This window comes from Veillonella sp. CHU110, assembly GCF_003992255.1.
Classification (GTDB): domain Bacteria; phylum Bacillota; class Negativicutes; order Veillonellales; family Veillonellaceae; genus F0422.
This window is the reverse complement of the sequence record NZ_RQVA01000016.1, coordinates 1-43,192: the sequence shown is the minus strand read 5'-3', so window position 1 is coordinate 43,192 and position 43,192 is coordinate 1. Positions and strand designations below refer to the sequence as shown.

Annotated in this window: 41 protein-coding genes; 37 read left to right on the top strand and 4 right to left on the bottom strand. The window is 40.1% G+C overall.

What is annotated here, in order from left to right:
- Nucleotides 1–151 precede the first annotated feature (151 nt).
- From EO122_RS07070 to EO122_RS07000, 15 genes are all read left to right on the top strand, one after another.
- Nucleotides 152–703 (top strand): DMP19 family protein, encoded by a 552-nt coding sequence (locus tag EO122_RS07070; RefSeq protein ID WP_127009968.1) that lies wholly within the window; start codon nucleotides 152–154, stop codon nucleotides 701–703.
- Between the two features lie 117 nt (nucleotides 704–820).
- The gene (locus EO122_RS07065; protein ID WP_127009967.1) at nucleotides 821–1,066 is read left to right on the top strand and encodes an immunity 17 family protein; all 246 of its coding nucleotides are present in this window, start codon (nucleotides 821–823) and stop codon (nucleotides 1,064–1,066) included.
- A 19-nt stretch (nucleotides 1,067–1,085) separates the two neighbouring features.
- Nucleotides 1,086–2,315 carry a DUF695 domain-containing protein gene (locus EO122_RS07060; RefSeq protein ID WP_127009966.1) on the top strand — a complete coding sequence of 410 codons (1,230 nt, stop codon included), beginning with the start codon at nucleotides 1,086–1,088 and terminating at the stop codon, nucleotides 2,313–2,315.
- A gap of 156 nt (nucleotides 2,316–2,471) precedes the next feature.
- The gene (gene typA / locus EO122_RS07055; protein WP_127009965.1) at nucleotides 2,472–4,283 is read left to right on the top strand and encodes a translational GTPase TypA; all 1,812 of its coding nucleotides are present in this window, start codon (nucleotides 2,472–2,474) and stop codon (nucleotides 4,281–4,283) included.
- Between the two features lie 341 nt (nucleotides 4,284–4,624).
- On the top strand, nucleotides 4,625–5,476 hold the full coding sequence (locus tag EO122_RS07050) for a M48 family metallopeptidase (RefSeq protein WP_127009964.1): 852 nt from the start codon (nucleotides 4,625–4,627) through the stop codon (nucleotides 5,474–5,476).
- Nucleotides 5,477–5,686: 210 nt separating this feature from the next.
- On the top strand, nucleotides 5,687–9,094 hold the full coding sequence (locus EO122_RS07045) for a DNA polymerase III subunit alpha (protein ID WP_127009963.1): 3,408 nt from the start codon (nucleotides 5,687–5,689) through the stop codon (nucleotides 9,092–9,094).
- Between the two features lie 10 nt (nucleotides 9,095–9,104).
- Nucleotides 9,105–10,841, top strand: a complete 1,737-nt coding sequence (gene pyk / locus EO122_RS07040; protein WP_127009962.1) for a pyruvate kinase — start codon at nucleotides 9,105–9,107, stop codon at nucleotides 10,839–10,841.
- A 6-nt stretch (nucleotides 10,842–10,847) separates the two neighbouring features.
- On the top strand, nucleotides 10,848–11,549 hold the full coding sequence (locus EO122_RS07035) for a Bax inhibitor-1/YccA family protein (RefSeq protein WP_127009961.1): 702 nt from the start codon (nucleotides 10,848–10,850) through the stop codon (nucleotides 11,547–11,549).
- 99 nt (nucleotides 11,550–11,648) lie between these two features.
- On the top strand, nucleotides 11,649–12,551 hold the full coding sequence (locus EO122_RS07030; RefSeq protein ID WP_127009960.1) for a LysR family transcriptional regulator: 903 nt from the start codon (nucleotides 11,649–11,651) through the stop codon (nucleotides 12,549–12,551).
- A 542-nt stretch (nucleotides 12,552–13,093) separates the two neighbouring features.
- Entirely contained in the window at nucleotides 13,094–14,515 is a 1,422-nt protein-coding gene (locus EO122_RS07025; RefSeq protein WP_127009959.1) for a DASS family sodium-coupled anion symporter, read from the top strand.
- 122 nt (nucleotides 14,516–14,637) lie between these two features.
- Nucleotides 14,638–14,907: a citrate lyase ACP gene (locus EO122_RS07020; protein WP_127009958.1), complete on the top strand. Its 270-nt coding sequence runs from the start codon at nucleotides 14,638–14,640 to the stop codon at nucleotides 14,905–14,907.
- A complete protein-coding gene (locus EO122_RS07015; RefSeq protein ID WP_127009957.1) occupies nucleotides 14,907–15,839 on the top strand; it encodes an aldolase/citrate lyase family protein in 933 nt (310 codons plus the stop codon). Before EO122_RS07020 ends, EO122_RS07015 begins: the two co-directional genes overlap by 1 nt.
- Nucleotides 15,829–17,379 (top strand): citrate lyase subunit alpha, encoded by a 1,551-nt coding sequence (citF, locus tag EO122_RS07010; RefSeq protein ID WP_127009956.1) that lies wholly within the window; start codon nucleotides 15,829–15,831, stop codon nucleotides 17,377–17,379. Before EO122_RS07015 ends, citF begins: the two co-directional genes overlap by 11 nt.
- Nucleotides 17,380–17,586: 207 nt before the next feature.
- On the top strand, nucleotides 17,587–18,309 hold the full coding sequence (locus EO122_RS07005; RefSeq protein WP_127009955.1) for a gamma-glutamyl-gamma-aminobutyrate hydrolase family protein: 723 nt from the start codon (nucleotides 17,587–17,589) through the stop codon (nucleotides 18,307–18,309).
- A 1-nt stretch (nucleotide 18,310) separates the two neighbouring features.
- Nucleotides 18,311–19,636: an APC family permease gene (locus tag EO122_RS07000; RefSeq protein WP_127009954.1), complete on the top strand. Its 1,326-nt coding sequence runs from the start codon at nucleotides 18,311–18,313 to the stop codon at nucleotides 19,634–19,636.
- 74 nt (nucleotides 19,637–19,710) lie between these two features.
- Here EO122_RS07000 and EO122_RS06995 read toward each other — a convergent pair whose 3' ends face one another.
- Nucleotides 19,711–20,607: a LysR family transcriptional regulator gene (locus tag EO122_RS06995; protein ID WP_126938261.1), complete on the bottom strand. Its 897-nt coding sequence runs from the start codon at nucleotides 20,605–20,607 to the stop codon at nucleotides 19,711–19,713.
- A gap of 381 nt (nucleotides 20,608–20,988) precedes the next feature.
- Here EO122_RS06995 and EO122_RS06990 point away from each other — a divergent pair, with 381 nt between their 5' ends.
- Nucleotides 20,989–21,198: a hypothetical protein gene (locus EO122_RS06990; RefSeq protein WP_126938260.1), complete on the top strand. Its 210-nt coding sequence runs from the start codon at nucleotides 20,989–20,991 to the stop codon at nucleotides 21,196–21,198.
- 71 nt (nucleotides 21,199–21,269) lie between these two features.
- Here EO122_RS06990 and EO122_RS06985 read toward each other — a convergent pair whose 3' ends face one another.
- The gene (locus EO122_RS06985; RefSeq protein ID WP_127009953.1) at nucleotides 21,270–21,929 is read right to left on the bottom strand and encodes a YigZ family protein; all 660 of its coding nucleotides are present in this window, start codon (nucleotides 21,927–21,929) and stop codon (nucleotides 21,270–21,272) included.
- Between the two features lie 270 nt (nucleotides 21,930–22,199).
- Between EO122_RS06985 and EO122_RS06980 the strand changes: the two genes are divergently transcribed.
- Nucleotides 22,200–24,353 (top strand): cation-translocating P-type ATPase, encoded by a 2,154-nt coding sequence (locus EO122_RS06980; protein ID WP_127009952.1) that lies wholly within the window; start codon nucleotides 22,200–22,202, stop codon nucleotides 24,351–24,353.
- Between the two features lie 197 nt (nucleotides 24,354–24,550).
- On the opposite strand, the gene EO122_RS06975 is transcribed toward EO122_RS06980, so the two are convergent.
- Nucleotides 24,551–24,739: a hypothetical protein gene (locus EO122_RS06975; protein ID WP_009353434.1), complete on the bottom strand. Its 189-nt coding sequence runs from the start codon at nucleotides 24,737–24,739 to the stop codon at nucleotides 24,551–24,553.
- Between the two features lie 393 nt (nucleotides 24,740–25,132).
- Between EO122_RS06975 and EO122_RS06970 the strand changes: the two genes are divergently transcribed.
- The 7 genes from EO122_RS06970 (at nucleotide 25,133) to rimM (ending at nucleotide 29,379) form a co-directional block, all read left to right on the top strand.
- The gene (locus EO122_RS06970; protein ID WP_127009951.1) at nucleotides 25,133–25,954 is read left to right on the top strand and encodes a MerR family transcriptional regulator; all 822 of its coding nucleotides are present in this window, start codon (nucleotides 25,133–25,135) and stop codon (nucleotides 25,952–25,954) included.
- 293 nt (nucleotides 25,955–26,247) lie between these two features.
- On the top strand, nucleotides 26,248–26,571 hold the full coding sequence (locus EO122_RS06965) for a putative DNA-binding protein (protein ID WP_127009950.1): 324 nt from the start codon (nucleotides 26,248–26,250) through the stop codon (nucleotides 26,569–26,571).
- A gap of 1 nt (nucleotide 26,572) precedes the next feature.
- Nucleotides 26,573–27,922: a signal recognition particle protein gene (gene ffh / locus EO122_RS06960; RefSeq protein ID WP_126938255.1), complete on the top strand. Its 1,350-nt coding sequence runs from the start codon at nucleotides 26,573–26,575 to the stop codon at nucleotides 27,920–27,922.
- A gap of 27 nt (nucleotides 27,923–27,949) precedes the next feature.
- Entirely contained in the window at nucleotides 27,950–28,213 is a 264-nt protein-coding gene (rpsP, locus tag EO122_RS06955) for a 30S ribosomal protein S16 (protein ID WP_126938254.1), read from the top strand.
- A 21-nt stretch (nucleotides 28,214–28,234) separates the two neighbouring features.
- Complete coding sequence (locus EO122_RS06950; RefSeq protein WP_126938253.1) at nucleotides 28,235–28,462, top strand: KH domain-containing protein; 228 nt, start codon at nucleotides 28,235–28,237, stop codon at nucleotides 28,460–28,462.
- 12 nt (nucleotides 28,463–28,474) lie between these two features.
- Nucleotides 28,475–28,882, top strand: a complete 408-nt coding sequence (locus tag EO122_RS06945) for a YlqD family protein (RefSeq protein WP_127009949.1) — start codon at nucleotides 28,475–28,477, stop codon at nucleotides 28,880–28,882.
- Complete coding sequence (gene rimM, locus EO122_RS06940) at nucleotides 28,882–29,379, top strand: ribosome maturation factor RimM (protein ID WP_127009948.1); 498 nt, start codon at nucleotides 28,882–28,884, stop codon at nucleotides 29,377–29,379. The genes EO122_RS06945 and rimM overlap by 1 nt, the downstream gene beginning before the upstream one ends.
- Before the next feature lie 58 nt (nucleotides 29,380–29,437).
- On the opposite strand, the gene EO122_RS06935 is transcribed toward rimM, so the two are convergent.
- Entirely contained in the window at nucleotides 29,438–30,889 is a 1,452-nt protein-coding gene (locus EO122_RS06935) for a nucleotidyltransferase family protein (protein ID WP_127009947.1), read from the bottom strand.
- 114 nt (nucleotides 30,890–31,003) lie between these two features.
- Between EO122_RS06935 and EO122_RS06930 the strand changes: the two genes are divergently transcribed.
- The 13 genes from EO122_RS06930 to secF all read left to right on the top strand — a co-directional run bounded on the left by EO122_RS06930 (nucleotide 31,004) and on the right by secF (nucleotide 42,722).
- Nucleotides 31,004–31,570, top strand: a complete 567-nt coding sequence (locus tag EO122_RS06930; RefSeq protein WP_127009946.1) for a hypothetical protein — start codon at nucleotides 31,004–31,006, stop codon at nucleotides 31,568–31,570.
- Nucleotides 31,571–31,573: 3 nt separating this feature from the next.
- Nucleotides 31,574–32,788, top strand: a complete 1,215-nt coding sequence (locus EO122_RS06925; RefSeq protein ID WP_127009945.1) for an acetate/propionate family kinase — start codon at nucleotides 31,574–31,576, stop codon at nucleotides 32,786–32,788.
- Nucleotides 32,789–33,129: 341 nt separating this feature from the next.
- Nucleotides 33,130–33,804: a DNA repair protein RadC gene (gene radC / locus EO122_RS06920; protein WP_126938247.1), complete on the top strand. Its 675-nt coding sequence runs from the start codon at nucleotides 33,130–33,132 to the stop codon at nucleotides 33,802–33,804.
- 71 nt (nucleotides 33,805–33,875) lie between these two features.
- A complete protein-coding gene (gene ruvC / locus EO122_RS06915) occupies nucleotides 33,876–34,376 on the top strand; it encodes a crossover junction endodeoxyribonuclease RuvC (protein ID WP_126938246.1) in 501 nt (166 codons plus the stop codon).
- Nucleotides 34,377–34,383: 7 nt separating this feature from the next.
- Complete coding sequence (gene ruvA, locus EO122_RS06910; RefSeq protein WP_127009944.1) at nucleotides 34,384–34,995, top strand: Holliday junction branch migration protein RuvA; 612 nt, start codon at nucleotides 34,384–34,386, stop codon at nucleotides 34,993–34,995.
- Between the two features lie 2 nt (nucleotides 34,996–34,997).
- A complete protein-coding gene (gene ruvB, locus EO122_RS06905) occupies nucleotides 34,998–36,005 on the top strand; it encodes a Holliday junction branch migration DNA helicase RuvB (RefSeq protein WP_127009943.1) in 1,008 nt (335 codons plus the stop codon).
- Nucleotides 36,002–37,489: a SpoIID/LytB domain-containing protein gene (locus tag EO122_RS06900; RefSeq protein ID WP_240632675.1), complete on the top strand. Its 1,488-nt coding sequence runs from the start codon at nucleotides 36,002–36,004 to the stop codon at nucleotides 37,487–37,489. The genes ruvB and EO122_RS06900 overlap by 4 nt, the downstream gene beginning before the upstream one ends.
- Nucleotides 37,490–37,503: 14 nt before the next feature.
- Nucleotides 37,504–38,529 (top strand): tRNA preQ1(34) S-adenosylmethionine ribosyltransferase-isomerase QueA, encoded by a 1,026-nt coding sequence (gene queA / locus EO122_RS06895; RefSeq protein ID WP_127009942.1) that lies wholly within the window; start codon nucleotides 37,504–37,506, stop codon nucleotides 38,527–38,529.
- A gap of 45 nt (nucleotides 38,530–38,574) precedes the next feature.
- The gene (tgt, locus tag EO122_RS06890) at nucleotides 38,575–39,684 is read left to right on the top strand and encodes a tRNA guanosine(34) transglycosylase Tgt (RefSeq protein ID WP_126938242.1); all 1,110 of its coding nucleotides are present in this window, start codon (nucleotides 38,575–38,577) and stop codon (nucleotides 39,682–39,684) included.
- Nucleotides 39,685–39,692: 8 nt separating this feature from the next.
- Nucleotides 39,693–39,986, top strand: coding sequence for a preprotein translocase subunit YajC (yajC, locus tag EO122_RS06885; protein ID WP_127009941.1), 294 nt, complete (start codon nucleotides 39,693–39,695; stop codon nucleotides 39,984–39,986).
- On the top strand, nucleotides 39,986–40,555 hold the full coding sequence (locus EO122_RS06880; RefSeq protein WP_127009940.1) for a 5-formyltetrahydrofolate cyclo-ligase: 570 nt from the start codon (nucleotides 39,986–39,988) through the stop codon (nucleotides 40,553–40,555). The genes yajC and EO122_RS06880 overlap by 1 nt, the downstream gene beginning before the upstream one ends.
- Nucleotides 40,556–40,566: 11 nt before the next feature.
- Nucleotides 40,567–41,829, top strand: a complete 1,263-nt coding sequence (gene secD / locus EO122_RS06875) for a protein translocase subunit SecD (protein ID WP_126938239.1) — start codon at nucleotides 40,567–40,569, stop codon at nucleotides 41,827–41,829.
- Nucleotides 41,826–42,722 (top strand): protein translocase subunit SecF, encoded by an 897-nt coding sequence (secF, locus tag EO122_RS06870; RefSeq protein WP_126938238.1) that lies wholly within the window; start codon nucleotides 41,826–41,828, stop codon nucleotides 42,720–42,722. The genes secD and secF overlap by 4 nt, the downstream gene beginning before the upstream one ends.
- The last annotated feature ends 470 nt before the right edge of the window (nucleotides 42,723–43,192 follow it).

Genomic DNA, 43,192 nt, shown 5'->3' with positions numbered 1-43,192 from the left:
GACGAACTGGATACCAAAAGAGTTATCTGTGAGTTAGAACTTGCATAAGTTTATTAATTACGAGAAGTAAAATATGAAACCTCCTATTTTAACAGAAAAATATTTTGAATACATCAATTAAGAAAATGAAAATATAGAGGAGACAATTGAAATGGGTGAAACAGAAAAGAAATTAACATACGCAAAGATTACCATAGAAAATATTAAAAGTTTAGATGAAAGCTCTTATTATGATGTTGTTGATCCAATGTGGGAAACAATTAATATTTATGAAGGATATGATGAGTATATTCAATCAGCGCAGACTTTCACTTTAGAGCAAAGATATTTATTAGCTATTACTTGGTATTTTGTAGAAGTAAATAATGGAGGTCATCATCAGTTTTTATATAATCCTACAGGGATAGTTTGGGAAGATGCAATAAAAGGTTTCAAACATTTTGGAATGGACGAATATGCAGGTAATTTTCAAAAAGTTGTAGACTATTGTGGTGGGACAATATCTTTTGGTAGAGAAGAAAGATACTATATGCTAGAAATGTTGGAAGAAAAATACGGAGAAGAATTTTTTAAGATATTAGATGAAGCCGATGATTTCATTTACGATTATGAAGGTGAAGAAAACGAACTAAACTACATCAAATCTCACCCAGAAAAGTTTGTATTTGAAGGAGAATACGAGAGCTTTTACAATCGGCGGTAAAAAAGAAAAAGTAATCTTCTAAAAAGTTGAGAGAATGGTGCTTGAGTGAAGAATCTTTAGCGTGTGAAAAAGAGAAATAATGAGAGAAATGCTTGATAGAGGAAGTGGATAAACGATATGGATGGAGTATTTGAATGGTTAAAGGCACATTACCAGTATGTCTTGATAGCAGGTGGACTACTATTTTTAATTGGTGCTATACGAGATTGGAAATGGGTATATCAAGCTACAGTCGGAGATAAGGCACGACACGCATTTATTTTTGAAGTGTGGGGTGAGAAAGGTTATAGAGTCTTTATAGGACTGTGTGGACTGTTACTTGCAATTTGTGGGGTTATATTTTTAATGTTTGATAAACGATAAAAAGTGGAGGTAACTTAACATGAAATGGAATTCAAAAAATCGCGAAGAATTTTTGGCGTATATTGAAAAGCTTACGGATGAAGATTCATATACAGAATGTATGACAGCATTGGAAAGCATCCCTATGGAAGAACGGGATTACCAAGTATGGTATCAGCTTGCTCGTGCTTATCAAAACTTTGCGATTATCGGCAATGATGATCAAGGAACACCTAGTTTTATTGGCGATAAATTTTTATTAAAATCGATAGATATTTTGAATTCGGTTAGAGATGAGGGGAAAGATAAAGCTGAATGGAATATGCGTATGGCATATGCCTATCAATATTTAACTCATGAGGAAGAAAAAGCGATTCCTTATGCCTTGCGTTGGGCGGAGTTAGATCCTGAGGATAAGGATGCATTATTAGTAGTAAAAGAGTGTAAAGAAGAAATAGAAAAAAGAGCAAATGTGGCTACGGAGAAAGTAATCAATCAAGAAGTTGGAGACATTGATGAAGAGTGGGGCGTTTATTTATGCAATTCATTTGCGTATGACTTGCCGGCTGTGATTAGAGTCAATTTAGCTCTTAGGGATTTTGAATATACTGCAAACTACCCTAAAAGATTACATTTACAAATATTATATAAGAATGCTGATGACAACGGTTTTCCTACAAGAGAAGAAGGGGAATATGTATATTCTATAGAAGATGCTGTAGAAGAGATTGTTAAACAACATGGAGACATGTTAGCAGGCGTTGTGAAATGCGATGAGCGGGTACGTATTTTTGCCTATACTAAGAATGGGTTGGGGTACTACGATGAAATTTCTGCGGTGATGTCAGAAAACTTCCCTGACTATGCCTATACATTGGCAGTAGTAGATGATCCTGGCTGGGAACTGTATTTTCAGGCACTGTATCCTGACAGATATGAATACCAAAGTATTATGAATATGAGGCTCATTGAGGATATTAAAAGTGATGGTGATAGTATGGTGCCGAGAGTGCTTGAACATTGCCTACTCTTTAAAACAGAAAAAAATGGAGAAGCCTTTTTAGCCAAAGTAATGGAAGACGGTTTTATAAAACTTTCATCAGAAAATCTGACCGACAATGAGGATATAGATAAGGAATATCCATATGTACTTGTCATTGGTAGGGAAGATGCTTTTGAAAATATAGATGAAATAGTCTGGTATCTTATGGATTTGGCAGAAGAGTTTGACGGGGAATATAGTGGCTGGGGATGCCATGTTGTAAAGTAATCTATTGTCACAAATGTTTGACTACTATAGATATGTTGTCATGAAAGTATGGCTATTTCCTTGTAAAATCCTAAAATAAAGTATATAATAGACTGTCGTAGTACGATTTGTACAAATATTAGGAATACCCTACTTAAGTAGATAAAGGAGTATAGAATGATTCGTGAAAATCTTCGCAATGTGGCGATTATCGCCCACGTTGACCATGGTAAAACAACGTTGGTAGACGCATTGCTTAAACAAAGTCATATTTTCCGTGATAATGAAAAAGTTGCTGAACGTGTAATGGACTCTAACGACCTAGAACGTGAAAGAGGGATTACGATCCTTTCCAAAAATACAGCCGTTATGCATAACGATGTAAAAATCAACATCGTGGACACACCGGGCCATGCTGACTTCGGTGGTGAAGTAGAACGTGTATTGAACATGGTTGACGGCGTATTGTTATTGGTTGACTCCTTCGAAGGTCCAATGCCACAAACGAAATACGTATTGCGCAAAGCTTTGGAACAAGGTTTGAAACCAATCGTGGTCATCAACAAAATTGACCGTCCAGACCAACGTGTTCATGAAGTAGAAGACGAAGTATTAGAATTGTTCATGGAATTGGAAGCAGACGATGATCAATTGGACTTCCCAGTGGTATACGCATCGGCTCGTGATGGCATTGCGAAAGCATCCATGGAAGATGATTCCACAGATATGACGGCATTATTCGATGTATTGATCAAAGAAATTCCAGCTCCAGAAGGCGACATCGATGGTCCATTGCAGTTCATGGTAACTACCCTTGACTATGATGATTTCGTAGGTAAAATTGCAGTAGGTCGTATTGTTCGTGGCCGTATGAAACCAAATCAACAAGTTGTGTTGATGAATGGTGAAAGCACTCGTAAAGGTAAAATTGGTCGTGTGTACACATATAATGGTTTGAATCGTGTAGAAACTGATGAAGCGGGCATGGGCGATATCATCGCTTTCGTAGGTATTGATGACATCAATATCGGTGAAACAGTGGCGGATGCAGAAAATCCAGAAGCACTACCAACCATCTCCATCGACGAACCAACATTGTCCATGATGTTCTCTGTTAATAACTCTCCATTCGCAGGTCGTGAAGGTGACTATGTAACAAGTCGTCATTTACGTGACCGTTTGTTCAAAGAAGTAGAAACTAACGTATCCATGCGTGTAGAAGAAACAGATTCTCCGGACTCTTTCAAAGTATCTGGCCGTGGCGAATTGCATTTGGCAGTATTGATTGAAACGATGCGCCGTGAAGGTTACGAATTACAAGTGGGTAAACCTCGTGTAATTTTCAAAGAGATCAATGGTCAAAAATGTGAACCATTGGAGCATTTAACGATCGACGTGCCACAAGAATTTATGGGCGCTGTTATGGAAAACTTGGGCGTTCGTAAAGCGGAGTTAATCAACATGGTGGAATTAGCTGGTTACTTACGTATGGAATTCGTAGTACCTGCTCGTGGTTTGATTGGTTTCCGTGCGCAATTCTTAACAGCTACAAAAGGTAATGGTATCATGAACCATGTATTCCATGGCTATGCACCATACAAAGGGGATATCCCAGGCCGTACGCGCGGTGCCTTGGTAGCTTTCGAAGACGGTGAAACGACACCATATGGCTTGAACTCTGTACAAGACCGTGGTACTTTATTCTTAGGTGCTAACGTGCCAGTATACACAGGCCAAGTTATCGGCGAAAATGCTCGTGAAAACGACATGGACGTAAACCCGAATAAAAAGAAACATGTTACTAACATGCGTTCTAGCTCCTCTGATGAGGCAGTTCGTTTAACACCTCCACGTATCTTCAGCTTGGAACAAGCTCTAGAGTGGATCAACGATGACGAATTGGTAGAAGTAACACCAGAAAACATCCGTATGCGTAAAGCGATCTTGGATCGTTCCGCTCGTGCGAAAGCAGCAAAAGCAGCAAAATAATTACATATGCTACATGGAGTAATTCCATTGAAAGACTTAGCTTCTATCTCTCAAAATAGAGAAACTGCGCATGGAAAGTATAAGGATGAATATAAAGGTCATGTATCTGAGAGGCAGCAGATAGAAGAAAAATGAAACAAGGCTGGAATTTGTAGGGTAATTGTGATATACTAACAGTAGCTAAAACAACAAGGATTATCTAGCATTGATAACACCAAAAAAAGCACAGGGTTGCCGCCCTGTGCTTTTTAGTTATGCAACGATATTTTGTTGTATTTTATAGTGGTGAAAGCCTATAATAGGTATATGACTAACATAGTATTAATGATATAGGAGACAGGATGAAGGAACTTCGCACACTGCCAGATGGTAGCATCACATATGAACTGCATAGAAAACACGTGAAGAACATGAATCTTCGTGTCACTACTAGTGGTGTAGTGCGAGTGTCTGTCTCTCCTCGTGTGCCATTAGGGATGATAGAAGCCTTCATCTGTCGTCATCGAGCTTTTATAGAAAAGGCACTACAAAACCGAAAGAACAGAGGAGGGCATCCCATGATACCTGCCTTAGATACAGAGATGATGGTGATGGGTCAGATGTATCGAGTCATATTAGAAAAGCCTCATACAGTATCTGCTTATTTGGAAACTTCTTCGCAGGGTAATTTAGTGTGTGGCAATTTGTTACAAGGTAAACCATCACAGAGGAATCTGTTATCACGCAATGCATCCAGCGGTAAACTATTACGAGGAAAATCATCTACCTATGCAGTAACAGTAGCAAACGATACATTGCTCGTACGATATCCAAGTGACCCCGAGACCATAGATGCTAGCAAAGTAGAACGCATGTGGCTTACCTTTTGGAAAATCCTAGGGCAGGACTTCATGGAAAAGTTAGCAAAACAAGTTCATGATGAATTTCGACAAGCAGGGTATACAGTGCCGAGACCGACTGTGCGCTTGCGATATATGACAAGCCGTTGGGGCTCTTGTATGCCTTTCAAAGAAACGATTACTATGAATACACGATTGCTCTTAGGACCTACCAAGTTTGCTCACTATGTGATGGTTCATGAATTTGCACACTTCATCGAGGCGAACCATTCGTCACGATTTTACAAGGTCATGAGCGATGTGTTGCCGAACTGGAAACAAGTGAAAGAGGAGATGAAGACATATTATACATAAATTTACCTAGCATCGATGTACCAAGCAATACATGTATCAAATAAAACAACGTCTATGTAATTTGCTGTGCGAATTACATAGACGTTTTTAAGTTTGAAAGCATGCAGTAATTGATAGGTGTCAAATGCTTTCACGGTACACTGAAATATGCAATGTATGGTATAATAAAGGGAATGAAAGCATACTGTGTTACGTTATTGAGGAGGGCCCATGAGACCATTTGTACATCTGCATAGTCATAGTGAATATAGCCTCATTGATGGCATTAGCCGATTGCCACAAATGGTGAGTCGTGCGAAAGAACTCAATATGCCTGCTCTAGCATTAACGGACCACGGTAATATGTATGGGGCCATATATTTTTATAAAGAGGCAATGGCACAAGGCATCAAACCCATCTTAGGATGCGAAGTGTATGTCACCGAAGGCAGTCGTTTTGACCGACCTGAAGGCAAGAGCTATGAACGATTAAAGCATTTAATTCTCTTAGCAGAAACCATGGAAGGATACGAGAACATTGTAAAAATTGTGTCGAAATCCTCCACAGAAGGGTTCTACCGCAAGCCTCGTGCAGACCGAGAGTTGCTGTCTACTTACAATAAAGGAATCATTGCTTTGAGTGCTTGTATTGCAGGGGAAATTCCGCAACTGATTTTGCAGGACAACATTGAGGGAGCTCATCGTGCTTTGGAATGGTATTTGGAGACCTATGGAAAGGATAACTTTTTCCTAGAAATTCAGAACCATGGAGACCCAAAGGAATTGCGTGTGCAAGATGTATTAGTAGAGATGGCGGAGCAGTATGGTGTAGGACTTGTGTGTTCCAATGACTTTCACTATGTCTATGCCGATGATGCAGAAGCTCATGATATCAAGGTATGTATTGCTACGGGTGCAAGGCGGAATGATATAGATCGTATGAAGTTTTTCAGTAATGAGTTTTACATGAAAAGCGGCGATGAAATGGAAGAACTCTTTGGACATATTCCAGAAGCCTTGGATAATACGCTGAAAATTGCGGAACGTTGTCATGTAGAGTTCAATTTTGATGCCCACCATTTGCCAAAATTTGATGTACCAGAAGGGGAAACAGCACATTCTTATTTGCGCAAAGTCTGCGAGTCCTATATTCCTCAATTCTACCCAGAGGTAACACCGGTATTACAAGAGCGACTCGATTATGAGTTAGGTGTTATTAGTCGCATGGGCTTTGAAGATTACTTCCTCATCGTTTGGGACTATGTCAAATATGCGCGTGAACATGGGGTACTAGTAGGCCCAGGTCGTGGTAGTGCAGCAGGTTCTGTAGTAGCCTATTTACTGGGAATTACAGGTCTAGATCCTATTAAATATGATTTGCTCTTTGAACGGTTCTTGAATCCAGAGCGGGTGAGCATGCCTGATATCGATATCGACTTTTGCTATGAAACTCGCAATAAGGTCATCGACTATGTGACAGAAAAATATGGACAAGAGCGAGTGGCACAAATTATTACCTTTGGTACCGAGGCGGCTCGTGCCGTCATCCGTGACGTAGGTCGAGTGCTAGATATGCCTTTGCCAGAGGTGAATCGACTAGCAAAAATGATTCCTAATGAATTGGGTATTACGTTAAAAAAAGCTTTAGAAGTAAAAGAACTCAAAGACTTGTATGATACAGACGAATCCGTAAAAGAATTATTTGATCTTTGCTTGCGCTTAGAAGGAATTGCTCGTAACTCTTCTACCCATGCAGCAGGGGTCGTAATTTCAGCGGCGCCTCTAGATGAGTATGTGCCGGTACAAAACTCTAATGAAGATGGTTTTGTCACGCAATATGATAAAGATAATATCGAAGAACTAGGCCTATTGAAGATGGACTTTTTGGGGCTTCGTACGTTGACGGTGATGGGCGAGGCATTACGCCTCATTAAGGAAAATCATGGTGTCGAGTTAGACTTGGATGCCATTCCATTAGATGACAAGGCGTCTTGTGAAATCTTATGTAAAGGGGAAACCGCAGGTGTCTTCCAATTAGAGTCCGAAGGGATTACTAAACTGGTGATGGACTTAAAACCAGAACATTTTGAAGATTTAATTCCTTTAGTGGCCCTTTATCGTCCGGGACCGTTGGGATCTGGTATGGTAGAAGATTTCATCAAGCGTCGTCACAAAGAAAAAGAAGTGACCTATTTACACCCTATATTAGAGCCTATTTTAGAGGACACATTTGGAGTTATTTTATACCAAGAACAAGTTATGCAGATTGCCTCCGCTATGGGTGGATTCTCGTTAGGCCAAGCGGATTTAATGCGCCGTGCTATGGGAAAGAAAAAGGAATCGGTACTAAAAGCACAACGAGATTCCTTTGTGACTGGTTCTGTGAATAATGGTATTGATGAGAAGCTAGCCAATGAAGTATTTGATCTCTTGCTATACTTTGCAGGCTATGGATTCAATAAATCCCACTCTGCCGCCTATGCGTATATTGCGTATCAAACAGCGTATTTGAAAGCCCATTATTTCCCAGAATTCATGGCTGCTACTATGACAAGCTTTATGGGTAACATGGATAAAATGACGAATTACATCAATATTTGTAAGGCGAAACAAGTGGCAGTATTAGGCCCAGATATCAATCACTCAGAGCGTATGTTTACTGTACAAGAGGGTCAAATTCGCTTTGGCTTAGGTGGTATTAAAAATGTGGGCGATAATGCTATCGAAGAGTTGCTAGCAGAGCGAAAGGCAAATGGGCAATTTACTTCCATTGTTGATTTCTGCGAACGCATCCCATATCGTGTGGTCAATAAGCGACTATTGGAAAGTTTAATTCGATGTGGAGCGATGGATTCTTTCAAAGAAAACCGCAATCAATTGTTACAAATTTATGAGCAAGCGCAAGGTATTGGTTCGAAAGGCCAAAAAAGTAGTGCTATTGGTGCCGTTAGTTTATTTGCAGATGTGGAAGAAATGGAGACAATCCATGTCCCAGATTTGCCAGACTTGCCAAAAGATTTAAAACTAAAAGATGAAAAAGAATACACTGGATTCTATATTACAGGCCACCCATTGGATGCCTATCGTCAAGAATTGACGGACTTGTTTCAGGTAGGGCGCTTGAGGGAAAATCCAGAATCATTTGATAGGAAAGTGTTGACTGTCGGTGGATTAATTACAGATAAAGTAGATCGAATTACGAAAAATCGACAAGAAAAAATGTGTACCTTAACGGTAGAAGATTTTACGGGTACCGTACAAGTTGTGGTATTCCCACAGGCGTATCAGAAAGCACATATGTTATTGCAACGAGATGCTGTGGTAGCTATCGAGGGACGTATTGATGCGGATGAAAAGGGTGTGCAGCTCATAGCTACATCGGTACAACCATTAAAAGTTGAATATGGGAAAGTTCGACAGATTCGTGTTCATATAGATCGAGCACATGATACACCACAAGTAAGTCAACAGTTGCAAAGGTTATTACAAGAATTACCAGGAGACACCCCCGTTTCTCTATTCTTAGAAACACAAAAGAGAACGCTAGCGGTGAATCGTAGTTTTTATTTTACTCCATCGAAAGAGTCCATTGGACGTGTGCAAGCCTTATTAGGGGCGAATGCAGTGGAGTTACTATAAGGAGACAAAGATGGATAAAAAAACTAAAATTGTTTGTACCATGGGACCTAGTACAGATACCTTGGAAATGGTAGAATCCCTGTTGCGAGCAGGCATGAATGTAGCACGGTTCAATTTTTCTCATGGTACTCATGAGGAACAAGCAAAGCGTATAGAGCTCGTTCGCTTAGCCTCTACTAGAACGGGGATTCCTGTAGCTTTAATGTTAGATACAAAGGGGCCAGAAATTCGTCTTGGATTGTTTAAAGATGGTAAAGTATGTTTAGAAGAAGGACAAGCTTTCACTTTGACCACAAGAGATGTGGAAGGAACAAAAGAGATTTGCTCTGTGAATCACGCTGAGTTACCAGAAGATGTAAAAGATGCTAAGCAAATTCTATTATCCGATGGCCTTGTGACATTGCGCATTGATTCTATTGATGGTACTGAGATTCATACAACTGTTATGAATACAGGTATGATGAGTAATCGTAAACGAGTGGCTGTACCAGGAGTATCCTTATCTTTGCCACCAGTGTCGGAACAAGACGAAAAAGACTTGGTATTTGGTTGTGAAATGGGCGTGGACTATGTGGCAGCTTCTTTCATGCAACGGGCCAGCGATGTAGTAGCAATTCGTCGTATTTTGGAATCCAAAGGGGCAGATATTCGCATCATCTCTAAAATTGAAAATGAAGAAGGTCTTAACAATTTAGATGAAATTTTAGAAGTGTCCGATGGATTGATGGTAGCCCGTGGTGATTTAGGCGTAGAAATTCCAGCCGAAGAAGTGCCAGTGTTGCAAAAAATGATGATTCAAAAATGTAATGCTGCCTCCAAGCCTGTTATTACAGCGACACAAATGTTAGAGTCCATGGTAAGTAACCCTAGACCTACCAGAGCAGAAGCTAGTGACGTAGCCAATGCTATTTTAGATGGTACAGATGCAGTCATGTTATCTGGGGAAACTGCAGGTGGGGACTATCCATTGGAAGCGGTGACCACTATGGCTCGGATTGCGAAGGTAACGGAAACATCTGATTTGTATGTGAATAGTAATCATACAGTACCGTTGGAAGAAGCGAAAACGACAGATGCTATCTGTTCCGCTACAGTAGAAGTAGGTCGTTCTTTAGGGGCTGGTGCCATCATTACATGTACTGAATCTGGCGTTACAGCCATGAGCATTTCCCGTCATCGTCCGAACTGCCAAATTATTGCAGTCACACCACATGAAAGTGCCTTGCGCCGCATGCAGTTGTATTGGGGCGTGAAAGCTATCCAAGGCCCATCCCATTCCAACTCTGATGAAATGGTACACTGCGCTATGAGTGCGGCCTTAGGAGAAGGATTAATTCAATCTGGTGACTTGGTAGTAGTGACAGCTGGCGTACCGTCCGGTTTGTCTGGTACAACCAATATGATTCGTGTTCATGTAACTGGTAATGTATTGATTAAAGGTCGTGGAGTTGGTAAACTGTCTGTAACGGGGCCAATTCATCACGGTGATTCTACAGACCCTATGGCAGATGGCAGTATCTTAGTCGTTCGTGACCTAGAACCAGAATATATGGAACTAGCAAAACGAGCAGGTGCTATTATTACTGCAGAAGAAGGATATACATCGACAGCAGCTATTGCAGGTATTCAGTTTGGTATTCCTGTGATTTTGGGAGCCCATGATCAATCGCAACTAGTGAATGGTCAAGTGGTAACTGTGGATGGTATTCGTGGTAATGTATATGAAGGAATTGCAAACGCAAGATAGGAGGATATGATGGATTATCATGTACCAACAAGTGCTGATGTAGCAGTAGTGGAACAAATTGTAAGTCGTAAATTAAGAAATTCCATGCTTTGGATGGTATGGGGATTATTAACAACTATTGTGATTGCTGTAATGGCTATTACAAACCAAGGATGGTTTCATTTTGCAGGGTCTCATTTCAAACTGTTAATGCTAGTAGAATTGGGCGTTGTATTTTTGTTTTCAGCGCGACAATATACAGCATCGAATACGTTTTTGAAAGTGATGTTTTTCCTGTACTCTATCCTGAATGGTTTGACATTAACCGTAGTGGCATTGCATTATTCAGCGAATGCAGTACTCTATGCATTTACAGGCGCCATCGCAGTGTTTGCTAGTTTTGCCTTTTTGGGGATTGTGGTTAAAAAAGATTTGTCTGGACTGGGCACATTCTTATTTGGCGCTGTCATAGCACTTGTCATAGCAAGCCTCATTATGATGTTCTTTGAAGTGAGTAGCTTTGCTAGTTTAGTGTATAGCTATATTTCTGTAGGCATTTTTTCCTTGTTTGTTATGTATGATATTTATAGTATCAAACGGACAATTATGGAAGTTGCTTACGAAGATGAAAGTGTTTTAGAGCGAGTTGAGTTAATTGGGGCATTAGGGTTATACCTAGACTTCATTAATATATTTATTAACTTGTTGCGCATTTTCGGCCGTCGCTAAGATATGATATAATACTAAGTGTAGGGGGAGCAGTGAAGCTCCCCCTTTGTATGTAATTCTAGATGCTAAATTCATATATAGATGGTAAGGAGGGGTGGTATGGAAGCTAAAGAATGGCAAACCTTTGTGACTGTAGTAGAAGAAGGAAATATTACAAAAGCGGCAGAGAAGTTATTTCTTTCACAGCCAGCATTGAGCTATCGGCTAAAACAAGTAGAAGACATTCTAGGACGCCCTCTGTTAATCCGTACCAATGATGGTATTGCGTTAACAGCGGAAGGTGAATTATATTATGACTATTGTCGCCGTATGATTCGCTCTAGAGAAGAGTTGCGTCAAAATATTGGCAAAGTAACAGGGAAAATTCAAGGAACCCTAAAAATAGCAGCGTCCATTAATTTTGCAGATTATGAACTTCCACATTTATTGAACAATTTTACAAAACAATACCCTAATATTCGTATTGAAGTGAAAACGGGCTATAGCTCACATGTGAATAAAATGTTTAACTCAGGGGAAGTGATGATCGCCTTTGCTCGTGGTGAATATAATCATGTAGAAAATGGAATTCGTTTATTTGATGAGCCCTATTGCTTAGCCTATAAGCATCCTGTAGAATATGAAGAACTACGTGAGATTCCCATGATTAACTATCGCACAGATGGATCAATTGCCACAGTAGTGGAAAACTGGAAAAAAGAACATAGTGTAGGAGATGTGCGGCCAGCAATGGAATTAGATTCTATGGTAACATGTCGTCATTTTGTTCGTGAAGGCTTAGGCTGGGCTATATTGCCGTATATGGGCTTAGGTAGTTGTCGTGAGCATGGCATCTATGTAGAACCACTGCACATGAAAGATAACCGCCCTCTAGTCCGATCTACCTACTTGTTCCATGATGCAGTGAGCACTAAATTAATTGCTGTAAAAACTTTCATTGATTATGTAACAGACTATTACGCAAATCATCAAATTGTTACATTACCTGGATATACTGTGTAGAGAATGTTATTTTATTGTATATTAGCGGATATAGCCTAACAGAGGTTATGATTCTCTTATAAAAATATATTGCAAAGGATAGTTTCTAAGTATGGAAGCTATCCTTTTTTGCATGATATGTATATGAAAGCTGATAAATGAAGTCGAATATATAGATCAGAGGATATAGTTTAGTTCTATATAAAAGTAGCAATGATTCAGTATATCTATCAAAAAAATAGTGGAAAATATACATGGGTTAGTGATAAATCGCAGTATATAGGCGTTAACTATATATTCCTAAAATGCATGAACAATGGATTTTTCGTAACTATAAATTTTTTATAAGCTCCATAAGGGATTTTTATTTTTCCCTTTTAAAATGATTGGATATAATGGGAGCGTAGAAAGACCTAGATATTTGCACATTCTAGTATTCTAGTAAGTGGTGAACCGCCCTTATATAGTATTTAATTATATAGTTAGTTTCACGTTTATAGAAAGTAAGAGTGCAATCGACGTAGGCAATGTTTTTTATATCTTATGTAGTAAGGAGACACAAGATGAACAAAAAAATCATCAATGCCTTGATTACGTGGGCTATACCACTGGTAATCTGGTTCACTCCAGCTCCAGAAGGCTTAGCTGACGGCGCTTGGAAATTATTTGGCTTTTATTTAGCCGCTATCGTAGGTTTGGTGTTAAAACCATTCCCAGCTCCAGTAGCAGTATTATCTGCCATTGGTGCATCTGCATTATTCTTAAATAATCCGAAAGAAGTATTGTCCGGATATGCATCCACTACAACTTGGTTGATCTTTGCAGCATTCTCCATTTCTGTAGCCTTCGTAAAAACAGGTTTGGGTCGTCGTATCGCGTACCATATGATCGATGCATTTGGTCATACTACACTTCGTCTTGGCTATGTAACAGCGTTGTTGGACGGAATTATTTCCCCAGCTACACCATCTAATACAGCTCGTTGTGGTGGTATCGTATTCCCAATCATGAACTCCGTAGCGAAATCCTTAGGTTCTGAACCTGGTGAAACAGCGAACAAAGTGGGTCGTTACTTAATGACTAATACATATATGGTAACAAAAGTAACATCCCTTTTATTCTTAACAGCGATGGCACCTAATGCATTGGCAGCGGATTATTTCAAAAAAATCCTAGGCCTTTCCATTGACTGGGTAAATTGGGCAGTGGCTTTATTCGTACCTGGTTTAATCTTATTGTTAATCACACCATTTGTTACTTATGCATTGAACAAACCTGAATTGAAAGAAATCGACAATAAGAAAATTGCTCGTGAAGGGTTAGCAGAATTAGGTCCTGTATCTACAGGTGAAAAAGTATTAATTGCTATTTTCTTCTTATCCTTACTTGGTTGGGCATTGCCATCTATCCTAGGAATGGTAGGTATTAAATTTAAATTAGATGCGACAGCAGTAGCACTAGTAGCGATGGTATCTTGCTATATGTTCGGCGCCATCAAATGGGAAGACGCTCTTCAAAATAAAGGTGGCTGGAACACATTGATCTGGTTCGGTGGTATCCTTGGTTTATCCGGCGCTTTAACAAAAGCAGATTTCTTTACCTGGTTAGCAAAAGTGTTAGAAGCACAAATGAACTTTGGACACCATGAAATGTTGGCTCTTGTGGTGATTGCCGTATTGTCCGTAGCGGTTCGTTACTTATTCGCATCTGGCAGTGCCTACATTGCAGCGATGGTACCAGTATTCTTTACAGTAGGCAAAGTAGCGGGTATTGATCCTTGGACATTAGGTCTTGTGATCTTCATGACAAATGCCTTTGGTGGCGCTGTCACTCACTTCGGTGGTGGGCCTGGTCCAATCATCTTCGGTGAAGGTTACAATGAAGTACGCCAATGGTGGGTAACTGGTGCTGTGATTGCCGTATTAGGTCTAGTGGTAACACTTGGTTTTGGCCCAATTTGGTGGTCCATCGTAGGCTTTATCTAATAAGCTAGGCTCTATCAGGTAGATAGACAGTATCTTTGGTTAATGAAGTCAGAATCCAGTGATTCTATATCACTGGTCTCTGACTTTTCATACTATATTCCCTATGAGAGAAAGGATTGACTATGAAACATCTAGTGAAAGCAGCTATGGCTGGCTTTGATGAAAAAAATGATGTATTGGTAACGGTTGAACCAATTGCATCTGGTATCGAAGTAGAATTAAAATCAAAAGTTGAGCGTGCTTATGGTAAGCATATTCGTGCTTTCATCGAAACCACTGTAAAAGAAGCAGGGTTTGATGGCGTGAAAGTAACGGCTATCGACAAAGCCGCTTGGGATTATACGATTAAAGCCCGTGTATTGGGTGCATTAGAAAGAGGGAGCGAAGCATAATGAGTCGATTAACTGAATTAGCAAAAAAACGTTTATCTCGTTCCATGATGTTCGTACCTGGTAACACACCTAAAATGATCAACAGTGCTGATATCCACGGTGCAGACTCCATCATGTTTGATATTGAAGACTCCGTAGCAGTTACAGAAAAAGATACTGCTCGTTTACTAACAGCAGAAGCTTTGAAAACTTTAAAATTCAAAGGTGAAACCGTGGTTCGTATCAACCATCCAACACAAACTCCATATGGTTATGCTGACCTTGATGTCATCGTACCAGCAAAACCTAACTTGATTCGTCTTCCAAAAACAGAAGATGTATCTGAAGTAGAAATCGTTGCTAAGAAAATTGAAGAAGTAGAAAAAGCGAATGGTTGGGAAGAAGGTACTATCAACATTATCGTAGCTATCGAATCTGTAAAAGGTCTATACAATGTACGTGAAATCGCACAAGGTCCTCGTGTAGTAGCAATCGCACTTGGTGCAGAAGATTACCGTGCTGACCTTCGTACAGGTAAACATAAACCAGCTCATGAATTGTTATTTGCTCGTCAAACGATCCTTCATGCAGCTCGTGAAGCAGGTATTCGTGTGCTTGACACAGTATTTTCCGATGTGAAAGATCCACAAGGCTTCCGTGAAGAAGTAGAATTCATCAAAGCATTAGGTTATGATGGAAAATCTTGCATTCACCCAAGCCAAATCAAAATTATCCATGAAGTGTTCACGCCAGATGAAAAAGAAATTGCTCATTCTGTAAAAGTGTTGAACTCCTATGCAGAAGCACTTCGCAACAATAAAGGCGTTATCGCTGTAGATGGTAAAATGATTGACGGTCCTATCGTAGTACGTGCACAACGCGTGGTAGATAAAGCCCGTGCAGCAGGTATCAAAGTAGAGCTTGAGGAAGGAGCAGAAATCGATGTTAAATAAAATTGGTCGTGACATTCCTATGGAATTAGAATGCCTTCAAGGTCGTCGTCTCTATGAAGGACAATTTGCAATGACAGAAACTGGTACACGTGCAGGTAAACCAGTAAAACTTCACACTCCAGGTGAAGATAAATTGCTAGGCTCCATTGATGAAGCCATCGAAAAAGTAGGTTTGAAAGATGGTATGTCTATTTCCTTCCACCATCATTTACGTAATGGTGACTATGTAATGAAATTAGTTATGGACCGTGTACAAGCCAAAGGAATCAAAGATATTACAATCCTTAACTCTTCCTTAGCTCCTTGTCATGAGTTCTTAATTGATATGATTAAAGATGGTACAGTAACAGCCATCGAAACATCTGGTCTTCGTGATGCATTGGGTAAATTCTTAAGCTTGAACCCAGGCGTATTAAAACGCCCAGTAGTAATTCGTTCCCATGGTGGACGTGCTCGCGCAGTTTGCACTGGAGAAGCTCATATTGACGTAGCTTTCATGGGCGTACCTGCTTGTGACCGTCGTGGTAATGCTACAGGTCGTAAAGGCAAATCTGCTTGTGGTGCGTTGGGCTATGCTATGGTTGACTCCCACTATGCAGATCAAACTGTATTGTTAACAGATAACTTAATTGACAATGTATACCCAATCTCCATCCCTCAAACAGATGTAGACTACATCGTAGAAGTAGAGGCTATCGGTGATCCAGAAGGTATCGCATCTGGTGCTGTAGGGATTACGAAAAACCCTGTACAAATCAAAATTGCTGAAATGGCAGCAGAATTCCTTGATCAAGCTGGCATTATCCAAGAAGGTTTCTCTTTCCAATTGGGCGCTGGCGGAGCTCCATTAGCAGTGGCGAAATTCATCGGTGAAAAATTAGAGAAAAAAGGCGTTGTTGGTGGATTCGGTGTTGGTGGCGCCACAGGCGTACTAGTAAGCATGCTTGAAAAAGGTCATATCAAAGCAATTTATGATACGCAAACATTCGATACAACAGCAGCGGCATCCTTGGATAACAATCCAAATCATATTGAAATGAGCGCATCCATGTACGCAGACCCAACTACAGACTGCATGACAAACTACTTAGACGTAGTATTCTTGGGCGCTACAGAAATCGATACAGATTTCAACGTAAACTGCATGACTGACTCCAATGGTATCTTGATGGGTGCTTCTGGAGGTCATTCCGATACAGCAGCAGGTGCAAAAGTAACAGTTATCACATGCCCATTGATTCGTGGTCGTTTGCCAATGATTCGTGAACGTGTGGAAACTGTTATCACACCAGGTGAAAGTATCGACGTATTAGTCACAGAACGTGGTATCGCGATCAATCCAAATCGCCAAGATTTAATTGAACGTTTCAAAGATTCCAACTTGCCAATTTACACAATTGAAGAGTTACAACAAATGGCGTACGACATGGTTGGTAAACCAGAAGGTATTACAGTATCTCAAGACCCTAAAGATGTAGTAGCTATCATCGAATATCGTGATGGATCCATCATCGACGTAGTACGTAAACCATTGCTATAATTATATAGGTATGTATAAGAAACAGAGATTAGACTATCATAGTTTAATCTCTGTTTTTGTGTATTTAGACTCATATGTTCTAACCTGATTGTATAAAAAGATATACAAGATAACTATAGATAGAATACGGAATGCAGTTGTATTATCTATGCATATCCTTTATCATAGGTATAGACTCATACAAAAGTAGTAAGGAGAGTGATGTGTATGAAACAACCATTAATTGGTATCTCAGGTTCTCATATGATCGATCAGGGAGGACCATTTCCTGGATATAAACGATCCTATGTGAATGATGACTATGTACAGTCTGTATTAGAAGCAGGTGGGATTCCGGTGATTATCCCTTTTCAAGAGGATGAAGCTACATTGAAAGCATTGGTAGAACGCTTAGATGGGCTCATCCTTTCTGGAGGTCACGACATTGCACCTCAATTCTATGGAGAAGAACCAGAACGTGGCTTGGGTGAGATTTGGCCAGAACGTGATATCTTTGATATGCGTTTATTAGCCTTTGCAAAGGAAAGACGTATACCTATTATGGGAATTTGCCGGGGACATCAGATTATAAATGTAGCTCATAAAGGGTCTTTATATCAGGACTTACCAGCCTTTGCTACAATTAAACATTCCCAAAGTCAAAGAGCAGAGCTACCGACTCACTCTATGGTCATCGAAAAAGATTCTGAACTGTATACACTGCTAGGTGAAGAAGTGATGGTGAACTCCCATCATCATCAAATTGTAAAAGAAGTAGGCGAAGGATTGCGTGTAGTAGGTCGTGCGAAAGATTCTGTTGTTGAAGCGATGGAAGGCACAGAGTATCCATATTTACGGACCTACCAATTCCATCCAGAAATGATGCGTCATACAGATTTAAATAAGGTAATTTTTGAAGATTTTGTATTGGCGGCTCAGAAAGAGGTGTAGTATGGAACAAAAAACAAGTAAATTTGGATTTTGGAGTATTGTCTTATTAGGGATTAATGCCATTGTGGGAACGGGTATTTTCTTGCTACCTAATAAAGCCTACGCATTGATTGGCCCAGCTAGTTTGGGTGTGTTACTATTTGATGCATTTTTAGCAATTTGTATTGCTCTGTGCTTTGCAGAAGTAGCAGGTTTTTTTACACGTAATGGTGGACCGTACTTATATGCGAAGCATGCGTTAGGAGATTTTTGGGGCTTTGAAGTAGGCGTCTTGAAATGGATTGTTGTCCTCATCGCTTGGGCTGTTATGGCGGTGGGATTTGCTACTGCTTTAGGTGCTGCAATTCCAGCATTATCTGGAGATTTTATGAAAGATGTCATCGCCACTATTATTATCGTTCTGTTAACGATTATTAATATTATTGGCGTCAATATGACAAAGATATTAAATAATTTGATTACCGTATCTAAGCTTGTTCCTTTATTTGCATTTATTGTAATTGGTTTATTTGCTATCAATGGCAGTAACTTTACTCCATTTGTACCAGATTTTGTAGAACTTTCAGATGGTGGAGTATCTGGGTCTTTCGCGGCGGCCGCTATTTTGTTATTCTTTGCCTACACTGGTTTTGAAGCCATTGCTGTAGCAGCAGAAGATATGGAAAATCCGAAGAAGAATCTTCCTCGTGCTATTATTACGGTGATGATTATTGTATCTGTATTGTATATGCTTGTTTTAGCAGTGTGTATTGGTATCATGGGAGATGCCTTGGCTAATGACAAAGCACCATTACAAACTGCATTTGGTCAAATTATGGGGCCTTGGGGAATGTATTTCGTATTAGCAGGTACATTGTTGTCTATGGGCGGCATTAATATTGCGCAATCCTTCTTGGGACCACGCATTGCTACTTCTTTGGCAGAAGATGGTATGTTGCCGAGTGTTCTAGCAAAACGTACAAGCTGGGGTACACCGGTGGTGGCTTGTATTGTTACTGGAATACTCAGTCTATTATTAGCATGGAGTGGTAGCTTCGTACAGTTGGCGGCGATTAGCGCAGTCTCTCGATTCACACAATATTTACCAACTTGTATTTCTGTTATTATTTTCCGTAAAAAATGGGCTCACAAAGAACGTCCTTATAAAATACCTGGTGGCATCATTATCCCTGTGATTGCGATCATCACATCGATTTGGATGTTGGCACAAGCAAAAACAGAACAATTGATTTGGGGACTTGGTGGATGCGTCATTATTTTACCTTTATATTTCTTGTACTTGAATAAGAAACAACGAGGGTTACTAAAAGAAACAGATGAATTATAGTCCATAATTATATACGAAAAGGCTAGTTGAATGAAATCAACTAGCCTTTGTTAGTTTGCATAGGTTCTTGAAGATTAAGAACCAGCATGAGCTTTATAGAATTCTAAAAATTGTTGTGCCACCATGGATAAAGGTTGCCCTTTGATCGTGATGAAAGCTTTATAGAATGTATTGGTCAGCTCTGATAGTTTAATGCGAGTCATATCGGGATGTGATACAGTTTCTTGTCCATCCATAGGGATGATAGCAATAGTTCTACCTGATTGAGCCCATTCGATGGCAGAGCTTTTAGTAGTGGTCACAGAAATGACATTTAATGAAGAGAAGTCATTGTGGTGTGCTTGCATAAGCATGCGTACAGAACCACCAGACAAACTGAGCGGGCATTTGGAAATGTCTTTCCAAGAAATGCTTTCTAAGTCTCGATCTGTCCAAAATAAATCCTTGCGGAATAGAGCATATAAATCTTCAGCTTCCGTATATAAAATATCAAATTTATTGGAATCAACCATTTGCTCATTACAAAGACCAATTTCAGCACTACCATTTAATAAAGATTCTGTTACATCTGTCATTAATCCTTCGTATATCTCATAACGAACGATAGGATATTGACGGGAGAAAAAGTGTAAATATTGTTGTATCAATGCAGTGGACCGAGATGCGGACGAAGCAATGCGCAACGTGCCTTCTACTTCAGAGCTAAGGCGTTTTACATCAGCATAGGTAGACTCTTCAATGGAACATAATTGCTGTGCTTTCTCATAGAAAATACGGCCTGCTTCTGTCAGGTGAAAGCTAGCTCCACGTTGGCCACGCTTGATCACTAAGAGGGGGGTACCAAACTCTGCTTCTAAGTACTTGAGTTGCTTACTTAAAGCTGGTTGAGTAATGTGCAGTATCTCTGCTGCTTGCGTCATATTCCCCGTTTGTACTAAGATGATAAAATTATAATAGTAAGATGTATCCATGGTATCCTCCTAAACATACGTAGTCAGATGTCATGTTAGTTCATTTCTATTCATGGGCGCACATCATCGTACAATAGAACTTCTTATTGTTAACCTTTACTTTATTATTGTACTATAAATTTTCAATTTCGTCTTCTATTATTCTTATATTAATATACATGAAATATAGTATTATAAAAATAATGGGCATATAACGATATAAAGTCATTAGAGTAGGGGCATACAAATGATTCAGTATATATAATGAATAGTCATAAGATAATAAGTACCTGTAATTTTACAAATGAAGAGCACTATTGTATACTGTATATATAGAATAGGGCTTAGTGCGACAAATACTATAGAATATGCACATGTAATGGTAAGAAAGGAAGTGGCTATATGGGTTTATTAACAACATGGCTTGAACATTTAAAAGAACATCGCTTAGAATCTTGTGAATCTAGCCAATGTAAGGATAATCATATTAAAGGCTGGCCACATCCATGGACGTCTGAATTACATGATGAAGAAGCGGTAGGCGAATTTGTATCTGAGTGTTGCAAAACAAAATGTATGGATTCCTTAGAGAAGGAATCATCTGATACATAGCATGAAAGCCACAGTGAAGGAAAACACTGTGGCTTTTTTCTATAGTGTTCGCTGTTACTGTGAAGCTGACTCTACTCTTCAGCGGTTGAAAAAGAGTAGGGTAATTCTACCATGCGAATGTCTTGTAACTCCCAGAGCAAATTACCACCTGTGAGATTCGTGATAGTAGTTTCTAACTCACTTACAAAACTTGGTTCCACATATATTTCTAAAGAAATGGTATCTGTAAATGTTGATTGATAGGGGAGTTCCAATGTTTGCAGTTGTCGTTCCACAGATCCAAAGTAGGAATAGTCGATGGTAAGAGATACAATTTGCCGAGGTGCAATGAGCAATTTAGGCCCTTCTTGAACAGCTTTTGCTACACTATGAGAGTAAGCCCGAATCAATCCACCGGCACCTAACTTGATACCACCAAAATAGCGAGTGACTACGACAGCCACATTGGTAATCGTAGTTTTTTTCAACACTTCTAGCATAGGTTTACCAGCTGTACCAGAAGGTTCTCCGTTATCTGAGGAGCGCTGTTGTTCTTGGCGTGGTCCAATGGCATAGGCCGTGCAGTTGTGGGTAGCATCCCAAAATTCTTTAGAAATGCGTTGAATAAAGGCTTGAGCCTCTTCTTCTGTAGATACAGGGGCAATGGTAGCTATAAAATGAGACTTTTCAATGATATATTCAGTTCTGAATTCATTGGCGATGGTAATATAAGAATGAGGTATATCTGACATAGGAACTCCTGTATAAGAACAATAAAAATTAGTTTACAAGTCTTGTATATCTATAGTATAACATAAGTTAGTATCATGCCGTTGGGTATAAAGTATGGTCTTTAAAAGGCACAGTAAAATAACTTGTATTAACATGTTTGGTTAGACAGCCCATAGCAATCAAAATCGTATATGGTATATACTAGAAAAAAGATGGGATATGTGTTAATATATTCACATTAAGAAATTTAGGTATCTTTCACATAGAAGCAAATAGCATGAGGAGGAATTATGCATAAAGAAGAGTTTTCTATTATAGGCATGCATTGCGCAGCCTGCGTAGGACGTGTAGAAAAAGTAGTACAAAAATTAGAGGGTGTAGCTGATGTAAAAGTCAACTTGCTCACCAACAAAGGTACAGTCACATACACAGAGGATAGCGCTATTGGTGCGACAGAAGTGATTGCAGCCATTGAAAAAATAGGCTTTGGTGCTCATATTGCTACTGATGAAGGAGGCGTGGTAGAACAACCATCCCATAAAGGGCAATACATCCGATTAGGGGTGGCTGCTCTCATGGCAATTCCGATGATGGTATCCATGATGGGACATTATTTCTGGCAGTGGCCGATGCTATCTCATGAAATTGAGTTGGTCTTAGCTACGATTGCTCAATTTGGATCAGGCTGGATTTTTTATACGAGTGCCTTTGCGGCCATTCGCAGTGGCACGCTCACTATGGATGTATTAGTAGCATTGGGTACGTCCGTGGCGTATGGGTTTAGTATTTATCAGATGGCAGTGGGACACCATGAGATGTACTTTGAAACTTCTGCATGGTTGATTACTTTCATCTTATTAGGAAAATTGTTAGAAGACATTGCAAAGGGGCGTACTTCGGAAGCAATTCAAAAATTAATGGCCCTACAACCTAGTGTAGCTCATGTGGAACGAGATGGACAGTGGATGGATATTCCAACTAAAGATATTATTGTTGGTGACAAAATCCAAGTTCGTGCTGGTGAAAAAATCCCTGTGGATGGCATTATCTTAGAAGGTAACTCTACAGTGGATGAAGCGATGTTGACGGGTGAAAGTGTGCCAGTAGAGAAAGGTCCTTCTAGTCAAGTTATGGGGGCTACCGTCAATGTATCGGGCTCTTTTATTATGAAAGCTACTGCCATAGGAGAGGCAACGATGTTGTCGCAAATCATTAAAGTAGTAGAGCAAGCACAAGCCTCGAAAGCGAGCATTCAGCGTATAGCTGATGTAGTGGCATCCTATTTTGTTCCTGTAGTCATTGGTATTGCCATCCTTACTATGGGGATTTGGTATTTCGGATTAGGTTCCACAGTAGGAGATGCTTTATTGTACGGCACAGCTGTGCTTGTCATAGCTTGTCCTTGTGCTCTAGGTTTGGCTACTCCAACTTCTATCATGGTCGGATCAGGATTAGGAGCTGAACATGGTGTGCTTATTAAAAGTGCAGAATTTTTAGAAAAAGCAGGTCATATCAATGCCATCATCATGGATAAAACTGGGACTTTAACGGAAGGAAAGCTATCTGTTACGAAAGTGATATATACAGCAGGTGATGAAATGTATAACTTAGCTTTCACGGTGAATCTTGAAAAAGGATCTACACATCCTATTGCACAAGCCATTGCTAAATACGGTGCTAGCAAAGGCGTGCCACAAATAATCGTGAAAGACTTCCAAGATATTCCAGGAAAAGGATTGGAAGGACGTATAGCGGATAAATTGATTCGGGTTGGTCATACTCGCTGGATGCAAGAACTAGGTGTTGATATCACGCCATGGCAAGTGGAGATCCACAGTCTGGAAGAACAAGGCAATTCTGTATCCATCTTGTTAGTAGACGGTACAGTACACGGTATTTGGGCTGTAGCAGATACATTGCGTCCAGAAACTCCTGAGGTTGTAAAGGCTTTACAAGAGCAAGGCATCGATGTGTGGATGGTGACAGGAGACAATGCGCGTACAGCGAACTATATAGCTGCCCAAGCAGGAATTACTCACGTAGTAGCGGAAGTACTGCCACAAGATAAAGCAAATACCATCGCCACATTACAAAGTCAAGGAAAATCCGTTGGCATGGTGGGAGATGGTATCAATGATGCGCCAGCTTTAGCGCTAGCAGATATTGGATTTGGTATCGGTCATGGTACGGACGTAGCCATTGAGGCGGCGGATATCGTATTAGTGCGAAATGATTTGCGAACTCTTGTACAAGCAGTAAACATTAGTCGTAAAACAATGACCAACATTAAGCAGAATTTATTTTGGGCTTTAATTTTTAACTGCATTGGCATACCATTGGCAGCCGCAGGATACTTGAGCCCAATCATTGCGGGTACAGCCATGGCCTTCAGTTCTGTTACCGTGGTAAGTAATGCGCTGCGGTTAAAACGAGCACATGTATAAACAAAGATTTTAGTTGCTGATACTAGAACTCTAGGAAATTAGAGTTCTAGTAATCTAGCGATGAGATTGTAAATTGGATATAAAAATAGAACCCCAACTCAAGGGAAGAAGAGTTGGGGTTTTGTTTCGGACAACGTCCTATCTATTTCACTCAAAGGTTGGGGTATATTCTAATAGTATGGGCGTACATATTTGAATCAACCTTTTTTGTGCTTACATTTACCAGCTGTGTTACCGCTCATAATACGGTTGAACATAGCGTGGATTTCCTCGGAAGATTGACCTTCTTCACGAGCTGCTTCGATGTGGCGCATTGCCATATCGTAGCGGGCTAACTTTTCTGGGTCATTTGCGTAAAATTCGCGACCTTTGTGTCCACATGCCATGGGTATAGCCTCCTTATTCAATAGTTTATACTTATTAACTTGCTCGATGAGAACTCCTGTACAACTTGTGTACCTGTCCTCTGGTATTATAGTAAAGGATATGGTTATAGTGGAGTCAACTAAGAAATATAATTATTTTTAAAATACTTATAAATCTCTGTTAAGTGCTGATACTATCGTGTTTTAGGTGAATAAGAAGAGAATAGAGTTACTTTTTTATGAGAATTAATTAAGTTATTGATAAAAACACATGAATGAAAGTCAATATATGAAAAATCCCACAGTTGTGCTATAGTATAGATGCATATAAAACTACATACCCATAGTGCAGTTTTAGCATGAGTGGGCAGTAATTACACAAAATGAATATAAATAAAGGGAAGACGGGGACATATGCGAGACATTTATATGACAATAGGAGATGTATCAAAAATATATGGTATATCAAAGCAGACGATTTTATATTATGAAAAATTAGGTTTATTTCCGCCAGCAAAAATTGAAGACAATGGGTATAGGTATTACACATTAGAGGAATGTTATCGATTAGAGATTATTTTAACATTAAAAAAATTAAACTTATCTTTAAAAGACATTCAAGATTATGTGGAACATCGGGGACCACAGATGTTAAAGACACTGTTGGAAGATGCTCGGTATGGATTTGATCGTGATATTAACGATCTATACACCAATAAAATGCATTTAGAGAGAACCTTATTTAACTTAGAACGATATTTAAAAATACCTCAAAATCGATTGTTCTTTGGTATGAAAGAAGAATCTTTTTATGTGTTAACTCCCTATGATGCGAAAGAAAAGGGGAAGAAAAAACTATTTACCTTGATACAACATCAGGCTCAGCTATTGCATGAAGTTCCTTTTAAAGAGGTGAAGATTGGTATGGCCATTGACGGTGAAGCTTATGAAAAAGGTGATATTACAAACTATAGTCATTACTGTACAGATGTAGGCTTTGATTACGAGGGAGAGAGGGAAATCATAACGCGACCTCGAGGCATGTATTTGGAATTATTTTATACAGGGCTCTATGAAGAGCAAGCATCGTGGATCTATGAGAAGGTAAGTAGTTATCTCTCTTATGAAGGATTACAGATTGCAGGATCCGTGTATATAGAACCAGTGCGTAATTATTGGACGGAAACAGATAGAAGTAGCTATTTATCTAAAATTACAATACCTGTAGAAGAATAGGTAGCGTTTTAATAATATACAATATAACAAATTGTATATTGAAAAAACATTTACTTTGTCACTATGGTGAAGTTACACTTCAATGAGTGTTTATGTAATGCAAATCTAAGTTTTTTTAATGAGTACATTTTCTTCCTTAGAAGATCACGTCAACAATGTGTGACTACTATAGATACTTGTAAAGTAGAAATACTTTACAAGTGTTGACAATAAGAGAAAAGGTTGGTATTATTAAGTGTAAACATTTTTAACTTGACACTGATTGACTTGCTATATGCAAAGAGGAGGCACTCATGGAAGAACGAATGACAATAAGTTTGTTGTTGGATTTTTATGGGCCTTTATTGACAGAGCGTCAAAGAGAATGTTATGCCTTGCATCATGAAGATGATATGTCATTAGGTGAAATCGCAGAGGAATTTGGCATTTCTAGACAAGCCGTACATGATACGATAGAACGGGCTAAATCATTGATGGAATCCTATGAGGAAAAGTTGCACTTAATTGAGCAATATATGATGCGAAGAGATATTATTACAGAGATTAAAGAAGAAATAGGTAACACGATACCTGTGTCTGACTCAATATACTCATTATTAGCAAAATTGGAGGGATAGTATGGCTTTCGAAAATTTAACACATAAATTGCAAGAAGCCTTTGCATCCTTAAAAGGAAAAGGTAAAATTTCTGAAGATGATGTCAATCTTGCGTTGCGACAAGTGCGATTTGCTTTATTAGAAGCAGACGTAAATTTTGGCGTAGCGAAGGATTTTATTAGCCGCATTAAGGAAAAAGCCTTAGGTGAAGAAGTGTTTGGATCGTTAAATCCAGCACAAACTGTTATTAAAATCGTAAATGATGAATTGACAGCATTACTAGGAGGTACGGAAAGTCGCATTATGATTTCTCCGAAAGCTCCAACTATTATTATGTTGGTAGGCTTGCAAGGGGCTGGTAAAACGACAACCGCTGGTAAACTATCCGTACACCTTCGTAAACAAGGTAAACATCCTATGCTGGTAGCAGCCGATGTGTATCGCCCAGCTGCGATTAAGCAGTTACAAGTTGTGGGAGCTCAGATTGATATTCCTGTGTTTGCTAATGAAACGCCAGGGGCCAATCCAGTAGAGATTGCCAAAGCGGGTATTGAAGAAGCGAAGCGCTTATTAAAAGATGTTGTCATCATCGATACGGCAGGTCGCTTGGCGATTGATGAAACGCTGATGAATGAATTAGCCAATATCAAACAAGAAGTAAAACCACATGAAATCTTGCTGGTAGTGGATGCCATGATTGGTCAAGATGCAGTGGGCACAGCAGAAGCTTTCAATAATTATCTTGGTCTAGATGGGGTAATTTTGACAAAAATGGATGGTGATGCCCGCGGGGGTGCAGCTCTATCTATTAAAGCTGTGACAGGTACGCCGATTAAGTTTACAGGGACTAGCGAAAAAATGGATGGCCTAGAAGTATTCCATCCCGATCGAATGGCCTCTCGTATTTTAGACTTAGGTGATTTTAAAACATTAATTGAAAGTGTGCAAAATACAATCGATGAGGAAGAAGCGAAAAAAATGGCTGAAAAAATGGCCAAAAATAACTTCACCTTAGATGATTTCTTAGCACAAATGAATCAAATTCGTAAATTGGGCCCTCTACAAAATTTGTTGGGCATGTTACCAGGTATGGGTAAATTGAAAGACCAATTGGCGGGCTTTGACTTAAATAATAAAGAGGTACGTCAGATTGAAGCCATTATTAAATCTATGACGATGGCAGAACGTACTGATCCTAATATATTGAATGGATCTCGTCGCAAGCGGATTGCGGCAGGGTCTGGTACTACTGTACAGCGAGTGAATCAATTGATTAAACAATTTGAAGAAGCTCGCAAGTTTATGAAACAAATGCAGTCTATGGGCAAAGGTAAGAAGGGTATGTTCCCTAAATTACCGTTCATGGGATAATATTCTATTTAAGGAGGTGAAAGAAGAATGTTAAAAATCCGTTTAACTCGTTTAGGTGCTAAAAAAGCTCCTTTCTATCGTATCGTAGTTGCTGACTCTCGCGCTCCACGTGAAGGTCGTCCAGTTGATACAGTAGGTCAATACGATGCTACTAAAAACCCAGCAATCGTTAATATTGACGAAGAGAAAGCATTGGCATGGTTGGGTAAAGGTGCACAACCTACTGATACTGTTCGCTCCTTGTTCAAAAAACATGGCGTAATGCAAAAATTTGCTGACGCTAAAAAATAATTAATAGAGAGGCGTACTGTGATGCAAGAATTAATTACATTAATTGTTCAATCATTAGTTAAGCAACCTGAAGCCGTTTCTGTTACGATGGACGTCCGCGATCATGTGGAAGTGTATGAAATTCGTGTCGCACCAGATGACATGGGTAAAGTAATCGGAAAGCAAGGTAAGATTGCGAAAGCGATTCGCGCTGTGGCTAAAGCAGCGGCTATTAAAGAGAACAAGAAGATATCCGTTGATATTGTCTAAAAGGGTGGTAACATGGAAGAAATGACATTACGCGTACCCGTGGCAATTAAGTCTAAGGTTACGGACACTTTAAAAAACAAAATCGTTGCTGATTTACAACAACAAATGGACATGGTGGATCAAGATTTACAACAAATCGAGTTCCAAGCAAAACGTTTGTTAAGTGAACAAGCAAAAATTGATGCACAAGGTTTAATCCAATTGCGTCAACAAATCGAGGAAGAAAAGCAACAACGCGTAGCTTTCAAAGCTCAAGTAGCAGAGCGTTTGAAAGAAGCGGAGAAGCTTGAAGTTGGTTCTGAAATTGCACAAGGCCAAATGGAGCAAACTATTACTGTGAAAATCGGTGATAATTTAGATGCTCTTATGGGCTCTGAAATTTTGCTAGAAGATGGCAAAATTGTTGCATTCCGTAAATAATGGATACTCAAGAACTGATTACCATCGGTGTGATCGTCGCTCCGCACGGTGTGCGGGGCGATGTTCGTATATTACCGAGAACAGACTTTCCAGAACGGTTTATGAATATGGATGTGTGCTACATTAATGGTGAACCATACCATATTACATCTGCTAAATTTCATAAACAGTTTATTTTGGCTACTTTTAAAGAATTACCTGACCGTACTGCAGTTGAACGATTGGGTAAGCAAGAAATAAAAGTGCCAAGACAAGATTTGATGGAATTGCCAGAAGATAGATATTATATCTTTGAAATCGAAGGCCTTGCGGTAGAAGATACAGCAGGTAATGATTTAGGCATTGTAAAAGAAGTATTGCAACCTGGTGCGAATGATGTATACGTAGTAGCCAAAGAGGGTGAACCTGATTTGTTGTTGCCTGCCTTGAAAACAGTGGTATTAACTATTGATATTGAAGGCGGTAAAATGATCGTAGATCCTCCAGAATGGTTGTAATAGAAAAGTCCCTTGTACTGAGTGCAATGATGCATTCAGTACAGGGGACTTTTTGGTTTTATATATACATAGGACTGGTAGTGTAATCATAATGGCTATCACGATAGAGTGGGCTCTCTACGGTGAGCCGCCACAGTCGACTTGCCAGTTGATCTTGCTCGCACAGTGCTTTGGTAACACCAGCTGCTTGTTGGCAGAAAGGGGCCCATTTTTGAACGATAGGAATAGAGGAACGCTTTTCTTTTAGATATTGACGGCCTCGGTCATTGAAAGCGAGTAGTCGTCCATAGGTAGGTCCTTGCTGGTAGCACTCTTGGAACATCTCTTTAGTGCGGTGGAAGAGACTGTAGCTAGCGATGCGATCGAGACGAGCATAGGTGTAGCGTCTTGATTTTAAACTTTCACGGGCCTGCTCCCAAGAAGAGAGGGCACTCGCAGTGAGCCATGCCTCTTCTAAACCATCACTCATATCTTGTAAGTTTTGTAATTCTTCTTTGGTCGCTATGCGGCTAGTGACGTGAATCATATCATAATAGCGATCAAGATTGGCATAATAGTTGGCTTGCACAATATCTATAGCAAGAGGGGCTACCATAGACGGTACGTAGTGATGCCACTTGAAAGTGTCTTCTTCTAAAGAGGAGGTATCGATTCCTAATTCACCTAGTGAGATAGATGTATTGTCTTCTAATGATGCACAAGGTCCGGAAGAGGTATCGGATACTTGTTGCGTGTTATGAGACCTGGATAGACTGGAAGACGTATGTTTGGATGCATAAATAGCACTTCGCAAGGCAGTACCAGATGGTAAAGAATCATCTAAAGTTTGATTATGATGGGAACTAGTTCGCTCCACAGGAATAATGTCTAAATTGATATGATAACGATGCAAGGCACGTATGTACTCAATGCCTAAGATAGTATTAGGGTCATTATCCAACAGACTCATATCGTTTGAGTTTTCTAATGAAAGGCTCCTTGATGACGGTTGTTCTGTTGCTGAAAGTCTGCTGTCGGATGTATGCTTACCTAAGGTCTCGTCGGTATAGAATGATGCATTTGCTGAATGAAACGGTTGTAAGGCTTTGCGTAAGGCTGTACCATAGGAGTATCCTTGACTCAAGAACGTGCGCAACAATTCTTGCGTATTAGGGTGATCTAACGCTTTGGCAACGGATACAAGATCCTCTACTTGCGTATGACTGGCCCCAAAAGAAATAGCATCACACCCAAGAGCATGTAACAATCGAATTCCACCGGAGGCAAAATATTCAGCAGAACTAACAGCGAACATGGAAGGTAATTCAAAGACGATATCTGCATCGCCCATGACCGCCCATTGAGCACGGTGGAACTTAGAAAATATAGCAGGTGTGCCTCGTTGCACAAAATCACCGCTCATCACAACGAGCAAGGTTGCATCTGGATATATACGGCGAAGCTCTTGTAGTTGATGGGCATGCCCTTTGTGAAAGGGATTATATTCTGCAATGATGCCAATAGTTTTCATGTTTGTACCTCCTATGTGTATAGTATACAAAGAAATGTCAAAAAAGGGTAGAAAAAAACCTTACATTAATGGTATAATTGGGCGTAGAGTATTGTATCTATATGAGGTGAACTTATGAAACAATATATCATCGCCCTCGGATTGGGAATGATGTTCCTATTAGGTGGCTGCGGCAACCAGCAAGCAATTGATACCTATAGTTTCGGTCAAAAGGTCATTAATGTAGGTCAATCGGAAGTGATTGTAGATTCTCCTTTTGATTTTGGCCAACTTGATAAAATAGTTGCCAATGACAAAGGGCAGCCATTCACTGTGTATGCGGGACTTGATAAGAACTATGGAGTGTTTGTGAGTGCTACGCAAGCATCAGCAGGAGCTCCTTTACTAAGCTTAGAAGAATCCGCAAAAATAGCTCAGCAAGAGTTAGGAAAAGAACTTGGGCAAACAGGAGCTAATGTACCTTGGAATCAAGAAAAGGTACAAGTGGATGGTGTACAAGCCATAAAATCTACATTGGCCACGAATGCGAATGGTCATAAAGTTGGTTTCACTCAATACACATTTATTAACAAAGGTGTATTGTGGAATATACGCTATTCATACAGTGATGCATCTCCTGTAGGAGAAGAAATTAATCAACGTGTGAATGGGCACATTCAAATTACTAAGAAAGAGGGATAAGTAATGAACGTTTTAGTCGTAAACTGCGGTAGCTCCTCCTTGAAGTATCAATTAATTGATATGGAGCATGAAGTTGTATTGGCGAAAGGTCAATTCGAAAAAATCGGTTCCGATGATGCAATTTTCACTCATCGTCGTCCAGATGCAGACAAATTAGAGCGCATCGAACCAGTAGCTGACCACAAAGTGGCGTTACAAGTCTTATTGGATATTTTGGTAGATCCAGAGCATGGTGTAATTAGTTCCATGGACGAAATCGATGCTGTAGGTCATCGTGTAGTACATGGTGCTGAAAAATTCGCTGATTCCGTATTGATCACTCCTGCAGTGATGGAAGCATTGGAAGAATGCGCGAAAATCGCTCCACTTCACAATCCTCCAAACATCCAAGGTATCGAAGCATGCCAAAAAATTATGCCAAATGTACCACAAGTTGGTGTATTTGATACAGCATTCCATCAAACAATGCCAGCTGAGGCATTCTTATATGGTCTTCCATACGAAGCATACACTGATTTAGGTGTTCGCCGTTATGGTTTCCATGGCACTTCCCACAAATATGTGGCACAACGTGTAGCTGAATTGATGGGTAAACACATGTCCGATCTTCGCATCGTATCTTGTCACTTAGGTAATGGTTCTTCTGTTACTGCTATTAAAGGTGGCCGTTCCATCGATACATCCATGGGATTCACTCCATTATCTGGTTTGATCATGGGTACTCGTTGTGGTGATATCGACCCAGCTATCGTTCCTTACTTGATGGAAAAATGGGATATGACATACCATGAAATCGATGCTATCATGAACAAAAAATCTGGCGTATTTGGTATTTCTGGTGTATCCAACGACTTCCGTGTGATCGAAGAAGCTGCTGAAGAAGGCAATAAACGCGCTCAATTGGCATTGGATATGTTCCATTACAAAGTACGTTCTACAATCGGTGCGTATGTAGCTGTTATGGGTGGCGTTGACGCTATCGTATTCACAGCTGGTATCGGTGAAAATGGTATTGGCAACCGTGATGCAATCTGTAATGGTTTAGAATACTTAGGCACTCGCATCGACCCTGAACGCAACAATGTTCGTGGTAAAGAAGCTGAAATCAGTGCAGAAGGTTCCAAAGTTAAAATCTTTGCAATTCCTACAAATGAAGAAATCATGATCGCTCGTGATACAAAACGTATCACAAGCCCATTAGTGATGAAAAACTGGTAATCTCTGATTATCTGTGAAAGAGTCTCCTCTATGAGGAGGCTCTTTTTGTTATAAATAGGTGGTTTAAGATCGAAAGTACAAGGTGCGAGTGATAGAGCGCTACTAAGGTGTCCAGATAATTTTACGCATTAGGTACTAGGTTATATTAGATACTGTAGTAGGTAGATGTATTGATATGTGATACAAGGAGTTTGCTAACTTGTGGCGAATTATATAGATATAGAGAGATTTACATATAGGTACAAATAACTTGTACAGATTAGAATGCGTCGTACTCAATAGAGTATGGCGTGTTGTCGTTTATAGGAGTTGTAGAGTTACTTTCAAATGATGGAGGAATTATGTTGGATTTACAATCATATCAACTGCCGAGAGAAAAATTTATTGCCTTAGGACCAGAAGCGTTAGCGTTGGAAGAGTTGATTGCTATTTTATTGCGGACTGGAAGAAAAGGGGCCTCTGTGTTAACAGTAGCGAATGATGTGGTGACACATATGGAGACTTTCACAGGCGGGCTAAATGATGTTACAGTGGATCGATTGCGAGAAATTAATGGAATTGGGCAAGATAAAGCGGTAACAATATGTGCAGCCATAGAACTAGGCAGACGATTAGGGCAGATGAAGGTAAAAAAAGATTGGCAAGATTTTAGTACACCAGAAGCAGCGGCCCATTATATGATGGAACGATTACGACATAAAACAGAGGAACATTTTTACATCTTGTTGTTGACGGTGAAAAATAAATTAATTAAGCCCGTCCTTATCTCAAAGGGTGGGTTAACGAGTAGCACGGCAGAGCAGAGGGCTGTATTTCGTCATGCCATTGATGCTAATGCAGGAGCCATAATCTTGATGCATAATCACCCATCAGGGGACCCTACGGAGAGCAGTGATGACGTGCGGGTGACCAAAGTGTTTGCGAGAGCTGGAGAGGTTATGGGGATTCCTGTGCTAGACCATATCATCATTGGAGATGGAACGTATGTAAGCTTATTGGAAAAAGGTATACTATAAGGGTGCAGACATGCTATAAATTTGCTATAATTAAATGATTGAAACGATGAAATAGAATCAGAGGTTATAGCGTGCGAATTATTGGAATTGATCCGGGCTATGCTATTTGTGGATATGGTATTATTGATGTCATAGGGAGCTCGTTGAAACCAGTTACCTATGGTGTGATTACTACAGAGGCAAAAACACCGGAAGCGAGACGATTAGAAATTATATTTAATGAGTTAAGTGATATTTTAGAAGAATTTCGCCCTCAAAAGTTTGGTATAGAAAAGCTGTACTTTGCTCGCAATGTGACGACAGGTATTGGCGTTGCCCAAGCTAGGGGTGTTACTTTGCTCGCGGCGAGCCAGCAAGATTTGCCGATTTACGAGTATACTCCATTGCAGGTCAAACAATCTGTGGTAGGCTACGGAAAAGCAACAAAAGAACAAGTCACCTATATGACGATGAACTTGCTGGGTATTCGTGAAAAAATTAAACCCGATGATGCGGCGGATGCGTTAGCGATTGCCATTTGCACAGCTCATAGCTCGCATACAGATACATTAAAACAGATTTTACAATTGTGAGGATACTATGATTGCATATTTAAAAGGAATTGTTACCCATCGACTAGTGGAGGCTGTCTATGTCAATGTACATGATGTAGGATATCGTGTCTATGTACCTAGCTCTGTGCAAAGTCAATTGCAAGTAGGGGAAGAAACGTGTTTATATACCTATACGAATGTACGTGAAGATGCCATACAGCTATATGGTTTTTTAACAATAGAAGATTATGAATTATTCTTAATGCTAATTTCTGTATCTGGGGTAGGACCCAAACTAGGGTTAGGCATTTTATCTGCCATTAGCCCAGATCAATTTGTAGGTCTTATTATTAGTGGCGATACAAAAGGCTTGCAAAAGTTACCGGGGATTGGGAAAAAATCAGCAGAGCGATTAGTGCTGGAATTAAAAGATAAAATTGAAAGTTTAGGCATTGCAGGGACTTTCACACCTGGTGGTACTATATCAGCATTGGTAAAAGCACCTGTGGGGGTTACGGAAGAAGTTGTAGAAGCCTTAATGGCACTAGGGTATAGTGCGCAAGAGGTACAGCCAGTCGTGCAAGATGTGTATGATGGCACACAGGAAGTGCCAGAATTATTGAAACAAGTATTAGCAGCATTGGGTAAAGGAAGATAAGTATGGATCAAGAAAATCGAATTGTGACCATGCAAGAGCGTGAAGAAGATACTTGGCAGTTTAGTCTTCGCCCACGGTATTTGAAAGAATACATTGGTCAAACGCAAGCGAAAGAAAATCTACATATCTTTATAGAAGCTGCAAAGTTACGTGGAGAAACCTTGGACCATGTATTGTTATATGGCCCACCAGGGCTAGGGAAAACAACTTTAGCGGGAATTGTAGCCAATGAGTTAGGTGTTAATTTTCGAGTTACATCGGGACCTGCCATCGAACGAGCAGGCGATTTAGCAGCCCTGTTAAGTAACTTACAACCTGGTGATGTACTGTTTATTGATGAGATTCACCGCTTGTCACGGTCCGTAGAAGAAGTATTATATTCTGCTATGGAAGATTATGCTTTGGATATTATTATTGGTAAAGGGCCAAGTGCTAGATCGGTTCGTATTGAACTGCCTAAGTTTACTTTAATTGGAGCCACTACACGAGCGGGTGCTTTGGCTGCACCTTTGCGCGATCGATTCGGTGTAATTAGCCGACTAGAATATTACAAGCAAAATGAATTAGAATTTATTGTCAGTCGTTCCGCAGATATTTTGGATATTCATATGGAGCCAGAAGGGGCTAGTGAAATTGCACGAAGATCTCGTGGAACTCCTAGGATTGCAAATCGTCTGTTGAAACGTGTGCGCGATGTAGCGCAAGTATTGGGCAATGGAGTGATTACAAAAGAGATTGCAGACCAAGCATTACAACGATTAGATATTGATGCGTTAGGGTTAGACCGTATTGATCGTAGAATTTTGCATACGATTATCGAAAAATTTGATGGTGGACCGGTTGGTGTTGATACGATAGCGGCTTCTGTTAGTGAAGAGCGTGAAAGTATTGAAGATGTGTATGAACCATATTTAATGCAATTGGGGTTATTGGCTAGAACGAACCGAGGACGTATTGTGACGCCAGCTGCGTATGATCATTTAGGGATTGCTAGAAAGGCGGAACCATGAGAGGATTAAGATATCGCTGTTTAGCGATGGGGATTGTATTCGCCTTATTGGGGATGGCTTCTATAGCGGAGGCAGCGCAGTCTAACGCGCAACCAAGGCAAAGAAAAATAGTGAAAGCCACCTTTGTAAAACCGAATGAAAGGGATCGTAATCAGGAGCAAACTGACAACCAGCGCAAGCCGAATGTGCCGCAGAGAAAGCCAGTGAATACACCGAAACCAGTTAAGGCAGATCAGAAGCCAATGACACATACAGCACAAGCGGTGACCGAAAAGAAACCAACTGCGGACCAAGAAAGTGCATCGAAGCAGACTGGCGTAGAACCAGTGATTCGAGTACTCTTAGGAAATCGTTCGCAAGCATTTAGCATCACTAGTGCTTCACCTATGGTAGTCCTAGATGGTATGCAAAAAAAAGTTCAGACTATAGGTGTAGGTCAGTCAGTGACAATTTCCTCTAGTTCTGGGATTGTGCATGTGAATGGACAGGCTATGGGTCAATCTGTGACTGTACAAAATGAACAAGGGCGGTACGGATCCATATTGCAGACATTAGGAAAAACGTATCGTGGTGCTATTACGGCGCTAGCTAATGGATCAGGGACCGTCAGTGTCATTAATGTATTGGGTTTAGAACAGTATGTGCAAGGCGTTGTTCCAGAAGAAGTGGTGCCTAGTTGGCCTGCACCAGCATTAGAAGCCCAAGCAGTAGCAGCCAGAACATATGCTATGAATTCTATGAACAGTAGACGAGGAAGTACCTATGATATAGGTACCACCACCTCTGATCAAGTGTATGGTGGTAAAAGCAGTGAATATGCTAGCACGAATGCAGCTGTGAATCAAACACGTGGGATGGTCATCACGTATCAAGGAAAACCGATCAATGCACTCTTTCATTCCGATGGTGGAGGGTATACAGAAGATAGTGTAAACCTATGGGGCAATGATCTGCCGTACCTAAAAGGGGTACAAGATTACTCGAACCATGAAGGAACAACAGTTTGGAATGTCATTACCAGTCGTGAGAGCATCGAAAAGAAATTGGCTGGAGCTAGTAAATCTGTAGGAGCTTTGAAACAAATCGAGTTGACGCCACTGACCTCTCGCCCGATGAAAGCCTTAGATCGAGGTGTATCAGGGCGCATTAAGTCGATGAAGTTTGTTGGTGAACGTGGCATAGTGACATTGACAGGGGAACAAGTGCAGGGACTATTTGGTTTAAAATCTACCTTGTTTGACATGTATATAGGGCAAACGCCACCTAGTCGTATTGATGGGTCCACTATGAAAGTAAACCACACGTTTGGTAGCGGTAATCAAACTGTGACGATTCATGGATATGGATGGGGTCATGGTTTGGGACTTTCACAATGGGGCGCCGCAGAAATGGCCAGTCGAAAAGAGGCGAGCCAACCAAACTATTACAAAGTGATTTTACAACATTATTACCAAGGTACGGCGATTACGAAACTGTACAATTAACTAGAAGGAATAGTATGAAAGTATCTGATTTTAATTATGATTTACCAGAAGAACTCATTGCTCAACATCCAGCGGAACCACGTGATGCATCGCGGTTAATGACATTGGATAAAGTGAGCGGAGCCATATCTCATAAAGACTCCTTCCGTGACATATTAGATGAGCTACGCGAAGGGGATGTGTTGATTTTTAATAATACAAAGGTAATTCCTGCGCGATTATATGGGGAACGAAAGGGTACTGGAGGTAAAGTAGAAGTATTATTGCTGACGCCTAAAGGTGAACATCTATGGGAATGCCTTGTGAAACCGGGTAAAAAATGTCAAAAGGGACAAGAACTGTCCTTTGGTGCCAACTTGGAAGCGGTTGTGGTAGACCATACAACGTTTGGTGGTCGATTGATTCAATTTAAGCCGAATGGTAATTTTGATGAGATTATCAATGACATCGGAGAAATGCCTCTACCACCATATATCCATGAAAAATTAGAAGACAAAGATAGATACCAAACAGTATATGCAAAGGAAAAGGGATCTGCTGCAGCACCTACAGCGGGACTACATTTTACGCCTGATCTATTACAAGAGATTCAGAACAAAGGTGTACAGATTGGATTTGTTACTTTGCATGTAGGGTTAGGGACCTTCCGTCCAGTGTCGGCAGAATCTATTGAAGATCATGATATGCATAAAGAGTTTTATCATGTGTCAGAAGAAACTGCGGAGTTAGTCAATCGTGCCAAAGCAGAAGGTCGAAGAGTCATTGCGGTAGGAACTACGTCAGTGCGTACATTAGAATCTGCAGCCACAGACATTGGTCATGTACATAGCGGATCTGACTGGACTCAAATTTTTATCTATCCTGGGTATACTTATAAAATGGTAGATGCATTAATTACTAATTTTCATTTGCCACAGTCCACCTTACTGATGCTTATTAGTGCGTTAGCAGGCAGAGAGCATTGTTTGGCGGCCTATGAAGAGGCAGTTAAGGAGAAATATAGATTTTTCAGTTTTGGAGATGCTATGTTTATTCGATAAGATGAAAAGTATGTTATAATACAAAAGTAATGAAGGAGTGTATGTATGGCAATTAAATATGAATTGCAAAAACAATGTCCTCACACAGGTGCAAGGGCAGGGTTGTTGCATACTCCTCATGGAACGTATGAAACACCGATGTTTATGCCAGTAGGTACACAAGCAACGGTAAAAACATTGGCTCCAGAGGAGTTAAAAGCGATGGGGTCTCAAGTCATTTTGAGCAATACCTATCATTTATTCTTGCGTCCTGGTCCTGAACTGGTGGAAGAAGCAGGGGGATTGCATAAATTTATGAATTGGGATCAAGCTATTTTAACAGATAGTGGTGGCTTCCAAGTATTTAGTCTAGGCAAGTTGCGTAAGATTACAGAAGAAGGGGTTAACTTTCGATCTCATTTAGATGGATCTAAAAAGTTTTTGTCTCCCGAAGTAGCCACTAAAGTACAAGAGCAATTAGGTTCCGATATTATGATGGCTTTCGATGAGTGTATTCCGTACCCAGCAGATCATAGGTACGCGGATGCGTCCACAGCGAGAACGACCCGTTGGGCTGAGCGTTGTCAGGAAGCACGTCGGTCTAAGAACCAAGGTATGTTTGGTATTGTACAAGGTGGTATGTACCAAGATCTTCGTGAAAGAAGTGCCAAAGAGTTAGTAGCAATGGACTTTGAAGGCTACAGTATCGGTGGTCTTTCCGTAGGGGAACCGCATGACTTAATGTATGAAGTGCTAGAGTACACAACGCCATTATTGCCAACTAATAAAGCTCGCTATTTGATGGGTGTTGGTACTGCGGATTGTTTAGTAGAAGGCGTTGCTCGTGGTATCGACATGTTTGACTGCGTATATCCAACACGCGTGGCTCGAAATGGGATGGCCATGACTTGGAAAGGCCGTTTGAATTTGCGTAATGCTTCATTCATGCGCGACTGGGGACCTATTGAAGAAGGCTGTGGGTGTTATGCCTGTCAAAACTATACACGTGCTTATATTCGACACTTGTACAAGGCAGAAGAAATTCTCGCATTCCGTCTAGTGTCGTATCATAATTTATATTTCTTATTAGAATTCATGCGACAAATGCGCAAGGCTATCCTAGAGGATCGTTTCGTAGCATTCCGTGAGGAATTCTGGCATTATTTTACTAAATAGGAGGAACTATGGATTTCTTAGGATTTTTCCAAGGTCAAACGGGCCAAGCAGTATTGCCAGTGCTCATTATGGTAGTTATTTTTTATTTTATGTTGTATCGTCCACAAAAGAAACAACAGAAGAAACGTCAAGTGCTATTAGATAGCTTAAAAAAAGGTCAAAAGGTGTTGACGATTGGCGGCATTCATGGTGAAATTGTAACACTTTCAGAAGACACTGCAGTATTGCGAGTGGCAGAAAAAGTAGAAATGACATTTGCTCGATCTGCTATTGCACAGGTTCTTGGAAAGGACCAAAAGTAATGGATAAACAAACACTGCGTCAAGAGTTTCTTTTAAAACGAAGCAGTGTAACAATGGATATGGTGTCTCTTTGGTCAAAACAACTGAGCCGGCAACTGTGGTCTCTCCCAGAGGTTAGAGAAGCGCAACATATTATGGCCTATTTATCGATGCCCAAAGAGGCGAATTTAGATGTGTTTCTAGCGGAAGCGTTAGAGCAACAGAAAGATATCTATGTACCTGTTTGTATCAATAAAACAGAGATGATAGGTGTTCATCTGGATGATCTAGATGATGTAGAACGAGGTACATTAGGGATACGAATTCCTAAGAAACCATATCGAATTGTAGATCCCCATATCTTAGATTGCGTATTAGTGCCAGGGTTAGCTTTTGATGCAACTGGTGGACGTATGGGTATGGGAGCAGGATATTATGACCGATATTTGCAACAGATTGTTTTTGAAAAACGTATCGGCATTGCTTGGGATAACCAACTTTCAGAGAAAGCGTTACCTATGGCAGCACATGATGAGTGGATGCATAAGATTGTAACACCGTCTGAAAGTATCCAGTGTATTAAAGGATAGGAGGGAATCCATTGAACACAAAAGCAGCTTTACGCTTTTTTGGCGTAGTAGCAGTTATTTTGGGCTTATTTATTTGGCTCATTGGACCATTAGCTAACTCTATCAAGCAAGGGTTAGATTTACAAGGTGGGACTCACATTGTACTAGAAGCACAAGATTCTGGTCCTAATGTGGTAACGGATGATGCAGTAGAACGGGTCATTCAAATTTTAGGTCGCCGTATCAATGAAATGGGCTTAACAGAGCCAATTATTCAACGAGAAGGTAAAAAACGTATTATTATTGAATTACCAGGGGAAAAAGACCCGCAAAAAGCGATTGAAACAGTCGGTAAAACAGCGGTTCTTGAGTTCCGTGATGAAAATGGTAAAGTTCATTTAGACGGTAATGATTTAAAAGATGCGAAAGAACAATTAGAAGGTAAACAAGCATCTGTTAATATTCAATTGACAGATGAAGGCGCCAAAAAATTCGGCGCTTTAACAACAGCTAACATTGGTCGCCATATCGGCATTTACCTTGATGGCGAGCAATTGACGAATCCTGTAGTTAATGAACCAATTACTGGTGGTAGTGCTCGTATTACAGGTAGCCGTGACCTAGAAGAAGCAAAAAATCTAGCTATCTTATTACGTTCTGGTGCATTACCTGTCAAAGTAGAAGTTATGGAGGTTCGTACAGTAGGCCCTACATTAGGTCAGGACTCCAAAGATAAATCTGTTATCGCCTTCGGAGTAGGGATTGCATTGATCATTGCTTTCATGCTTGTTTTATATCGTTTGTCAGGATTTGTGGCAACGATTGCCTTGCTGGTGTTTGTATTAATTTTAGTGGGTATTCTGGGGCCGCATGCTCTGAATGCAACGATGACATTGCCTGGGGTAGCGGGGATTATCCTGAGTATGGGCGTCGCCGTGGATGCGAATATACTTATATTTGAACGCTTCAAAGAAGAAGTAACGGATGGCAAAACATTGCGTATGTCTATGGAATCAGGATTTAGACGTGCCTTTGATACAATTTTTGATGCCAATACATCAGTTATGATTACAGCTGTTATCCTAATTGTATTAGGTAGTGGTCCTGTAAAAGGGTTTGCTATCAACTTGGCATTAGGTGTTATTGTATCTATGTTCACAGCTGTATCTATGAGCCGTACCTTGATGCATATGCTCATTGCAGCTCGTATTACGAATCGTCCATTCTGGTATGGATCTAATGTGTCTCCATCTGTAACGATGGAAGCGTTTGCGAAAGGAGATAAGAAAAAATGACATTTGATGTAATAAAACGTCATCGTTGGTGGTTTAGTATCTCCTCCATTGCGGTTATCCTAAGTATTATTTCCATGTTTATGTATGGATTTAACTTTGGTATCGACTTTACAGGTGGTACCATTGTAGAAGTTGAATTTGCTAAGCCAGTTCAAGTATCGGCTGTACGCGACAATTTGAAAGCCTTTGATTTAGAAAACTCTGTCATTCAATTGTCTGGTTCGGATGCGACAGATACAGAAGGCAAAACGGTAATGATCCGTACTCGTAATCTTGAGGCTAGTGAAAGCCAAGCCGTTGTAGAAGCCTTAAATAAAAACCTAGCAGAAGGCACAGTAAAACGTATTGAATCTGTAGGTGCTGTAATTGGTTCAGAAGTCACTGAACATGCGTTGACTAACTTACTAATTGCCTTTGTAGCATTGGCATTGTATATTACGTATCGATTTGAATATCGTGTAGCTCTATCTTGTTTGGCAGCTATTTTCCATGACTTAATCATGGTATTAGGGATATTCTCTTTCTTCCATTTAGAAATTGATTCCTCCTTCTTGGCTGCGATTTTGACAGTCATTGGTTACTCTATGAATGAATCTGTAGTAATTTTTGACCGAATTCGTGAGAATACACATACACATAAACGAACAGATACATTTGCAGATCTTGCGAATGCAAGTATTCATCAAAGTATCCATCGTAGTTGCTATACATTATCTACAGTTTTGTTTGCATGTTGTTCCCTATATTTCTTTGGTGGGGATACAACCAAAAACTTTGCGCTATGTATGATTATTGGATTCGTAAGTGGTGCTTATTCCTCCATTTGCGTAGCAACTTCATTATGGGCAATTTGGAAATCTAATAATAAAAAAGATGCACGTAATCGTCACTAATGATGCTATTCTGTTTTGCTAGAATGCTTGATTGGTGAAAGGGAAACGAGCAACATATTCCTCCACAAACTGATCCTACGGTAGGTTTGTTCCGGAACATGTTGCTCGTTTCTGCGTTTGGACATTTAGGCAATAAGACTGTAGTAAACCGTTCTACGCAAAAAGGGCGTTCCTTGGTGGATTAATAGATTGGTGTACTTATTGGAAACAAACAACATATTCCTCTACAAGCTGATCCTACGGTAGTTTTGTTCTGGGATGTGTTGCTCGTTTCTTGGTTTAGATATTTAGTTAAAAATAGTGTTGGAAACATTTTGCATGAAGATGGGGTTTATAGGCGTATAGTAGGATTTAATGAAGTTCGAAAATAATTGCTATAAGGGGTTGCAAATTATTTGGAAATAGCATATAATACTTTTAGTGCTTGAGACACAAGCACTTTTAATTTTCTCAAATCATATTAGATGAAA

What these genes read in the sequence shown, in the direction of transcription:
- EO122_RS07070 (WP_127009968.1), top strand. Translation starts at nt 152, where the DNA reads ATGGGTGAAACAGAAAAGAAATTAACATACGCAAAGATTACCATAGAA.
- EO122_RS07065 (WP_127009967.1), top strand. Translation starts at nt 821, where the DNA reads ATGGATGGAGTATTTGAATGGTTAAAGGCACATTACCAGTATGTCTTG.
- EO122_RS07060 (WP_127009966.1), top strand. Translation starts at nt 1,086, where the DNA reads ATGAAATGGAATTCAAAAAATCGCGAAGAATTTTTGGCGTATATTGAA.
- typA (WP_127009965.1), top strand. Translation starts at nt 2,472, where the DNA reads ATGATTCGTGAAAATCTTCGCAATGTGGCGATTATCGCCCACGTTGAC.
- EO122_RS07050 (WP_127009964.1), top strand. Translation starts at nt 4,625, where the DNA reads ATGAAGGAACTTCGCACACTGCCAGATGGTAGCATCACATATGAACTG.
- EO122_RS07045 (WP_127009963.1), top strand. Translation starts at nt 5,687, where the DNA reads ATGAGACCATTTGTACATCTGCATAGTCATAGTGAATATAGCCTCATT.
- pyk (WP_127009962.1), top strand. Translation starts at nt 9,105, where the DNA reads ATGGATAAAAAAACTAAAATTGTTTGTACCATGGGACCTAGTACAGAT.
- EO122_RS07035 (WP_127009961.1), top strand. Translation starts at nt 10,848, where the DNA reads ATGATGGATTATCATGTACCAACAAGTGCTGATGTAGCAGTAGTGGAA.
- EO122_RS07030 (WP_127009960.1), top strand. Translation starts at nt 11,649, where the DNA reads ATGGAAGCTAAAGAATGGCAAACCTTTGTGACTGTAGTAGAAGAAGGA.
- EO122_RS07025 (WP_127009959.1), top strand. Translation starts at nt 13,094, where the DNA reads ATGAACAAAAAAATCATCAATGCCTTGATTACGTGGGCTATACCACTG.
- EO122_RS07020 (WP_127009958.1), top strand. Translation starts at nt 14,638, where the DNA reads ATGAAACATCTAGTGAAAGCAGCTATGGCTGGCTTTGATGAAAAAAAT.
- EO122_RS07015 (WP_127009957.1), top strand. Translation starts at nt 14,907, where the DNA reads ATGAGTCGATTAACTGAATTAGCAAAAAAACGTTTATCTCGTTCCATG.
- citF (WP_127009956.1), top strand. Translation starts at nt 15,829, where the DNA reads ATGTTAAATAAAATTGGTCGTGACATTCCTATGGAATTAGAATGCCTT.
- EO122_RS07005 (WP_127009955.1), top strand. Translation starts at nt 17,587, where the DNA reads ATGAAACAACCATTAATTGGTATCTCAGGTTCTCATATGATCGATCAG.
- EO122_RS07000 (WP_127009954.1), top strand. Translation starts at nt 18,311, where the DNA reads ATGGAACAAAAAACAAGTAAATTTGGATTTTGGAGTATTGTCTTATTA.
- EO122_RS06995 (WP_126938261.1), bottom strand. Translation starts at nt 20,607, where the DNA reads ATGGATACATCTTACTATTATAATTTTATCATCTTAGTACAAACGGGG.
- EO122_RS06990 (WP_126938260.1), top strand. Translation starts at nt 20,989, where the DNA reads ATGGGTTTATTAACAACATGGCTTGAACATTTAAAAGAACATCGCTTA.
- EO122_RS06985 (WP_127009953.1), bottom strand. Translation starts at nt 21,929, where the DNA reads ATGTCAGATATACCTCATTCTTATATTACCATCGCCAATGAATTCAGA.
- EO122_RS06980 (WP_127009952.1), top strand. Translation starts at nt 22,200, where the DNA reads ATGCATAAAGAAGAGTTTTCTATTATAGGCATGCATTGCGCAGCCTGC.
- EO122_RS06975 (WP_009353434.1), bottom strand. Translation starts at nt 24,739, where the DNA reads ATGGCATGTGGACACAAAGGTCGCGAATTTTACGCAAATGACCCAGAA.
- EO122_RS06970 (WP_127009951.1), top strand. Translation starts at nt 25,133, where the DNA reads ATGCGAGACATTTATATGACAATAGGAGATGTATCAAAAATATATGGT.
- EO122_RS06965 (WP_127009950.1), top strand. Translation starts at nt 26,248, where the DNA reads ATGGAAGAACGAATGACAATAAGTTTGTTGTTGGATTTTTATGGGCCT.
- ffh (WP_126938255.1), top strand. Translation starts at nt 26,573, where the DNA reads ATGGCTTTCGAAAATTTAACACATAAATTGCAAGAAGCCTTTGCATCC.
- rpsP (WP_126938254.1), top strand. Translation starts at nt 27,950, where the DNA reads ATGTTAAAAATCCGTTTAACTCGTTTAGGTGCTAAAAAAGCTCCTTTC.
- EO122_RS06950 (WP_126938253.1), top strand. Translation starts at nt 28,235, where the DNA reads ATGCAAGAATTAATTACATTAATTGTTCAATCATTAGTTAAGCAACCT.
- EO122_RS06945 (WP_127009949.1), top strand. Translation starts at nt 28,475, where the DNA reads ATGGAAGAAATGACATTACGCGTACCCGTGGCAATTAAGTCTAAGGTT.
- rimM (WP_127009948.1), top strand. Translation starts at nt 28,882, where the DNA reads ATGGATACTCAAGAACTGATTACCATCGGTGTGATCGTCGCTCCGCAC.
- EO122_RS06935 (WP_127009947.1), bottom strand. Translation starts at nt 30,889, where the DNA reads ATGAAAACTATTGGCATCATTGCAGAATATAATCCCTTTCACAAAGGG.
- EO122_RS06930 (WP_127009946.1), top strand. Translation starts at nt 31,004, where the DNA reads ATGAAACAATATATCATCGCCCTCGGATTGGGAATGATGTTCCTATTA.
- EO122_RS06925 (WP_127009945.1), top strand. Translation starts at nt 31,574, where the DNA reads ATGAACGTTTTAGTCGTAAACTGCGGTAGCTCCTCCTTGAAGTATCAA.
- radC (WP_126938247.1), top strand. Translation starts at nt 33,130, where the DNA reads ATGTTGGATTTACAATCATATCAACTGCCGAGAGAAAAATTTATTGCC.
- ruvA (WP_127009944.1), top strand. Translation starts at nt 34,384, where the DNA reads ATGATTGCATATTTAAAAGGAATTGTTACCCATCGACTAGTGGAGGCT.
- ruvB (WP_127009943.1), top strand. Translation starts at nt 34,998, where the DNA reads ATGGATCAAGAAAATCGAATTGTGACCATGCAAGAGCGTGAAGAAGAT.
- EO122_RS06900 (WP_240632675.1), top strand. Translation starts at nt 36,002, where the DNA reads ATGAGAGGATTAAGATATCGCTGTTTAGCGATGGGGATTGTATTCGCC.
- queA (WP_127009942.1), top strand. Translation starts at nt 37,504, where the DNA reads ATGAAAGTATCTGATTTTAATTATGATTTACCAGAAGAACTCATTGCT.
- tgt (WP_126938242.1), top strand. Translation starts at nt 38,575, where the DNA reads ATGGCAATTAAATATGAATTGCAAAAACAATGTCCTCACACAGGTGCA.
- yajC (WP_127009941.1), top strand. Translation starts at nt 39,693, where the DNA reads ATGGATTTCTTAGGATTTTTCCAAGGTCAAACGGGCCAAGCAGTATTG.
- EO122_RS06880 (WP_127009940.1), top strand. Translation starts at nt 39,986, where the DNA reads ATGGATAAACAAACACTGCGTCAAGAGTTTCTTTTAAAACGAAGCAGT.
- secF (WP_126938238.1), top strand. Translation starts at nt 41,826, where the DNA reads ATGACATTTGATGTAATAAAACGTCATCGTTGGTGGTTTAGTATCTCC.